The organism is Microcoleus sp. N9_A2, from assembly GCF_036701775.1.
GTDB lineage: Bacteria > Cyanobacteriota > Cyanobacteriia > Cyanobacteriales > Microcoleaceae > Microcoleus.
In genome coordinates this window covers 1-57,671 of record NZ_JAUBRH010000035.1, presented here as the reverse complement: position 1 = coordinate 57,671, position 57,671 = coordinate 1, and the positions used below count along the sequence as shown (strand labels likewise).

At 45.6% G+C, this 57,671-nt stretch carries 39 protein-coding genes, 1 tRNA gene and 1 pseudogene (1 of these 41 running past the window's edge); 25 read left to right on the top strand and 16 right to left on the bottom strand.

Annotated features, from left to right (window positions below; genetic code table 11):
• From bioF to QUA44_RS19365, 5 genes are all read left to right on the top strand, one after another.
• On the top strand, positions 1-33 hold the final stretch of the coding sequence (gene bioF / locus QUA44_RS19385; protein ID WP_333255647.1) for an 8-amino-7-oxononanoate synthase. Its footprint begins 1,140 nt before the window's first position; the window shows 33 of its 1,173 coding nt (coding positions 1,141-1,173); the start codon falls outside the window, past its left edge; its stop codon occupies positions 31-33.
• Between the two features lie 311 nt (positions 34-344).
• Positions 345-494 (top strand): arginine synthesis PII-interacting regulator PirA, encoded by a 150-nt coding sequence (pirA, locus tag QUA44_RS19380; protein ID WP_172185012.1) that lies wholly within the window; start codon positions 345-347, stop codon positions 492-494.
• Between the two features lie 1,230 nt (positions 495-1,724).
• A complete protein-coding gene (locus QUA44_RS19375) occupies positions 1,725-4,664 on the top strand; it encodes an amino acid permease (RefSeq protein WP_333255649.1) in 2,940 nt (979 codons plus the stop codon).
• On the top strand, positions 4,661-5,038 hold the full coding sequence (locus QUA44_RS19370; protein ID WP_333255651.1) for a response regulator: 378 nt from the start codon (positions 4,661-4,663) through the stop codon (positions 5,036-5,038). Before QUA44_RS19375 ends, QUA44_RS19370 begins: the two co-directional genes overlap by 4 nt.
• A gap of 149 nt (positions 5,039-5,187) precedes the next feature.
• The gene (locus tag QUA44_RS19365) at positions 5,188-6,552 is read left to right on the top strand and encodes a response regulator (protein WP_333255653.1); all 1,365 of its coding nucleotides are present in this window, start codon (positions 5,188-5,190) and stop codon (positions 6,550-6,552) included.
• Positions 6,553-6,800: 248 nt separating this feature from the next.
• On the opposite strand, the gene QUA44_RS19360 is transcribed toward QUA44_RS19365, so the two are convergent.
• Positions 6,801-8,168, bottom strand: coding sequence for a TldD/PmbA family protein (locus tag QUA44_RS19360; protein WP_333255654.1), 1,368 nt, complete (start codon positions 8,166-8,168; stop codon positions 6,801-6,803).
• Between the two features lie 292 nt (positions 8,169-8,460).
• Here QUA44_RS19360 and QUA44_RS19355 point away from each other — a divergent pair, with 292 nt between their 5' ends.
• The 4 genes from QUA44_RS19355 (at position 8,461) to QUA44_RS19340 (ending at position 18,122) form a co-directional block, all read left to right on the top strand.
• Complete coding sequence (locus QUA44_RS19355) at positions 8,461-12,738, top strand: PAS domain S-box protein (RefSeq protein WP_333255656.1); 4,278 nt, start codon at positions 8,461-8,463, stop codon at positions 12,736-12,738.
• A 292-nt stretch (positions 12,739-13,030) separates the two neighbouring features.
• The gene (locus QUA44_RS19350) at positions 13,031-13,888 is read left to right on the top strand and encodes a DUF1361 domain-containing protein (RefSeq protein ID WP_333255657.1); all 858 of its coding nucleotides are present in this window, start codon (positions 13,031-13,033) and stop codon (positions 13,886-13,888) included.
• Positions 13,889-14,100: 212 nt separating this feature from the next.
• Positions 14,101-16,071: an ABC transporter ATP-binding protein/permease gene (locus tag QUA44_RS19345; RefSeq protein ID WP_333255658.1), complete on the top strand. Its 1,971-nt coding sequence runs from the start codon at positions 14,101-14,103 to the stop codon at positions 16,069-16,071.
• 428 nt (positions 16,072-16,499) lie between these two features.
• Positions 16,500-18,122, top strand: a complete 1,623-nt coding sequence (locus QUA44_RS19340; RefSeq protein ID WP_333255660.1) for an NB-ARC domain-containing protein — start codon at positions 16,500-16,502, stop codon at positions 18,120-18,122.
• Between the two features lie 67 nt (positions 18,123-18,189).
• On the opposite strand, the gene QUA44_RS19335 is transcribed toward QUA44_RS19340, so the two are convergent.
• Positions 18,190-19,920 carry an NAD(P)H-quinone oxidoreductase subunit 4 gene (locus tag QUA44_RS19335; protein WP_333255662.1) on the bottom strand — a complete coding sequence of 577 codons (1,731 nt, stop codon included), beginning with the start codon at positions 19,918-19,920 and terminating at the stop codon, positions 18,190-18,192.
• Between the two features lie 220 nt (positions 19,921-20,140).
• On the opposite strand from QUA44_RS19335, the gene QUA44_RS19330 reads away from it, so the two are divergent.
• Together QUA44_RS19330 and QUA44_RS19325 are read left to right on the top strand one after the other, a co-directional pair.
• Complete coding sequence (locus QUA44_RS19330; RefSeq protein ID WP_333255664.1) at positions 20,141-20,287, top strand: hypothetical protein; 147 nt, start codon at positions 20,141-20,143, stop codon at positions 20,285-20,287.
• Between the two features lie 424 nt (positions 20,288-20,711).
• Positions 20,712-20,909 (top strand): hypothetical protein, encoded by a 198-nt coding sequence (locus QUA44_RS19325; RefSeq protein ID WP_333255666.1) that lies wholly within the window; start codon positions 20,712-20,714, stop codon positions 20,907-20,909.
• A gap of 412 nt (positions 20,910-21,321) precedes the next feature.
• Here the strand turns inward: QUA44_RS19325 and psbA are convergent, their stop codons facing one another.
• The 7 genes from psbA to QUA44_RS19290 form a co-directional block, all read right to left on the bottom strand.
• On the bottom strand, positions 21,322-22,404 hold the full coding sequence (gene psbA / locus QUA44_RS19320; RefSeq protein WP_333309864.1) for a photosystem II q(b) protein: 1,083 nt from the start codon (positions 22,402-22,404) through the stop codon (positions 21,322-21,324).
• Between the two features lie 185 nt (positions 22,405-22,589).
• Positions 22,590-23,366, bottom strand: a complete 777-nt coding sequence (locus tag QUA44_RS19315) for a DUF6816 family protein (RefSeq protein ID WP_333255492.1) — start codon at positions 23,364-23,366, stop codon at positions 22,590-22,592.
• 254 nt (positions 23,367-23,620) lie between these two features.
• A complete protein-coding gene (locus QUA44_RS19310; RefSeq protein WP_333255493.1) occupies positions 23,621-24,025 on the bottom strand; it encodes a ChuX/HutX family heme-like substrate-binding protein in 405 nt (134 codons plus the stop codon).
• A gap of 120 nt (positions 24,026-24,145) precedes the next feature.
• Complete coding sequence (locus QUA44_RS19305; protein ID WP_333255495.1) at positions 24,146-25,099, bottom strand: PhoH family protein; 954 nt, start codon at positions 25,097-25,099, stop codon at positions 24,146-24,148.
• Between the two features lie 372 nt (positions 25,100-25,471).
• A complete protein-coding gene (locus QUA44_RS19300) occupies positions 25,472-25,960 on the bottom strand; it encodes a KH domain-containing protein (protein WP_333085049.1) in 489 nt (162 codons plus the stop codon).
• Entirely contained in the window at positions 25,932-26,216 is a 285-nt protein-coding gene (gene rpsP, locus QUA44_RS19295; RefSeq protein WP_333255498.1) for a 30S ribosomal protein S16, read from the bottom strand. Before rpsP ends, QUA44_RS19300 begins: the two co-directional genes overlap by 29 nt.
• An 81-nt stretch (positions 26,217-26,297) precedes the next feature.
• Positions 26,298-27,632, bottom strand: a complete 1,335-nt coding sequence (locus tag QUA44_RS19290) for a D-alanyl-D-alanine carboxypeptidase (protein ID WP_333255500.1) — start codon at positions 27,630-27,632, stop codon at positions 26,298-26,300.
• A gap of 351 nt (positions 27,633-27,983) precedes the next feature.
• On the opposite strand from QUA44_RS19290, the gene plsX reads away from it, so the two are divergent.
• The 3 genes from plsX to fabD all read left to right on the top strand — a co-directional run bounded on the left by plsX (position 27,984) and on the right by fabD (position 31,641).
• Positions 27,984-29,033 (top strand): phosphate acyltransferase PlsX, encoded by a 1,050-nt coding sequence (gene plsX, locus QUA44_RS19285; protein WP_333255502.1) that lies wholly within the window; start codon positions 27,984-27,986, stop codon positions 29,031-29,033.
• 323 nt (positions 29,034-29,356) lie between these two features.
• Positions 29,357-30,358 carry a beta-ketoacyl-ACP synthase III gene (locus tag QUA44_RS19280; protein WP_333255504.1) on the top strand — a complete coding sequence of 334 codons (1,002 nt, stop codon included), beginning with the start codon at positions 29,357-29,359 and terminating at the stop codon, positions 30,356-30,358.
• Positions 30,359-30,759: 401 nt separating this feature from the next.
• Positions 30,760-31,641, top strand: a complete 882-nt coding sequence (gene fabD, locus QUA44_RS19275; RefSeq protein WP_333255506.1) for an ACP S-malonyltransferase — start codon at positions 30,760-30,762, stop codon at positions 31,639-31,641.
• 933 nt (positions 31,642-32,574) lie between these two features.
• On the opposite strand, the gene QUA44_RS19270 is transcribed toward fabD, so the two are convergent.
• The 3 genes from QUA44_RS19270 to infC all read right to left on the bottom strand — a co-directional run bounded on the left by QUA44_RS19270 (position 32,575) and on the right by infC (position 36,862).
• A complete protein-coding gene (locus QUA44_RS19270; protein ID WP_333255508.1) occupies positions 32,575-33,051 on the bottom strand; it encodes a cyclic nucleotide-binding domain-containing protein in 477 nt (158 codons plus the stop codon).
• Positions 33,052-33,173: 122 nt separating this feature from the next.
• Positions 33,174-36,218, bottom strand: a complete 3,045-nt coding sequence (locus tag QUA44_RS19265) for a HEAT repeat domain-containing protein (RefSeq protein WP_333255510.1) — start codon at positions 36,216-36,218, stop codon at positions 33,174-33,176.
• Between the two features lie 107 nt (positions 36,219-36,325).
• Positions 36,326-36,862, bottom strand: coding sequence for a translation initiation factor IF-3 (gene infC / locus QUA44_RS19260; RefSeq protein WP_006635262.1), 537 nt, complete (start codon positions 36,860-36,862; stop codon positions 36,326-36,328).
• 417 nt (positions 36,863-37,279) lie between these two features.
• On the opposite strand from infC, the gene QUA44_RS19255 reads away from it, so the two are divergent.
• From QUA44_RS19255 to QUA44_RS19230, 6 genes are all read left to right on the top strand, one after another.
• Positions 37,280-38,302: an alpha/beta fold hydrolase gene (locus QUA44_RS19255; protein ID WP_333255514.1), complete on the top strand. Its 1,023-nt coding sequence runs from the start codon at positions 37,280-37,282 to the stop codon at positions 38,300-38,302.
• Between the two features lie 478 nt (positions 38,303-38,780).
• The gene (locus tag QUA44_RS19250) at positions 38,781-39,143 is read left to right on the top strand and encodes a hypothetical protein (protein ID WP_333255516.1); all 363 of its coding nucleotides are present in this window, start codon (positions 38,781-38,783) and stop codon (positions 39,141-39,143) included.
• Between the two features lie 584 nt (positions 39,144-39,727).
• Complete coding sequence (locus tag QUA44_RS19245; protein ID WP_333255518.1) at positions 39,728-41,521, top strand: N-acetylmuramoyl-L-alanine amidase; 1,794 nt, start codon at positions 39,728-39,730, stop codon at positions 41,519-41,521.
• 107 nt (positions 41,522-41,628) lie between these two features.
• A complete protein-coding gene (gene murI / locus QUA44_RS19240; protein ID WP_333255520.1) occupies positions 41,629-42,510 on the top strand; it encodes a glutamate racemase in 882 nt (293 codons plus the stop codon).
• 180 nt (positions 42,511-42,690) lie between these two features.
• Complete coding sequence (locus QUA44_RS19235; RefSeq protein WP_333255522.1) at positions 42,691-43,245, top strand: NYN domain-containing protein; 555 nt, start codon at positions 42,691-42,693, stop codon at positions 43,243-43,245.
• A gap of 109 nt (positions 43,246-43,354) precedes the next feature.
• Positions 43,355-43,426, top strand: a tRNA-Asn gene (locus tag QUA44_RS19230).
• A gap of 153 nt (positions 43,427-43,579) precedes the next feature.
• Here QUA44_RS19230 and QUA44_RS30760 read toward each other — a convergent pair.
• Positions 43,580-43,675 (bottom strand): IS1/IS1595 family N-terminal zinc-binding domain-containing protein, encoded by a 96-nt coding sequence (locus QUA44_RS30760; RefSeq protein ID WP_445243698.1) that lies wholly within the window; start codon positions 43,673-43,675, stop codon positions 43,580-43,582.
• A 703-nt stretch (positions 43,676-44,378) separates the two neighbouring features.
• Here QUA44_RS30760 and QUA44_RS19225 point away from each other — a divergent pair.
• The 4 genes and pseudogenes from QUA44_RS19225 to QUA44_RS19210 all read left to right on the top strand — a co-directional run.
• Positions 44,379-45,716 (top strand): annotated as a pseudogene (locus QUA44_RS19225) (protein kinase domain-containing protein); the annotation flags it as partial.
• A gap of 190 nt (positions 45,717-45,906) precedes the next feature.
• Positions 45,907-46,137 carry an AAA family ATPase gene (locus QUA44_RS19220; RefSeq protein WP_333255526.1) on the top strand — a complete coding sequence of 77 codons (231 nt, stop codon included), beginning with the start codon at positions 45,907-45,909 and terminating at the stop codon, positions 46,135-46,137.
• Between the two features lie 45 nt (positions 46,138-46,182).
• Entirely contained in the window at positions 46,183-47,670 is a 1,488-nt protein-coding gene (locus QUA44_RS19215) for a hypothetical protein (protein WP_333255527.1), read from the top strand.
• Between the two features lie 117 nt (positions 47,671-47,787).
• The gene (locus QUA44_RS19210; RefSeq protein WP_333255529.1) at positions 47,788-50,526 is read left to right on the top strand and encodes an ATP-binding protein; all 2,739 of its coding nucleotides are present in this window, start codon (positions 47,788-47,790) and stop codon (positions 50,524-50,526) included.
• Positions 50,527-50,597: 71 nt separating this feature from the next.
• Here the strand turns inward: QUA44_RS19210 and QUA44_RS19205 are convergent, their stop codons facing one another.
• The 3 genes from QUA44_RS19205 to QUA44_RS19195 form a co-directional block, all read right to left on the bottom strand.
• Complete coding sequence (locus QUA44_RS19205; RefSeq protein WP_333255531.1) at positions 50,598-51,803, bottom strand: glycosyltransferase; 1,206 nt, start codon at positions 51,801-51,803, stop codon at positions 50,598-50,600.
• 562 nt (positions 51,804-52,365) lie between these two features.
• Entirely contained in the window at positions 52,366-53,997 is a 1,632-nt protein-coding gene (locus QUA44_RS19200; protein WP_333255533.1) for a polysaccharide biosynthesis protein, read from the bottom strand.
• 582 nt (positions 53,998-54,579) lie between these two features.
• The gene (locus QUA44_RS19195) at positions 54,580-55,860 is read right to left on the bottom strand and encodes a PilT/PilU family type 4a pilus ATPase (RefSeq protein ID WP_333255535.1); all 1,281 of its coding nucleotides are present in this window, start codon (positions 55,858-55,860) and stop codon (positions 54,580-54,582) included.
• 147 nt (positions 55,861-56,007) lie between these two features.
• Here QUA44_RS19195 and QUA44_RS19190 point away from each other — a divergent pair, with 147 nt between their 5' ends.
• The gene (locus QUA44_RS19190) at positions 56,008-57,177 is read left to right on the top strand and encodes a DUF58 domain-containing protein (protein ID WP_333255537.1); all 1,170 of its coding nucleotides are present in this window, start codon (positions 56,008-56,010) and stop codon (positions 57,175-57,177) included.
• Positions 57,178-57,671 lie beyond the last annotated feature (494 nt).

Genomic DNA, 57,671 nt, shown 5'->3' with positions numbered 1-57,671 from the left:
GAGGCGCTGAAGCAAGTTGTGAGTTTTGAGTAAATGTTGGGTACGGCATAAGTACCCTACCCTTTGAGTAAATGTTGTGAGATGGGGAGAATTTCTACTTCTGCCTTCTGCCTTCTGCAGCTCTAGACTTCTGCAGCTCTAGCTTTCGTCCTTCGGCAGCTCTAGCGTTCTGCCTTTTTTTTGATTGTCAAGAAATCGCTATTGACTTATGACCAATCTTATACAGGAGTTTGGTCGATCGGTCAACAACTGTAAATTTTTTGTAAATTTAGATACTTTTTGGAATTTAGCGCTATATTAGAGAAGTAGCAGGTACACCAAATTTAATATAAGGAACGTCCACCATGAACACAAATCGTCAAAACGTAAAAAAAGTAGCAGAAACCCACCGCGCTAACATTCACAAGCAACTCATGCACCGCATAGAAGTAGCGAGATCCAGTGGGAACCAAGATTTGGTTCGGGTGCTTGAAGAGGAAATGAGACAGCTTTAAAGAAGTTGCAACTAGAATTTGCCCGTAGTTTGGTTTAGAGGGTTGTGCGAGAAATGCAGAATTCCGGCAACCACTACCTGTTAAGTTTTGACTCCTCTCTTAGTTGGTAGAAAAAACCCCGGTTTCTTGAAGAAACCGGGGTTTTTTATTGATAAGGAAGAAAAAAGAAGGAAGAGGGAACAGCCCTGCACGCACAAACTCTATCTGTAGGCTGCGCCTCGGCCCACAGAGACTCTACCAATAGCGGATTGAACAATTTTTTGCGTAAGTTATGAAGTCAGAAGGAAGAGGGAAGATGGAAGAACAAGACTTACGCTGTATTCCTTCTATTTTTACACTATCTGTATTCAGTTGACAGTTGACTTGGGATAGCGACCTCTACCTGGAAGGAAGAGGATTGGAGTAATGAATAGTCTTCTTTTAATTTCTCCCGCTTATGGGTTCCGGCTTTAAACCAATTCTTTCTGGTAGGTAATAAATTGCGCCTCGGCGCACCCTACTAATAACCACAGGACTTACGCAACTGGCAGATGGTGAGGGTGCGATCGCCCCCTCACCCATTAATTTAAGCAGTCCGGGGCACTGACAAGTGGACAGTCGCGACAAACTACCGGACTAAATCCAGCACAAATTACCTACAAAAACTGTTTGTTATTCGTTGGAAAATTGAGCAATTTCCTAGGGAAATCAAGCAACTTACCGGGAGATAATATTGGCATTGCCGTCTAGCTATAGTACCAATAAATCCTATTGCTTGCCATGAATTTTTGTGGTTAGCTGTCAAAATTTTAGCGAATAAAAATCGTCAAACAATATATAAAATTAAACAAAAAATACTATCAAAATCTTTAATTGAGCAACTAAAACTTGCCGAAATTCCGATATTTATTGTCTAATTTTATGGGGCTGGTATACGGAACTGTGACAGTTGCGTAAGTTCTAGCCAATTTCTATATAATGCCTGAATTCCCTAAACACCCAACGACTTAGCGGAAGCCTCAACGGCATGGCTAAAAGAACGCGAAATTTGCAAAAGTCAGAAGTCACAAATAAAATGTAATATTGAATGTAATATTGAAGATGGATTGAGATAGATTTTCCTGGTTGATTGGGAAAGGCTGCTTTGCCAAAATTTAAGACTAGGAACAATACTTAACAAAAAAAAATTATATCTATAAAGCTGAACATCGGGTAGCGACTGCAAAATCCAAAAAAAAATAAGTAAAACTGATGGCGACAGACATCCGACACCAGCCAGAAAACGGCTACCACTCAGAACCAACTCAGCCTTCCCCAATAGAAAATCTTAACAGCCGATCGCTCATGCGCCTGCCTCGAAGCCTGAGTGCGGTGGAAACATCGGGCTTTGGGCTCACAGGTCACGCCAATTGGTTTACCATCGCCACAGCTATCCAAGCAGCGATCGGGCCTAGCGCCATCTTCGTCTGGTTGCCCGGTATTATCATGGGCATGATGCTCAATCTACAGGTAAAACGCATCGGTGAGTATTTCCCAGACATGGCTGGGGGAACGCCCAACTATACCGCCCGAATGCTGAAAAATTATCCGGGTCTGGGAAGCTATGCAGCGATCGGATATTTTTTAAGCTGGGTAGCAACACTGCCAATTTCTGCGATCGTACTGACGCAGCTAATCAAAGTCAACCTCAATAGTTTAGGTTTTAGCTGTCCTGAAACTTTACTAAATATTACCTTCACGCTCCTACCCTTCATTTTGACATTCAGCGGCACTCGCGCCTTAAGTATTCTGCACGCCTTTTTTGTGTTGCCCACAGTCGGCGTATTATCCGTTTTTTCCATTTATGGTCTATTCTGGTTAGCTTTTTCCCCAAACAGTCCCGGCTTTTTCCCCGCAACTTGGCCGGAATTCACCTTTATTGACTGGGCTAAATGGTTTTACTTTGGTACATACATCTTCTACTGCTGTGACTCCGCCGCCAGTTTCGTAGCGGATAGCCGCAACCCTACTAAAACCTTGCAGTTTCTCAAAATTTCCGCACTGGGGATGCTGCCTGTGATTTTAGGAGGTGCTTGGGTACTGATGCGCTTGGCTACCGCTCCTGGTCTGAAAGATGACGTATTTTTGAATGTATTAGCTGCCTGTCAGGTATTATGGGGGCCCGGGGTTACCACCCTTGTCACCTTTCTAGTCGTCGCAAGCTGTCTTCTGAGTTGCGCGACTATTGTTTCCAACTGCCCCCGGATGTTGTACCAACTTGCCGTAGATGGGCATATTTCGCCAACATTCGCAGTTGTATCCCGACGGGGTGTATTTGGATTTGGGCTTGTCTTTGTTTTGGTTCTCAGTTTAATCTGTCTAGCTTGGGGAAATGTGCCTCGGCTTGTGGCAATTACTAATGTTGGCTTGGTTGTCTGCCTGATGATGTTCCATCTCTCACTATGGCTGCGACGGGGTAGGCCAGAAATTCGGTGGCCTTGGTGGTCGCTGGCATTCTTTGTAGTAGATGCGGTAGTTCTAGTCGTGGGAGGCTTGGCTTGGGGCTGGCAAGACTTTATCATTGGGTTGTTTTTTCCCATTGCCATTTTAGCAGTGGATGCAGGGATGAGTCGCATTGCCTTTGCCCCCTTCCATCCGTCATGGTGGATTCGGCTTTACCGCAAAAGTAGCAAGGTTAAAATCCCAGATTTTGTAGCCTATCAGGTTGTAGTTTTGATCTTGCTAATCGTCAGCGCTGTTGCTGTCGGCTGGATTTTTGGCCTCAAATTATATGCTAATTCTAGTGTTGGTTTGAATCTATTGGTAGTGGTACTCCTGACAGTTGCTTTTGTGGGGGTGGCCATTGCCTGCTGGACAAGCTTACCCCAAGTCGTCTCAATGGACGAAGCAAGAGAGGGAGCAGAACAGCTTTTTACCATTGCCCTAGATGCTATTGTAGTGCTGGATGAAAAAGGTATAATTCGTCAGACTAATCCCGCTGCTGAAAGCGTCTTCGGAATAGAGGCTACTCGGCTAATTGGGTCTCACCTGAACAAATTATTACCCGGATTAGGGGTTCAGCCAGAGCAGTGGCTCAGTCGCAGCGAACAAAATCTCAAGCTACCCGATGGAGACCCCCGCATCCTGGAAGTTGCCATCTCAGACCGATTCTCTCAAGATGCTTCCCTTTCCAATCGGGATCTGCAAGAATATGTTGCGATCGTCCGCGATATCACCGATCGCAAACAAGCCCAGAAAGCCCTGCAAAAGGCTAATGAGGAACTAGAAATCAAAGTCGAGGAGCGTACATCTGAACTCACCCATACTGTAGAGCAATTGCAAAATGAGATTGAAGAGCGCCAGCGGATAGAAGCAAATCTCAGAGCTATGCAAAATCAAATTGTTGTCCAAGAAAAACTAGCTTCTCTGGGTAGTTTAACAGCAGGGATTGCCCACGAAATCCGAAACCCATTAAACTTTGTCAACAATTTCTCAGAAGTTTCGGTCGAATTAACCGAAGAACTGTTTGCAGAATTAGAAAATCAAGGAGAACGGTTAGAGCCAGAAACAAATGAATATATTGCCGAGCTATTAACCGATCTCAAAGGAAATCTTAAAAAAATCAATCAACACGGTCAAAGAGCAGACAAAATAGTTGGCAATATGCTGTTGCATTCGAGGGGACAAAGCGGCCATTGGGAAGCCACAGATATAAATAGTTTGTTGGTCGAATATATCAATCTAGCCTATCACGGGATGCGAGCTAAGGAAACTGCTTTTAACATTACCATAGAAACCGACTATGACAGTGACATTGGCCAAGTAGAGGTCGTGCCACAAGACATAGGTAGGGTTTTTCTTAACATTATTAGCAATGCTTGCTATGCAGCCCATAAAAAGCAACAAGAAATGGGGTCAGGATTTTCACCTATACTTGACGTGAAAACTCGAAATCTGGACGGTCGGATTGAAATCCGCATTCGCGATAATGGCCCAGGGATAACGCCAGAGGTACTTGATAAAATTTTCAATCCCTTTTTTACTACAAAGCCACCAGCAGAAGGTACTGGTCTAGGTCTTTCTATCAGTCACGATGTTGTCGTCCAGCAACATCGCGGAGAACTAAAAGTTGAAACAGAAGTAGGAAACTACACAGAGTTTATCATCATATTGCCGAAAAAAATAGCCGAAATTAAGGAATTAAGAAAATGAAAGTAATGGTTGTAGACGACGAGGAAGATATTCAATCTTTGTTTACTCAAAAGTTTAGAAAAGAAATCAAAGCAGGGCAAATTCACTTTTATTTTGCCCTGTCAGCAGAGGCGGCTTTGGAATACTTAGAAAATCATAAAGAAGCGTCGATTGTCTTGATTTTGTCGGATATTAATATGCCCGGTATGAATGGGATAGAACTGCTCAGAATTATCAAAAAAAAGTTTCCCAATCTAAAAATTTTTATGATTACCGCTTATGAAGATGAGAACAATCACCAAACTGCAATGGCTTATGGGGCTGATGACTATATTACTAAGCCTGTGAATTTTGAAGTTCTCAAAAATAAAATAATAAATTTGGAGTCACAATGAAATATAATTGATAATTGCTAATTGCTAATTGCTAATTGCTAATTGCTAATTGCTAGTTGTTAGTTGCACCCAGTCTCCCAGTCTCCCAGTCTCCCAGTCTCCCTCTCCCCATCTTCCTTCTTCCTTCTACTAGCAACTAAGAGCCTAATATGCCAGCTAAAATATTATTTGTGGATGACGAGCCAGATTTAGAATCTCTAATTTCCCAGAAATTTAGAAAAAAGATCCGTGCGGAAGAATACCAGGTGTTTTTTGCGTATAATGGCGTAGAAGCGCTGGCAAAGTTACAAGAACAACCGGATATAGACATTGTGCTGACTGACATTAATATGCCAGTTATGGATGGTATCGTTTTGTTAGGGAAACTTAATCAGATAGCTTCCCTAGTCAAAACAATAGTTATATCGGCTTATGGCGACTTGGGAAATATTAGAAAGGCGATGAACGCCGGAGCCTTTGATTTTTTGACTAAGCCTATAGATTTTAATGATTTAGAAATTACAATTAACAAAACATTGTTCCACGTGCAACAGTTAAAGGAAAACGAGCGCTCCCGCCAAGAAAGAGAGGAGAAATTGCGGCAATCGGAAGTGCGAGAGCGAGAAAAAGCTCTCCAACTAGAAGCCGCAATGCAAAAGTTACAGCGCACCCAATCTCAGCTTATTCAGACTGAGAAAATGTCTAGCTTAGGACAGTTAGTTGCCGGTGTTGCCCACGAAATTAATAATCCGGTTAATTTTATTTATGGCAATTTAACTTATGTCAATGAGTATAGTCAGAAGCTATTGGATTTAATCAACCTTTACGAACAGCATGATGCCCATAATCACCCTGAAATCGAAGCTTTAATTGACAACATAGAGCTAGAATTTATCAGAGAAGATCTACCTAAAATGCTATCTTCGATGAAAGTAGGGGCTGAACGTATCCGTCAGATTGTGCTGACGTTGCGGAACTTCTCCCGCCTTGACGAAGCTGAGATGAAACCCGTTAATATTCACGAGGGCATCGACAGCAGTATAGTCATTTTGCAGAGTCGGCTCAAGCCTAAGCCGGATTGTCCACCTATTCAAATTATTCAAGAATATGGAGATTTGCCGAAAATAGAATGTTATGTGGGTCAGTTGAATCAGGTATTTATGAATTTGCTGAGCAATGCGATTGATGCCTTGAATTCCTATGACAAAAAACGCAGCCCGGAGCAAATTAAAAACGAGCCTAGTACGATTACGATTCGTACTGCTATCCTAAATCAGGATTGGGTAATAATCAGTGTGAAAGACAATGGGCTGGGGATAACAAGTGAGGTAAGAACCCATCTATTTAGTCCTTTCTTTACAACTAAACCTGTGGGTCAAGGTACTGGTTTGGGATTATCTATTAGCTATCAGATTGTGGTGGATAAGCACGGCGGAGATTTGAAGTGTTTATCACAGCCAACAGAGCGGGGTGCAGAATTTGTGATTGAGATTCCTATTAGGCAGAATAATCGGGTAGAGATGAAGGAAACTTAAGGGGAATTAAACACAAAATCAGGGTAAAGTCTATAATCGCGATCGCACTTCCCGAATTTCTCTGTAATTTATGAAGCCTCCCAAACACCGAACGACCTAGCTGAAGCCCTCAATAGTAGATTGTCAGTGGTTTGTCAGCTTGTAAGTACCCCAAACCGCTTAAGGTGAGGGTGTGATCACGCCCTCACCTTAACCAGTTGCGTAAGTATTGAACTAATAACTAATGACTAATGACTAATGACTAATGATTATCTTCCTCCGACTACAACATTTTTTATCCGCAAATGGGGGCCGCCGACGCTGACGGGTAAACCGCTTTGGCCACCTTTGCCGCAGCCGCCGTAGGCATAAACTGAGTCGTTGCCGATCGACTCAATATCCTTTAAAGTCTGAAATACATTGCCGCTTAAAGTAACATCGCTCACCGGTTCGGCCAATTTGCCGTTGCGAATCATGAAGCCTTCTGCTGCTGCAAAGGTAAACATTTCGCCGTTGGTTTGTCCTCCCAACATCCGCACTGCATACACTCCTTCCTCAATGTCGCCCACCATTTCATCAAAAGAATGTGCGCCAGATTCGATCGCCGTATTAGTCATCCGCACCAACGGCATAAAAGTAGCGCTCAGAGCCCTGGCATTTCCCGTCGGAGCTTCGCCCATTTTGCCCGCAGTCTCGCGATTGTGCATCCGAGCTGCTAAAACTCCATTTTTGATTAAATGCTTGCACTGAGCGGGCACGCCTTCGTCGTCGTATTTGAGAGTTCCCGGCAATCCCGGCAGAGTTGCGTCGTCAATTACGTTCAATTGTTCGATCGCCACAGGCTTGCCCAAAGTCAACAATTCCTGCATTTTCGGGTTTTCGTAAATGCCGTCAGCTTCCGACAAATGACCGAAAGCTTCGTGAATAAACACCCCCGACAAATAAGGGTCTAAAATCACCGGATACTGACCGCCTTTGACCGGTTTTGCGTCTAGTTGGCTTACAGCTCGAACAGCCGCACTCTTAACACGATCTTCAATATTTGTCAAGACACCGTAGTCCGATCGCGAGTGAATCGACTCAAACCCTTGACGGACGACACCATCTTCATTGCGGGCGATCGCCCCGAAACGCCCCGTCACGTCCAAGCGCTCCTGAGCGATCGAAGTGCCTTGAGAATTCACAAAATAAGTAATCCCAAATCGATCGCTGTAACCGGCCATTGTTGTCTGAATTCGTGGGTCGTAATCTAACAGCAACTGGTTGTAAGATTCGAGCAACTTGCGCTTTTCTGCTAGAGTGATCGATCGCGGATCATGACCCAATTCCACCGCTACATAATCTTGAATCGGCGTGACATCTGCTAGTACAGTTTTTTCGCTGCCAACTAAACGAGACTGCACGACAGCTTCTTCAATGCGAGCTTTTAACTCAGCTAAACCGTTAAAAGTTACAAAACTCCAGCCGCCTTTGTGACAAGCGCGGATGCCGCCAGCGAGACTAAAACTGCGGTTGACAGCATCTAACTGAGGGCCGCGAAAACTAATCGCTGTTGACTCGCTTTGTTCGAGGCGAACTTCTAGATAATCTACTCGATCGCGATAAGGTGCGATCGCTTCCATCAACTGTTCCTGCATCAAATTGCCCCTATGAAGATTTACGCCCAGCGCTGAAAAAAATTATTGCTAACCCTATTTTAACCAATAAATCCCGTCTTTCGGGTGCGCGAGTCCGAACGGGGAGAGGGAGAGTCTGGGCTGTTTCATTCTAGAAAAAATCAGGGTTTTGTCTCGTAGGGGTAGTGCCCCCGTGCCTACCCCTCCACTCTTGCCCCAAGCCCGGTATGCCGGAAATTTTGCATCTGCCTAGAAAAATAGAATTAAAATAAATCTATCTAAAGACTTAAAAATATCGCTTAAGTGCCGGCAAATGGAATACTTTAAGATTAAAAAATTCCAAATTTCACCTTATTTAGCAGCAATTGCTACATCAGTAGCAATTTTGGTCGGAGTTGGCATTTTAGACCGATCGGAACAACAGCGATTTTTGCAGTACAGCCGCACTAGCACGATCGATCGGCTCAGCACAGTCCGTTCTAAGCTGGAAAGCTCTTTGAATTCCCGGCTGTTTTTGATCCGGGGTTTGGTGGCTGACATTTCCAACAACCCAAACATCACCGAAGCCCAGTTTACAGCGACGGCGAGAATTCTGCTGGCACAGCAAACGGGGATTCGCAGCGTAAGTTTAGTTAAAGGCACGACGGTCGCTTACATTTATCCGCGGGAGAGAAATCAAAAGGCGATCGGGGTTGACTTGACGGCAGTACCCGAACAGCGAGAAATGATCGAAGATGTCATCAACACCAGAAAAACTTTGCTTGCCGGGCCAGTGAAATTATTGGAAGGGGGCGTGGGGTTCATCAGCCGATCGCCCATTTTTCTCACACCCTCCGGCGCAGATCCCGAAACAGGAGTTTACTGGGGCTTGGCAAACCTGGTTCTCAACAAAGATTCCCTGTTTGACGAAGCAGGACTCAACGATTCGTCAGCCAAGCTGCAATACGCTGTGCGCGGCAAAGACGGGAGGGGAAAGTCCGGCGACGTGTTTTTCGGCGACAAGTCGATTTTTCAGAAAAGTCCCATGCTTCTGGAAATCACTTTGCCCAACGGTTCCTGGCAGTTGGCAGCAATTCCGGCGGGAGGATGGCCAAAGAATTCGCCGTTGCGGGGGTGGTTGCTGTTTGGTGGCTGCTTGCTGGCTGTTTTCTGCGGGGCGGTGGCCTTTAGTTGGGTCTACGGGCCTGCGAAATTGCGCGCGAACGAAGCTAAGTACCGGCAATTGGTGGAGAATACTAACAGCATTATTGTGCAGTTAGACAGCGAAGGTAAGATTACTTTTTTTAATGAGTTTGCGGAAACTTTTTTCGGGTATTTAGAAGCAGAAATAATTGGCAAAAGTGTGATCGGCACAATTGTAGATTCGGCCGATTTGTCGGAAAATCATTTAGCCGTAATAATTCGAGACTGTGCGACAGAACCGGACAAATATTTCAAACACGAAAATCAAAACATCCGCCGCAATGGCGAAAAAGTCTGGGTAGCCTGGAGAAACCAACCTTTGCTTGATGACCGAGGACGAGCGATCGGGATCCTGTCGGTGGGTACAGATATTAGCGATCGCAAAAAAGCTGAAATCGCCCTGCAAGCTTCTGAATCAGAATTGCGAGCTTTGTTTGCGGCCATGAGCGACGTAATTTTTGTGCTCGATATTGAAGGACGCTTCCTGAAAATTGCCCCCACAAATCCCGAACTTTTGTACAAGCCACCGGCCGAACTTGTCGGACAAAAAACCCGCGATATATTTGAACCAGAAATAGCAGAAATGTTTCTGAAGCAAATTCGCCTCGCCCTCGCTACGAATCAAATCAGTAGTTTAGAATATAACCTGCCAATTGGCAGCGAACAAAAGTGGTTTTTCGCTAACATTTCCCCCATGAAAGAAAATACGGTTCTCTTGGTAGCCCGCGACATTACGCAGCGCAAGCAATCTGAAAATTGGTTGAGCGGTCAAAAACAAATTTTAGAAATGATTGCTCAGGGCGCTTCTCTGGGCGATACTTTAAATACCTTAATTGAAATTGTCGAACAGCAATCGAGAGATGTTATGGGTTCGGTTTTGCTGTTAGATAAAGACGGTCAACATTTGCTGCACGGAGCCGCGCCGAGTTTGCCGGAAAGTTACAATGCTGCTGTTAATGGTGCAGCCATCGGCCCGGATGTCGGTTCCTGCGGCACTGCTGTTTACCGCCGCGAACCAGTGATCGTTACAGATATTGCTACCGATCCTTTGTGGGAAAATTATCGAGATTTAGCCTTTACTTTTGGACTTAGATCTTGCTGGTCTAGTCCTATTTTTTCGTCGGTCGGCGAAGTTTTAGGGACTTTCGCCATGTATTGCGCCCAACCGCGCGCTCCCGAAAATTTTGAGCTGCAGTCGATCGAAACTGTCAGGCATTTAGCAGGAATTGCGATCGAGCGCAAACAAGCAGAAGAAAGTCTCAAACAGCTCAATCAAGAACTAGAAAATAGAGTCGAACAAAGAACAGCTCAATTGCTCCAAACAGAAGAACGTTGGCAGTTAGCGCTCAAAGGCAATAATGACGGTATTTGGGATTGGAACTTGCACACGAGAGAAATATTCCTATCCGATCGCTTTAAGGAAATCACCGGATACGAACACAGGCCAAATCTCGATTACTTTGACGAATGGAACAGAGGCACGCATCCCGACGATTTAGACTTAGTAATGCAAGCTTTCCAAGACCATTTAGACAGAACAACACCCCATTATATCATCGAATACCGCTTGTGGTGCTACAACAGCTCCTACAAATGGATACTCTGTCGGGGACAAGCTTTGTGGGACGCATCTGGAAAAGCAGTCCGCATTGTTGGTTCAATTACTGACATTACGGAGCGCAAACAAGCAGAGGAAGCACTGCGTTCAAGCGAGGCAAAATTTCAAAAGCTGTCGGCTAATTTGCCGGGAATGATTTATCAATGTTTGCTGCGTCCAGATGGCTCTGTCAGTTTCCCTTACATGAGTCCAGCTTCCCGAGAAATGTTTGAATTAGAACCCGAATCTGTTATACAAAATTCGGCTTTACTAATAGATTTGGTTCATCCTGAAGACAGCCAAAATTATTACGAATCTATTACTATTTCAGCGCAAAGTTTGCAACCTTGGGAGTGGGAAGGACGGCTGGTGCTGCCTTCAGGCAAAATTCGCTGGTTTCAGGTAATTTCGCGTCCTGAAGCTAAAGAAAACGGCGATATTCTTTGGGACGGCATCACCATTGATGTGACGGATCGCAAACAAGCTGAATTAGCTTTGCAACACAGCCAGCAGTTTGTTCAAAAAATTGCCGATGCTACTCCCGGTATTTTGTATCTCTACGACTTGGAAGAACAGCGAAATGTCTATGCTAATTCTTCTATTGGCACGATTTTGGGCTATAGCTTTGACGAAATTCAAGCGATGGGTGCGTCACTGATTCCTCAGTTAATGAACCCCGAAGATTTGTCAAAAGTTCTGGAACATCACGCGAGCTTTGCAGGAATTGAGGATGGCAAAGTTCTGGAAATTGAGTACCGGATGCAGGGCGCAGACAATCAATGCTTTTGGCTGCAAAGTAGGGATAGTATTTTTAGCAGGAATTCTGAAGGTCAGCCCAAGGTAATAATTGGATTTTCCCAGGATATTACGACTCGTAAACAAGCAGATGAATATCTGCGACAAAGCGAGGCGCGAGAAAGATCGAGATCCCGAGAGTTAGAGTCAGCGCTGCTGGAATTACGCTCTACTCAATCTCAGCTCATTCAAACTGAAAAAATGTCTTCTTTGGGGCAATTAGTTGCAGGCATCGCCCACGAAATTAATAATCCGGTTAACTTTATTCACGCTAACATTGATTATCTCAAGCAGTATACTACACAGTTGATCGATCTGGTGACTCTTTACGAACATGAGTATCCCGAACCTAATCCAAAAATTGTCGATCGCATTCAAGAGATTGATTTGGATTTCATGGCTGAGGATTTAATAAAAATTGTGGGTTCGATGCAGGTGGGAACCGAGCGCATCCGGCAAATTGTGTTGTCGCTCAGGAATTTCTCGCGGCTGGACGAATCGGCAATGAAGCCCGTTGATATTCACGCGGGAATTGATAGCACTTTGTTGATTTTGCAGCATCGCTTGAAGAGTCACGACAGCCGCCCAGCAATTGAAGTAATTAAGGAGTTCGGCAAAGTGCCACTGGTGGAGTGCTATGCGAGCCAACTGAATCAGGTGTTTATGAATATTATTGCTAATGGAATTGATGCTATTGAAGAACGATATCACCAGTTATCGGTTCCACAATCAGAGACAAAGAGTGGACGGATTGCTATTTCCACTGGTGTAACCCCCCAGAACACTGTTAGGGTAGAAATTTCGGACAACGGTACGGGCATTCCCGAGGGGATAGTCGATCGCATTTTTAACCCGTTTTTTACTACGAAAGCTGTGGGGAAAGGTACGGGGTTGGGAATGTCTATCGCGCACTCGATTGTGGTGGAAAAGCACAAGGGCAAGATTGACTGTATTTCGTCCATAGGATGCGGAACGACTTTTAAGATTGAGATTCCGATCGACAAAGTGCATAAATAGTAGGGTGCGTCACTCGATTTTAGATTTTAGATTTTAGATTTTAGATTTTAGATTTTAGATTTTAGATTTTAGAATTCACTCCACAGTGGTAGAGTGCGTCAGTCGATTTTAGATTTTCAGGCGCGGGCGTGGAGTCATAAGCTGACGCACCCTACAAGTATTAGCAGTTATTGATTTTCAGGCGCGGGCGTGGAGTCATAAGCTGACGCACCCTACAAGTTAACGACTAAAATAGATTGAAGCTGCTAAGGTAGCGGTGCTGCATCAAACCTTTAATTGTATAAAAATTGACATGATGGGATTAATCCTGGAAGCGCTGCAAGCAATGGGACATAATGTCCGGTGGATGTCTTGGAATTTGTTTTTGGCTTTAGTACCGCTGGGCCTGAGTTTTTGGCTGTTCCGCAAACCTCGATCGCGCTGGCTGCTGTGGGGTACGGCCTTTCTCCTGGGCGCTACTTTTTTGTCCAGCACGCGCCCTGTTTTTGCCTATCTGAAGCACATAGTGCAAGATGTGGGCAAAACTTACGTTTTGGGGGCGATCGCGATTACCCTGGCCTTGATGGCTTTAGACATCTGGGTACTGCGGCAGCGCGGAGTTCGCTCTCTCCGCTGGTGGGGCGGTTTTTTCTGGTTTATCGCATTTTTGCCTAATGCGCCCTACGTTTTAACTGATATCATTCACCTGATCCGCCAGATTAAAGAGGGGAACTCGGTGTGGATTGTGACTCTAGCTTTGATCCCGCAGTATCTGGTGTTTATGCTGGTCGGGTTTGGGGCTTACGTCCTGTCGGTGATGAATTTGGGTTACTATTTGAAGCAACAGGGTTGGAGTAGATTTATCCTGGCAACGGAGATAACTATACACGCACTTTCGGCGATCGGGATTTATTTAGGGCGATTTATCCGCTTCAACACTTGGGATATTCTGACTAATCCCGATGCGCTGGTTAACACCGTAATGAATGATTTGATTGGTAAGCGTCCGGTTGTAGTAATGGCTGCAACCTTTGTAGTAATTGCTGTTTTGTATTGGCTAATGAAACAAGTAATTTTGGGGATTAGCCAGCGATTTTACAGCAGCCAGTCGCAGTCGGACTTGGCCGGCGAAAGCGCGACTTCTTCCGATCCCATCGATTTGAGATTTTAGATTTTAGATTAAAGAATTGACTCCGCAGATGAATCTAAGAGCTTGAACTAACGTCCAAACTTTTTTGGTCTCCACCACTTAAGTCGGAAAACAAGTATCCGTCTGTGGGTGAGACCAATTTTTTTCGCGAACCTCCCAAATAAATTTCTGCATCAGTTGGTTACAAGACTTGATATGTTAGAACAGTCAAAGTAGTTTTGTAAACAGCAAAGATGAATCGATTTGACCGTCAGTTGTGGCAGAGATTTATTGCGATCGCTCAACCTTACTTTTATCCTTTAGAGCCTGGAGGTGGCAGAATCTTTTTAGGATTAGTAGCGCTGTTGTTGATATTTCTCTTCGCTGCGATGTTTGTGCTCGTCAGCGCTGTATGTTTGGGTACTCAAGTCTTATTTCCCGAATTTGTAAATAGTATTGCTGCGGGCTTAGTTACTTTGTTGAAAGGAATTATTAATTCGCCCGCAATTGCAATCATTGGTTTAATGCTAATCCTACCGGTGGCTGCTTTTGTCTTTTTCGGAAGCAAGTTGATACCGCGCTGGAAGCAGTGGACAATGTTAGCTCTGCTGCTATTTTTGTCGCTGTCAGTTAGCGGAATTAACGTAGTAATTAGCTACATTAATAACTTTTTTACGACAGCACTTGCTGAAAAAGATCAGACCACTTTTTGGCGGTTTATGTGGGTTTATGCTGGAGCTTTCATCATCGCTACTCCGATAGTGGTGATTTATCGCTATACCCAAGATAAACTAGGGCTGTATTGGCGAGAGTGGATGACTGATAGTTTCCTGGATAGATATTTTCAAAACCGCGCTTATTACGAAATAAATTCTCAAAACGAAATCGACAATCCCGACCAGCGACTCGCTGAAGATATCAAATCTTTCACTAGCACGAGTTTATATTTTTTGCTGCTGATGTTGGGAGCAGTTATTGATGTTATTTTTTTTACGGGTATTCTGTGGTCTATTTCTAAAAGTCTTTCGATCGGACTAATCATTTATGCTGTCTTTGGCACGGCAATAATGGTAATTTTTGGCAAAAAGTTGATTGTTTTGAACTTCAATCAGCTCCGCAAAGAAGCTGACTTTCGCTATGGCTTGGTTCACATTCGGGACAATGCAGAATCAATTGCTTTTTATCGTGGAGAAGCACAGGAATCTGTTCAGGTGAAACACCGATTTTTAGCAGCAATTCGGAACTTTAATTTTCTAATTGGGTGGCAGCGTAATCTGCAATATTTTACACTCAGCTATAAATATGCAACTTATATTATACCCTCTTTATTTCTGGCTTCTATCTACTTTGCAGACCAGATAAAATACGGCGATATTACTCAAGCTGAATTTGCTTTTCGTCAGGTTTTAGAGGCATTTTCTTTAGTGGTATATAATATTGAAGACTTGAGTGCTTTTGCAGCGGGGATTAATCGTCTAGCTACGTTTAATGAGTCTTTAAAAGATGAAAAAAATGCTGTTAAATTCGACGACGAAATTAGAACAATCGATACAGTTATAAGTTCGCAGTTGACATTGGAACACGTTACTTTAGATACTCCGAAACATCAAAAGACTTTGATTAGGGATTTGTCGGTAGCTGTGTCGCCAGGAGAAGGACTATTAATTGTCGGGCAAAGCGGTGCTGGAAAGAGTTCTTTGCTGCGGGCCATTGCGGGTTTGTGGGACGCGGGAACGGGCCGTTTGGCGCGGCCGGAATTGGGGGAAATGTTGTTTTTGCCGCAGCGTCCTTATATGATTTTGGGTAATTTGCGATCGCAACTTTTGTATCCCAATAGCAGCAGCGAGGTTGATGAGGAAAAATTGCGCCGCGTTTTGGCATCAGTAAACTTAGCAGATTTGCCGGACAGATTGGGCGGTTTTGATGCGGATTTAGATTGGGGTGAGATTTTGTCGCTGGGAGAACAGCAACGTTTAGCTTTTGCTAGATTGTTATTGACAGAACCGCGATATGCTATTTTGGATGAGGCGACAAGTGCTTTGGATTTGAAGAACGAGCAACATTTATACGAGCAGTTGCAAGCCACTAAAACTACGTTTGTGAGTGTCGGCCACCGATTGAGTTTAGTGAAATATCACCAGCAGGTTTTGGAACTTGTGGGCGATGGGAGTTGGCGGCTGCTTTCGGCCCAAGAATACCGCGCTAGTGCGACAATTTTTGGCTGATACAGCGCTGCTTTCAAAAATTGTAAATTTACCTGGTTTTTGGTTCGTGGTGGGTTGTGGTGCGGTTGGAGCTTTATGGTTTGGTGCTATAAATTAATCGCCGCGCCTCCACTCTACAATAGGTTTTACGGGTAGGCAGACAGCAACAATTTATGGTGATCAACTCCCCGTTTCTCATACCATCTTAGATTAAAGAATTAAAGAATTGAAGAATTGGGAATGACTGATTGTGTATTGGTTTGGAGCACGGGCCTACAGTTGCATTTTTTTAAACTGGTATCACAATCAATAATTGGGTATAAATATCTAAAACTGCCCAAACAGCAAAAAGCAAGCTGAACGTTTGCAAATTCGATTTAATTGCTCGCCCGCGAGAACTCACACAATATAATATAAGGTAGATTTTTAGTATAGGCGAGATTCCTACCTTGACTACTCCGATTCCTCAAAACTTTGTGCAAACGATCGCCAAACAGCGCGGTGTCACAGATGCCGAGTTAGAAACTGTGTTTATGGCTCTCGACGGTCAATCTACAGCGACGATCGCCACAAAGCTTGGCATTAGCGACATCGCCGTTCGCAAAAGACTCGGCGAAGTTTACAAAAAGTTTCAGATCGGGGGGAACGGCCCTGGAAAGCTTTCGGAATTGAGGCATCAGTTGCTGTTTTCATACCACATCGATCAGGGAACAAGCGATTTTAGTGGAGGTAAAGGCTCTCTATTAAAGATGGCCATCGGACACCGACAGGAAGATTGGGGTCAAGCACCGGATGTTTCGGTTTTTTACGGACGGACTGAAGAATTAACTACTTTAAAGCAGTGGATTGTATCAGATAATTGTCGCCTAATAGCGCTGCTTGGTTTGGCTGGTAGCGGCAAAACAACTCTGTCGGTGCAGTTGGCAAAACAGGTACAGAATGAGTTTGATTTTGTGATTTGGCGATCGCTGCGATCGACACCCGCACCATTCGACTTCCTAGGGAGCTTAATTCAACTTTTTTCTAACCAACAAAAACCCGATGTACCCATCGACCTCAACAGCAAAATTTCGCGATTGGTCGAGTATCTGCGGAAACACCGCTGTCTGGTAATTTTAGACGATTTTGAAGCGGTTCTCAGACCCGAAGAATTAGCGGGACACTACCGCGAAGGCTACGAAGGATATCGAGATTTAATTGTGCGGCTCTGTGAGGTCAATCACAATAGCTGTTTAGTGCTAGTTAGTTCGGAAGAACCTACGGAACTGGCTTTGCTGGCGGGAGAAAAAGTGCGGTCTTTAAAACCTGCTATTTCCGAGGAAATAGCGCGGGAAATCTTCCAAGAAAAAGGTTTGTCGCCTCAAAATCAAGAGTTGGAAATCTTGTTATCCCGGTACGGAGGCAATCTGTTAGCATTAAAGATTGTAGCGACAACAATTAACGAGTTTTTCGAGGGAAATATTTTAAAGCTTTTGGAAGCAACGGCGTTATTTATTGAAGAACATATCAGCAATTTGCTGGCACAGCAGTTCGATCGAATCTCTAGTTCAGAACAAGAGATTGCCTACTGGATTGCTATTGCTCAAAGCCCGATTTCCCTGACGACTTTGCGAGAGCAGATGTTTGCCAATTCATCGCTTTCAGATTTGCTAAAAAATCTCGATTCTCTGGGTCGTCGCTCGCTGATTGACAAAATTAGTGAGGGCGGGGAAACAGTTTTTATGCTTCAGCCTTTGATCGTGCAATATGTGACCGACAGATTAGTCGATCAGATTCGAGGGGAGGTTTTGGAGACGGTTAAGACCCAAGGAATAGAAAGAATGCGGCTGTTGAAAACTCACAAATTGAGCATCAACATTGCTAAACGGAAAGGGGATAAAGGCGAACCAAGTAGCTCTATTTTAGCATTAGTAAAAAATCGGTTGCAAGTGTTGTTTGTGAAGACGACAGGCTCTGAAGAACCGCTAAATATCTTGAAGAAAATTGCCTCTGATCTGGAGGATAAATCGATTCTTGAGGTGGGATATGCTATGGAGAATCTGGCGCAGATTATTTCAGAAATTCAGCGATAAAAAAAAAGCGATCGCCCTTTGACAAAAGCGATCGCCCAATTTTCAACACAAACAGAGTTCGATAAAATTATTTGACAATGCCAAAAACCGATGCAGATTCAGATCCTGTAATTTTGTCCAAAGCAGGCGATTTTTGAGCTTGGGCAATTTTGGGAACCAAAAGTTGATTCGCATAAATCCGAGGATTTTGTTGAGCAATTTGGATGTAAGATTGGCGGACTTCTGCGTTGACTGCGACAGTCTTCGCATCGTAGACTTGCATCGCCATGTTGGGATAAAAACCAATGCCGACAATCGGTATCAAAAAGCAAAATGCGATCGCCACTTCCCGAGGTTTAGCATCAATAAACGGTGCATCACCAGGCAAAACGCAACTATTACCAAAACAAACCGCTTCATCCAGATTGTTTCTCTGATTCTGCAGATTTAGATCCTCAAGGTCGCAAGCAGCTAGGGTGCCACAGTTGTAAAATAACTGTCGCAGCATCGAGAGCAAATAAATCGGCGTCAAAATCAGTCCTACTGCCGCCAGGAACACTGTCACGGCGCGGAAAGAACCGCTGTACATATCGCTAGTTGCGACGCCCACAAACACTGACAGTTCGCTAGCAAAACCGCTCATTCCGGGGAGTGCCAAAGATGCCATCGCCCCTGCGGTAAACAAGGCAAACACTTTCGGCATGACTTTCCCAATCTCGCCCATCTCGTCCATGATCATTGTATGGGTGCGATCGTAAGTAACGCCAGCCAGGAAAAACAATACTGAGGCGATTAAACCGTGGGAAATCATTTGCAACAGCGCCCCGTTGATTCCCAAATCCGTGAAGGAAGCAATACCCAACAACACGAATCCCATGTGAGAAATCGACGAATTCGCTAAGCGGCGCTTCATGTTCGATTGGCCAAAGGAATTCAGCGCGCCGTAGATAATATTGACCACGCCGAGCACCGCCATAATCGGTGCAAAGTAAACGTGTGCTTGGGGAAGAAGTTCCAAATTCAGCCGAATCAATCCGTATCCGCCCATTTTCAGCAATACGCCGGCCAGAATCATCGACACGGGAGAAGATGCTTCGCCGTGGGCATCAGGTAGCCAAGTGTGGAAAGGGAAAATCGCCAGTTTCACACCGAAGGCAATCAGCAATCCCGCATAAAGCAGTAATTCTAAACCCAGTGGGTAGTCCTTCAAGCCTAGTTCTACCATGTCGAAGGTGGGGGTGCCTCCGCCGTAGAATGCCATTGCTAAGGCAGCTATCAAAATAAAGATGGAAGCGCCCGCAGTGTAAATCAAGAATTTGGTAGCTGCGTAGCGGCGGTTTTGTCCGCCCCAAATCGAGATTAGCAGGTACACCGGAATTAGTTCTAGTTCCCAGACAATGAACAGCAGCATGATGTCTTGGGCGACGAACACTCCTATTTGTGCGGAGTACATCACCAGCATCAGGAAGTAGAAGAGTCGTGGCTTGCGATCGACTTCCCAGGCTGCAAAGATTGATAGTGTCGTCACCAATCCCGCCAACAGTACCAACGGAACTGACAGTCCGTCAACCGACACAGACCAGTTGAGGCCTAAAGAAGGTATCCAGGAATATTGCTCGACGATTTGGAAAGTAGAGATACTTGGATCGTAATGAGTCCAAAACACCCAGCACATTAATACAAAATCTGCAATACCTACGCCTAGGGCATACCAGCGAATGGTTTTGCCGTCTGTATCCGGCAGAAAAGGGATGGCGAGGGAAGCTAGCAGGGGTAGGATGACAATTGCGGTCAGCCAAGGAAATTGATCCGCTATCATAGTGAGAATAAATACTTAGTTGGAAGTTACCAAAATTATAATACTAAATTTAATTAAAACTTAAGATTTATTCATAAATATTTTTTATATCGAGACAAATGCGGAGGATGATATCACGAATTGCTACACACGTCAATTGATTTTCGATTTTCGATTTTTGATTTTCGATTCAGGACTTACGCACAAAAAAAATATAGCGTTTTGTAGGCGCAATCTGCCTGTGGTTGCGCCTACTCTGGTAGATGGTTGGTTGACATACCCCAGCTATCGAGGCATGGGGATTCTTTCTTCTCAGGGATTCCGACGAATTTACTTGCAAGAAAGCATCACAGGCGGTATGCCCTACGGCTGCAAGTCCTCTAATTAGGGTTTTAGGCTTTTTCAGCAAACCCTATTTAGCAGAATATAAAGATTATGGCAAATTTTTCAAACAAATTGCCACCTCATCTCACCAGAGTTGCTTAATCCTCCTAAGTTGGGAAAAACCCAGAGAAATCACAACTTTAGAAGGAGAAAACCGACCCACTCGCACCTTACACCTCAAAGGCTTAGGAGAACAAGCAGGAGAAATATTCAAAGAAAAAGGATTAACAAATGAGGAAAACTGGTCGGAAGTAATCACCCTTTATCAAGGTCATCCTTCCTGGTTAAACATCTTCGCTTCAACAATTGTAGAATTATTTGACGGGAATGTAGCCGGGTTTTTAGCCAAAGAAAATGATATCTATTTAGGGGACATAGAACCCCTATTAGAATCTCAACTAGAGCGTTTATCGGAATCAGAAAAAAAGGTGAGCCAATGGTTAGCAAGTCAAGATGACGCGGTAGATATTTCCCAACCACCAGCCGATCGCGAATTATCCCAATCTGAATTGTGGCAAGCCATACAATCCCTGGCCCGACGCGGTTTAGTCGAAAAAGTACAACTAGGAGCGCGATCGCTCTTTCTGCTCAATCCCGTATTCAAAGCTTACATTAAGTGCAGATAAAATATCATACAATATATAATATTTGATGGATAGACAAACCGCAGATACAAAGTAGATAAACACAGATAAACGCCGATAATTTCAAGATAGTTTCTGACTTTTTCAATCTTGTCTAATGTAAGGGCAAAGCATGATTTTTTCAATCGCGCTTCTCAACTACAACGATCGCATAAAAGCATTCAGCGCATCATATTGATCTGCCATCCGCGAATAAAACTCGATCGCAAGGACTTACCCATCAGACCAAAGAAACCGGGTTTTTTAGCTAATCTGTGGACTACAACGAAAATTTTTCGTAAAAAACCCGGTTTCTGACCACCCGTGCGTAAGTCCTAATATAAATACAGGATTTTCCCCAAACAAAAAGCGCCCCTATTACTAGGAGCGCTGTTTGTCAATCTCAGACTAAAACTTAGCCATTGATAGAAGGAGCAATCATTGCAACTGGGGTGACTTCACCAGCAGCCAAATCAAGCGGGAAGTTGTGAGCATTGCGCTCGTGCATTACTTCCATACCCAAGTTAGCGCGGTTGATGACATCAGCCCAAGTATTGATGACACGACCTTGAGAGTCGATAATCGATTGGTTGAAGTTGAAACCGTTGAGGTTAAATGCCATCGTGGAAATACCTAAAGCGGTAAACCAGATGCCGACAACTGGCCACGCACCTAACAAGAAGTGCAAAGAACGGCTGTTGTTAAAGCTGGCATATTGGAAAATCAAACGACCGAAGTAGCCGTGGGCTGCAACGATGTTGTAGGTTTCTTCTTCTTGACCGAATTTGTAACCGTAGTTCAAAGATTCGGTTTCGGTTGTTTCGCGAACCAAAGAAGAGGTAACGAGAGAACCGTGCATGGCGGAGAACAAAGAACCACCGAAGACACCAGCAACTCCCAACATATGGAAGGGGTGCATCAGGATGTTGTGCTCAGCTTGGAACACGATCATGAAGTTGAATGTGCCGGAGATACCCAAGGGCATACCGTCAGAAAAGCTGCCTTGTCCGATGGGGTAAATCAAGAATACTGCGGTGGCTGCTGCAACTGGTGCAGAGTAAGCGACGCAAATCCAAGGACGCATACCTAAGCGGTAGGACAGTTCCCATTCACGACCCATGTAGCAGAATATGCCGATGAGGAAGTGAAATACTACCAATTGGTAGGGGCCGCCGTTGTACAACCACTCATCGAGGGATGCTGCTTCCCAAATTGGGTAGAAGTGAAGCCCGATGGCGTTGGATGAGGGAACAACTGCACCTGTGATGATGTTGTTACCGTACATCAAGGAACCTGCTACTGGTTCACGGATGCCGTCGATGTCCACTGGTGGGGCTGCGATGAAGGCGATGATGTAGCAGATGGTGGCGCTCAGGAGGGTGGGAATCATCAAGACTCCGAACCAACCTACATAAATGCGGTTGTCGGTGCTTGTGACCCACTCACAAAAGCGTTCCCAGACGTTGGCGCTTTCGCGCTGCTGTAAGGTTGTTGTCATGGTTTTATGATTGCTTTATTTGGTTGTCAATGTTCGGATGATGTTTCTATTATTAACGGTTTTGTTAATGTTTGTAAAGGGGTTGAGCGACAGTTAAACTGATAGAAGTCATCAGGAAAGCTGATGAAAGGAGAGAGGGGCGAACAAGGTCGATCGTTGCTAGGTCGATCGAGATGACAGCTTAATTATGCCCGCACCAACTCCAACCGATATCGGTACAGAGCCACAGGATGCCCCCCAGCCGCAAAATAATCCGGGTCTTGCGGCGACAAATAAATTGCTGTCACCTGATCGGCCTCAATTCTTTTACTCGCAGAATCTCCATTTTTCCCGCTTGCAACCACTCGATAAGCCGTTGTAGTTTCCACCTCGTTTAAATAAATATCAGACTCTCCTCGAAAAATCTGCTGAGAAATCTCTGTAGACACAAACTCGCGAGGATTCGGCGTCTCAGTTCCCCGACTGGTAACAATCGAAATTAATTGGCGTTCCCCTTTCAAAACAGTAATTTGGCGGTTGGGATTTGTCGGATCGACTTTCACCGAAACTACGCCACGATCGCCTAAATAAGCCTTGGCAATATTCAAACCGTTAAAAGTGCGATCGGCTACAATCTTTTGAGCCTTTTTAAAGGTATAATTAGAAATCAACCCAAAATTTTTTTCAGGTTTAAATCGCACTTTAAATAATACCGGCTGCTGCAAATACTGGCGGTTGCTTTCAAACCCTGGCGTGACAATATTTGGCGCTAAAGGAGCGGCTAAATCTACCAAAGTGCTCGCAACATTCCAATTACCCGCCATCCAGTCGGGATATACCAAATCTCCCTTAGCGACAGCGATAGGAGGCTTGCTTTCCCAATTGGGAAAACTTGATATGCGATCGCCCAAAACGCCCGATCTCGCAACGCCACCCCACAGCAGTAACACCAAAACCAGACAAAAACCCCAAATTACCTTCATACCCAATTACATTCAAACAACTAACCTGATATTTCTCTTTATCTTCTTTCTCTCTTCGGGGCGTTCTCTGCGCCCTCTGCGCTTCATTAATTCAAAAATTAGACAACAAATCAGTTAAACATCATATTTTATACCATTTTCATAAACAGGCAAGATGCCTGTTGCACAAAAATAAATGTTCTGCTTGTGGGGAGTAGGGGTTGGGCATCCTGCCCACCCCCAATATGCAATTTAAAGGTGGAAAAGCCTATTTTTTAAAGCGCCTCAACAGGTGCAGGTTCCCAAACCTCCCCGTATTTTTCCTTTAATTCGTGCCAATTTTCTACCTGTCCCGGTTCGTATTCCCCCGGTTTTCCCCACTGCAAAAACGCGCTCAAAGCAGCCTCATTTTGCTCGTCGAGGAAACGAATTGCATAAGTTGTAAAATTGCCTCTTTTCGCCTCCCCAGTCTCGAACTTCACCTGTTTGATTTTGTCGATATTCAGGTGAAATTCAAATATTTCGGCGTGCATATTTGCATATTTACCCTTCGGCAACTCCGCATAAAACAGCTTGTGAATTGATCCGCGCACTTCCAGCACAGCCGCGCTGCTAGTCACGATCAAACGCAGTGTTCCCAATTTTTCGCAAGCTTCTAAGAATTCTTTCAGATTAGGCATAATTTGGGAATTAGGAATTGATAATTGGTAATTGGGAATTGGTAATTGGTAATTGGTAATCACAACCCAAAACACCAAATAACTAATAATACCCCATGACAACTGACAACTGACAACTGACTATTTTTCGTGCAGTTCGTAAGCCGCAACAATCCGCTGTACTAGCGGGTGTCTCACCACATCCGCCTGATTGAATTCGCAGAAAGCAATGCCCTCAACGTTTCCCAGTATTTTTTGGGCAACTGACAATCCCGACTGTTGGTTTGGTGGCAAATCTGTTTGAGTGATATCGCCCGTCACTACCATTTTCGATCGAAAGCCGAGACGAGTCAACACCATTTTCATTTGAGCAGGCGTTGTATTTTGAGCTTCGTCCAAAATTACGAAAGCATTGCTTAGAGTGCGCCCTCGCATATAAGCTAACGGAGCTACTTCGATCAGGCCTCTTTCCATTAAATCGGCCATTTTTTCGGGGTCGATTATTTCTTGGAGGGCGTCGTAAAGCGGACGCAAATAGGGATCGACTTTTTGCTGCAAATCTCCCGGCAAAAATCCTAATTTTTCCCCAGCTTCTACGGCTGGCCTGGTTAAAATCAGCCGTTCGTACTGCTTGCTTAACAGCGCTTGTACAGCGAAAATAGCTGCTAGAAATGTTTTGCCAGTACCCGCTGGGCCGATGCAAAATGTCAGGTCGTGGGTGCGTACTGCTTGGACGTATTGCCGCTGCTTGAAGGTTTTGGCTCGAATTTCTTCGCCGCGGCGGGTTTTGGCGAGTACGTCTCGTTGCAAGTCTTGCAAATCTTCTTGGCGGTTGGTATCCAATGCGTAGCGCGCTGTTTGGATTTCTACTCCGGTGATGGTTTTGCCGGATTTCCAATAGTCGGAGAGCGATCGCACTAATTTATGACACAATTCTACTTGGCTTTTTGTGCCGGAAATCAGCAGTTCTTGCCCTCGCATAACCAGGTTAGCACCGGTTTGCTTAGAGATAATTTTCAGGTTTTCTTCTTGATTACCGGCCAGCGACATTGCGCTTTGAGTGCTCGGTAACTCTATTGTTAGTTTTTCATTCATGCCAACATAAGCTCCTCCAAATAAGCAATTAAAATTTAACAACTAAGCGTTAAACGACTCACTATTTGCGAACAAAAAAACGCCAGTTACTAGGTTTTACCTAGTATCTAAGGCGTCTTTTAGATTTAGCCCAAATGAGTTTGGTGCTTGAGGCACAAATCAAATCTCCCTTCTATTAAGTCAGGCAATTTTAGATTTTAGAGTGGAAATTTTAGATTTTAGATTAACCTGATGCCGCTGACATTTGAAATTTAAAATTTTACATTTGTGTCCGATCGCAAAATCGGCAATTTCAAACTAAACGCGGCTTGTAATACACAGTCTACAACAGGCAATCTAAAATCTAAAATTCTTTCTTAGCTCTGCAGTTAGTTAATAACCGGGAGTATTTCTGCTCGTTCTAAACGTAGGTGTGTTAGTACGGCGAGGTTGTTCTCTCGGAGTTCTGCTAGCTAAGGGACTCGGCGACGGAGGTGGCGTCCGGGGTCGGAAGTCGCCTCGCGGCTCCCGCGAGCCACGATCAGGGCGGTCGCGATCAGGGCGATCGCGATCGCCCCTGGGCGGGCCAGATCCACGATCGCCCGCTTCACCATCGTATATATCTAAGTAGAGGGACTGACCCGCCGTCTGCGCCACCGCTTCCAGCGTAGTTCTAATTGCCTGAATATTGCGTCCGCCCCTACCGTAAACCCGGCCTTTGTCGGGATCTTCAAAAGCAAGCCTAACCCAGACCCGCGATTGGCGCGGGTGCAGTTCGCAATCAACCCGCAAAGAGCCTGGGGTCTCTAAAAAAGGCCCAATTAAAAACTTAACCAGTCCAGCGTAGTTGGGACTAGCTGACTGCTGTTGTGCTGGATTCAACGTTGGCTCCGGCTCCGACTTGTTCAAATACATGGGCTTTTCTGAGGATGTCACGCACGGTGTCAGTTGGCTGAGCGCCTTCTTGCAGGCGCTTGACAATCGCTGGAACATCCAGCCTGGTTTCATTATTTCTCGGGTTGTAAAAGCCGAGCTCTTCTAGGGGACGGCCGTCGCGGCGGGTAGAACTGTTCATCGCTACAATCCGGTAGCTTGTCTCGCGTTTTTTCCCGTATCTCTTCAATCGCAGTTTGATCATCTTCTTGCACAATAGTCTTGTTCCAATTCTAAGCTATTTTGTCAATGCTCCTTCCCCGAACCCCAACTCAACCCGTATTTCTTAACCTCCGACCAAAATATCGCTACGATTTGCTGCCCCCAAGGCAGGTCTGGCGCCGTCAATGTGCGGTGTAATTGCTAGTGGCAAAATCGATGCTGTTCCCCATTGCTGCACCAATTTTTGCAAAAATATATCTTGCTGCGCTCTCAAAGAGTCCCAATCGGTGCCGCGATTAATAATTGCAAACCAAACTAAACCCCGATCGCGCGTGGGTATGGCTCCAGCCAAAGCAATCACCGTGTCCAAAGTACCAGTTTTCACCACAGCCGATCGCGGAATGTGTCGGTGTTCCAAAGTTCCTCGATCGCGCCCGGACACCGGAAACAAGTCAGCAACTGTCAGCCCAGTCGTCTGAAGGTTGCGTCCGATCGCCTGCATCATCCCACAAGCCGCCCTCGGAGACATCCGATTTTCCACTCCCAATCCCGAACCGTTAATTAATTGAAGTTCCTCCTCCGGCACCCCCGCAGCCCAAGTCGCTTGCTGCTGCACTATTTTTGCCCCGCCCAAATCGTCGGCCAGCATCTGAGCTATTTCATTATCGCTGTGGACGTTCATCTGCTTCAGAATTTCGGCTAAAGGAAGCGATCGGCGCTTCAGCAACAAATGCCCCGAACTCACAAATTTCTCAGCAATGACGCTGCCGGCCACCGTTACTTGCGGCTTTCTAGTTCCCGGAGCCATCTTAGAATACATTGCCACCACATCCTTTGGCCAACTGCTCCCGTCGAGGGCTTGCCGCAGTATGTCCCCCGCCACCAAAGGATCGGACTCGTAATTCATGCGGAAATTGCCTGTCACCACCAAATTTCCCGCCACACGATTGATACCCATTTGATTGAGAGCATTGCCAACAGCGATCGCCTCCTCCCACACAAACAGCGGATCGCCCCCGCCGCTGACCACCAAATCTCCCTGCAATACACCATTGGTAATCGGCCCCGTTGCTCGGAACCGCGTTTCAAACTGATAATCCGCGCCCCAAGTCTCCAGCGACGCCAGAGAAGTCGCAATCTTAGTCAGCGAAGCCCCAGGCATCAGCGTCTTGCCCTGCTGACTTACCAGTGGCACCATTCCCGCTTGCACCCAAATTCCCTGATTGCCCTCAATCAAGTTCTTGTCTTTCAAATCTTTTAAATATTCCCGCACCGTCGCTTCTGCAGGCAAGTCTGAATTAGCCACATCTATTCCCCCAAAAGCCAAATCTTCTGCCACCACTAACCCGGGTATCCCTCCCCGCCAAGCCAGCACTGACGCAGCATTAGGCGCGGCACTGCGTACCCCAGCCATGTCCAGCCACAGAGATATGATTCCTGAGCTAAATAAATCCAGCATTTTTTACTCCTAAAGTCAATCGATTTGAGATTTTAGATTAAAGAATTGAAGAAAGCGCTCCCACTGATAAATCCGGGGGCTTGTGATCAGGATGGGGAGCTTTTTATCGCTCCACGGATGAATCCGGCGTTACCGGACTAAAGTGCTTGCGGTCATGTAAACTATTTCATTGATTTTTTCAATATGCCGTCAAAAATAGTAAAGTAGTGACAAAACAAGTTCTATCAGAGTAGTCGGAAATAAGAATTGTCCGATCACTAGGGCGAGCGGATTTTAGTTCTTTATTCAGACTTCTGGATTCACGCTCCTGACTTCCTGGTAGAATTTTTAGTGTTTCTCAAACATTGGTCAATGGGATCGACACGCGCAAGAATTGCAATAGACGCTATGGGTGGGGATCATGCCCCCGCCGAAGTTGTAGCTGGAGCGCTTAAGGCACAAGAAGAATTAGGCGTAGAGATTTTGCTCGTGGGCGACCCGCAGCAAATAGAAGACTCGCTCCGGCAACAAGACGCGATCGGCCGCGTCTCTACAGGTCAGCTAGAAATCGTTCCTTCTGAAGGAGCGGTGGAAATGCACGAAGAACCTTTAAGTGCCCTCAAACGCAAGCCCAAGGCTTCGATTAACGTAGCGATGAACTTGGTGAAGCAGCAGCAAGCTGATGCTGTGGTGTCCGCCGGTCACTCCGGCGCGGCAATGGCTGCTGCCCTGCTCAGGTTGGGGCGGCTCCCTGGCATCGATCGCCCTGCGATCGGTGCGGTTTTGCCGACAATGGTATCGGGCACTTCTGTACTCATTCTAGATGTCGGCGCTAATGTGGACTGCCGCCCCAAATTTTTGGAGCAGTTCGCTCTTATGGGAACTATTTACAGTCAGTGTGTGCTGGGTGTCGCCGAACCTAAAATCGGCCTGCTCAACATTGGCGAAGAACCTTCTAAAGGCAACGACGCAGCGGTGCGAACCCACCAGTTATTGGTGGACAACCCGAACATTCCTTTTGTGGGCAATGCCGAAGGCCGCGACGTGCTGTCGGGGAAATTCGACGTGATTGTCTGCGACGGATTTGTCGGCAACGTGTTGTTGAAGTTTGCCGAAGCGGTGGGCGAAGTCGTAGTCCAGGTGCTTAAGGAAGAGTTGGTCAAAGGACTCCAACATCAAATTAACGACCCTATGCTGCAAAAAAGCTTGCAAGGATTCAAGCAGCGGGTAGACCACGTTGAACACGGCGGCGGTTTGCTATTGGGCGTTGCTGGAGTTTGCATTATCAGCCACGGTTCGTCTCAAGCTGCCTCGATTTTTAATGCCATTCGTTTGGCGAAGGAGGCTGTTGACAACCAAGTGCTGGAGCGGATTCGATCGTCCAATCAGCAAAGCGCTCTGGAACAAGAAGCTGTAAATTAGAGGCAGTAAGTTGACAGTTGACAGTTGACAGTTGACAGTTGACAGTTGACAGTTGACAGTTGACAGTTGATAGCGACCTCTACCTGGAAGGAAGAGGATTGGAGTAATGAATAGTCTTCTTCTAATTTCTCCCGATCAGGGAGAGGCTTTAAACCAATTCTTTCTGGTAAGTAGGAATTAAAAATTAAAAATGTAAAATTAAAAATGTCAGCTTAAACCAACTGTTTTGCTTAAAAAAAGTAATTTCAGCAGTTTAAAAAATAATTTTAATTGGTAGTTTTTAATTTTTAATTTCTCGATCGAGCGCTCATAAATGGAGAGGAATGTTGCAGCAATCAGGGTTCGGAATTGCCGTCACAGGTAGCGGTTCTTGTATACCGCAGGTTTCGCTTGATAATAACGGTTTGAGTCAGATAGTAGAAACGAATGACGAGTGGATTGGGGCGCGAACGGGCATTCGCTCCCGCAGGCTGGCGGACGATCGCACTTCCTTGTGCGATTTAGCGTCCGAGGCATCGCTGCAGGCGATCGCAATGGCAGAAATTTCGCCGACAGATATCGATTTGATTATTTTGGCAACCTCAAGTCCTGATGATTTGTTTGGCACTGCCAGTAAAATTCAATATCAGTTGGGCGCGACAAAAGCTGTGGCTTTTGATTTGACAGCAGCTTGTTCGGGCTTTGTTTTTGGTTTAGTTACAGCCTCGCAGTTCATTCGGACAGGGGTTTATCAAAATGTTTTGCTGATCGGAGCAGATATTTTGTCTCGCTGGGTGAATTGGTCGGATCGGGGTACTTGCATTCTCTTTGGAGACGGTGCAGGTGCGGTGGTATTGCAAGCTTCCGAAGTCGATCGCTTTTTGGGATTTGAAATTCGCAGCGACGGCACGCAAAATTCGTCTCTCAATTTGGCTTACAAAGCCGAGTCAAAAGAATTAATTGAAGGCGTGAATATCGGAGTAGGCGGATTTGGGCCCATCACAATGAACGGTCAAGAAATCTATCGCTTTGCCGTGAGAAAAGTGCCGGAAGTCATAGAAAAAGCTATGTTTCGGGCAAATATTAGCGCTGCTGAAATTGACTGGCTGTTGTTGCACCAAGCCAATCAGCGGATTCTGGATGCAGTTGCCCAAAGGCTAAAGATTCCCCCCGAAAAAGTAATCAGCAATTTGGCAAATTACGGCAATACCTCAGCGGCTTCAATTCCCCTTGCCTTAGACGAATCCGTGCGTCTGGGTACAGTTAAAACGGGCGATACTATTGCTGCGGCTGGTTTCGGTGCAGGTTTGACTTGGGGGGCGGCGATTTTTCAATGGGGAAGGTAATATTTGGCTGCCGGCTGTAAACTTGCTCCGGTTATTGTCGGGAGTTCGATCGAGTAAAATACAAATCCTTTAACACGCCATACATAAGGCAAGGTTTGCAGCGGTGGACCACCTGGACAGCAGTTATTGACAAGCGTGTGCTGAAATGGAAAATCCTCTATTCTTCGATCGACTTTCCCCTGCTTGAAGCTTGAAAATTGTGCTACGGCTATTAATCAGATTCAAGTAGCAAAAAAAATAAACCTGGTAAAAATCGCAGTTAGATGTTATAATTATGAGTCGCGAGTAGATAGTTCGTTAACAGAAAGATAGCGGATACCAGCGAGCGAACTTAGAAGCGGGAAAGAAAGAATTTTTGCAATCACCAATTAGCAACCACCAATTAGCAGATTACCGGAAAAATGACTAAAACAGCATGGGTATTTCCCGGACAAGGTTCCCAGGCGATCGGGATGGGTGCAGACTTATTAAACTTGCCAACAGCCAAAGCCAAATTTGAGCTCGCTAAAGAAATTTTAGGCTGGTCTGTCCCGGAAGTTTGCCAAAAAGAAGAAGCAAAACTATCTCGGACTCTCTACACTCAGCCTTGCTTGTTCGTAGTAGAAAGTATTTTGGCCGACTTAGTGCGAGAAAAAAGCGATCGACCAGCGGTAGTTGCAGGTCACAGTTTAGGAGAATATGTTGCCCTTTACGCAGCAGGCGTCTTTGACTTTGAAACCGGATTGCGCTTAGTCAAACGCCGCGCCGAACTCATGGACACTGCCTCCGGTGGGCAGATGGTGGCTTTGATCGGGTTCGACAGGCAGGAACTAGAATTGCAAATTCAATACAGCCGAGATGTGGTGCTGGCAAACGACAACAGCGAAGCACAAGTCGTGATTTCTGGAACGCCCACAGCAGTAGAAGATTTGCTTGCCAAAATCAAAGTCAAACGCGCCGTTAAATTGAATGTTTCTGGTGCGTTTCACTCTCCCCTGATGGCATCAGTGGCGGCAGAGTTTCAACTAGCGTTAAAGTCTGCAAGGTTTTCCGATGCTAAAATGCTGGTACTCTCGAACGCAGAACCGTCAGCCACTACCAGCGCAGCCACTTTAAAGCAGCGGTTGAACCAGCAGATGACCAAAGGTGTGCGCTGGCGAGAAATTTCCCTGCAATTGCCACAACAAGGAATCGATCGCGTAGTGGAAATTGGCCCCGGCAAAGTTCTCACAGGTTTGATCAAACGGACTTGTCCGGATTTAGCGCTGGTAAATGTTAGCAGTTTTGCAGATTTGCCCGCTTAATCTATGTTTAACCTGTTATTCAACGGCAGGTTAGAAAATTGAGAGTTAACAGGGCAAGTTTTGGATGGGTTTATAGGCGTGAAAATTGGTTAATTGCCCATGACTGCTGTCGGGAGTGGGTAGCATCTATGATGAATTTAGTTCCCATTCGCAATTAGCAGTCATTTTACCAGAGGGGCACAGAGCTATAAAGCAGATAGAGCAACCACTTTAGCCTCGTTCTCGCCCCCTGAAGCGGTTAGGTTTAAGCACTGTCGTTATGGTCCGTCTGCACAGAGAATCATGGAAGGAAACCACCACGGAAATTCAATTCTATCTGAGCAGTTTAGAAGATCAGGCTAAACGACACAACCAAGTGATTCGTTCTCATTGGACTGTGGAAAATAGTTTACATTAGGTGCTAGATGTCACCTTCAATGAGGATGCCAGTCGGACTCGGTTTGGTTAGCCCCCCCCAAATCTGAGCTACCTCCGTCATTTAAGGTCAATTTACTCAAGCAGGAGCCGTCCAAGATGAGTTGAAAAATGAAACGTTATAAAGCTGGTATAGATAATGACTTCCTGATTCAAATCCTCAAAAGTAGTGTGAGTGAGATTTGAGCGGGTCCTAATGCAAGCAATACTTATCATAATCAATAGCCAGAATAGATGATGGAGATTAATCAATGAGGTAGAACCCCAATTTGGTGGTAGCAGGCTATCACCAACCTACCAAATTGGGGGGTCTTACTTCACGAGGATCTCTTGAATGGTGGTGTCAATTTTTTGAATAATTTCCCGCTCTTAGGTATCTCTATTAAGATGCGATTACCCTGGCATTGTGTAATCTACCAGATAAATTGTGCGTATTCGTAATCGCTATTGGCAGCTGACAAAAGATAAATTGTGCAGAATTACCGATCGACTAAAAACACAATTCCCAATTCCCCAATTTCATCGCATCTCAGGAACTCTCAGAGTCTCAGTAGGAGGCATAATTGCCTCTTTAGCATTCAACTTTTGATTCAACTCCCGAATCCGGCGCGACAGCAAGCGAATAATATTCACAGCAATTCCCGGCGTTTCATCAATCGCATCATATAGCTGCATTTGAGTCAACATCAAACACTCGGATTGTTCGAGAGTAGAAATAGAAGCCGATCGAGGTTCTGCATCAAACAGCGACATTTCCCCGAAACAAGCCCCCGCTTTCAACTCTGCCAAATCCCGATCGCCTATATGCACCCGCACCGTTCCCGATACCAAAATATAAAGAGACCGACCTTCTTGTCCTTCCGTAAAAATCCTGTGCTTGGAAGGAAACGAAAGTTCATCCATTACCGATGCTAGACGCACGAGAAAATCATCCCGCAGTTCCTTAAAAATCGGAACCTCCCTCACAAACAATAGGCGTTCGACGCTGGTTAACATAATGAGATGCAATGATTAATTTAAACTTAAAAAAGGGAACAAGAAGGAAAATAAAAACGGTTGACGGTTGACGGTTAACTGTTGACTGACAATAACAACTGCCAACTGACAACTGACTCATATTACCTTTTTCCCCCAGCACCCAACTCTGCCATCATCTCTTCAACTTGAGCGGACACCAAATTATCTGGGTCATTTTGCAGCCTCGGCAACAATTCGACCAAAGCCCGCGGCGAGGCTATTTTCAAATAGGCTAACACTGCTTCGCGGACAAAACCCGTCGGGTGTTGCAGACAGACAAGAGTTTGTTGAGCCGTAAGGCTCCAGCGCGCTTCTCTCGCCAAGTGAAAGCAGCAGGCTAAGGCCCAATCCGAAAGGAAGTGGCGCAATTCTAGCAAGCGGCGCAAACGATCGCTAGGGGCTAGAGGTTTGTAAACCATCAATTCCGAGAGGTTGCTCAATTTTTCTCTTTCCGAGTGTTGATCTAACAAATTGATGAGCGATCGCTTCCTAACTATATCCACAGTATTATCGAGAATTTCCAATCCCCTAGCAACCAAAGAAGGTTGGCCAGAAGCGATGTTGAAAGCAGCTGCTTGTACCGTGTCCAGCGGATAAAGAAACTTCATCAGCAAAAAACACCGCTCCCTAGCATCAGCTTCCAACCCCGCCAGAGCACGCTGCAACAATTGAGCCGGATCGTTCCCAGGTTCCCGGGCGCTGTTGGCTTCTCGCTCTGAGAAATTGCCGTAGCTTGTTACCCCAGACAAATCTACCAGACCTGCATAAATTTGACCGATAAACATCAACTCCTGTTCGATGAGAGTTTCCAAGCCGCTGCGGCCGATGCGGTCTAGAATTCCTTCTATCCCCGCTTCCGAAGGCATTTTCAACAGGATGCGGAGGATGTTGCGCCTCGTAGTTCCCCAAGTCGTCATCAGATTGCTGACCAAAATGTCGATCGCCTCCACAGTCCCAATTTGACCGAGAGCCGTCCAAGCTTGCAACCTGACCAAATCCGACTTGTGGATATCCTCAGCCAAATACACGAGCAAAGGAATAGCATCGTTGTGAAGTTTGACTATCGCCTGCAAAGCCGCTTCCCGAGTCGATTTGTAACCGAGTCCGCGCAGCAGCGAAGGATAATATTCTTCCGAATGAGTAGACGAAATCACGTCTAACAGAGCGCAGCGCACTCGCAGAGATTCATCTTGCAACAGATTGGGGATGTACAGCCGCAGTCCTTGCAAATAATCCGCTTCTCCCAGAGCCCGCGTCCCCATAACACGTTCTCGCTCTTGCTTGTGCGTCAGCATTTGCCGCAGGGTGTTAGTAGCCTCTGCCTTTTGTAGGCGATCGCCCCTTCTCATAATTAAAGCAGCCGCCGTACCCCGCACCACCGGATCGACGATCGGCTGCAAGTAAGGCCGCAAGCTCTCAATATTCGGTTCAGCTTCCGTCAGCCAGATGTAGCGCAAAGCCAAGGCCAGCACCTCCGGCGGCAAGGATTGCTGCGAGAGTGCGCGGACAGATTCTAAATATGCGGGGTTCGGGTGTTGCAGCATCGTTTCCAAGCTCTGGCGCTGCAAAACTGGCGGCAGCGAATCCAGGATGGGAGCCAGAACTTCTCCGACATTTTTGGGGTCAATTTGCGTCAGGAGTTCTATGCAAGAGCGCTTTTCATCTTCGCCCCCCGGCTTTTGTAGAGTTTCCACCACTGCGCGCTTAAGAGCTTTGAGGTCAACGTCGGTGACGCCCAAGCGTCCGCGTTCGGCACTTTTGACCAACAAACCCACGTATTGAGAGCGGATCAACCATACGACAAACACCCACAACAGTGCCAATATGACGATCGCGCCAATAAATATCAAGCTTTGCTGGTCGTGAAATACCTCTTCATCTTGCTGGGGGAGTATCTTGCCTGTCACGAAGAGCATAATCAGGATGCCGACTCCTGTAACTCCGCAGGACAAAGGTTCGCCCACACCGTTGACCAGAGTTTGAATTCCCGATCGAATATTGTCGGGAATCGGTTGGAATAAAACCGGGCTAACAGTTTCCAACAGCGTGTAGTGCAGCAGTTCGTCTAAAAATCTCAGCAATATCAGCCCGATGAACACAGATACTAGCTGGCCCAGAGATGCTCCTATGGTCAGCACCCCGAGTATCGCGAGGCCCGCCGGCAAAATCATCGCCGTCACGAATACACCGATTCTTTCCACCAACCGGCTCGAAGCGAACCACTGAGTCGCCACTTGAAACAGGCCTTGTATGCCTTCATAAATGCCCAGGAAGCTAGCGATCCAGCTAGCTCCGTCCCCCGGGTTTTGGTATTCTAGCTGGCTGTAGAATTGGAAATCTACCAGCACGTAGACGACTTCTGCGAGGATGAAGAAACTGACTAGAGGTACGGCGTATTTTTGAAGTGGGCCTGTAACTTTGCGGGCGGTAAATTCTTCTTGGTCGTCGTCTTCGTCATCATCCGTCCAGTGAGCGGTTTCCGGGAATGCTTGGCTGTATTTTTCCGTGAGGTAGTACAGCAACACCGAGCCTGTCGCCACCATCAACCCCGATATGAGGGTAACGTTTTTGAGTTTGACTACGTACAGCAAAACAGGCAGAGAAAATCCGCTGACTACTCCAGCGACTAGATAGCCGCTGCTGACTAGCGGATAGGTGCGCTTGATTTCTCTAATATTAAACAGTTGGTTGGAAGTGATGGAAGTGTTGAGGTCGTTCAGGACATAGCAAGCTTCCACCCACAGCCACATCAAAAAAATAGTAATAAAAGCAATGCTGACGCCAGCTATCTTAGTATTTTCGTAGCCGATGCCGAATCGAAACAAAAATAGCGGTATCGACATCATTGCCAGAACAACCACTACGGTGCGCCTTAGCGGCAGGATTTTTTGCAGCCACGAGTAGACAAATCCCAAGCCAGAACCGATAAACGCGCTGGCTATGTAAATCCAGGGCATTTTGTCTGCACCAAATTCATCTAGAAAAAGACCTACTGTGCTGAGTTCCAGCCAGATCAGCCCGACGGAGGTTAGAGTGTAGACGAGGAACATCAGTACGGTTCGCTCTACTTCTTCCGATCGCAGGTTGAGCGATCGTAGCACTCCTTGTCTTACTCCCGCCGAACCGCTGATTTGAAAATTTTCCATGCAGCGTTGATTTCCCTGTGTGGTAGCTTATTCCTGACTAAATTCGGAAGTCATCAGTTATCAGTCACCAGTTTATGACTGATGACTGCTTACTAATGACTATCTATTTATACTTTCTTCGGCGACAGCAGCATCATCATACTGCGTCCTTCTTTTTTGGGGGCTTGCTGCACTTCTGCGATTTCCTGCAAATCTGTGGCCATGCGCTTAAGCAAGTCCTCTGCTAGGTTGCTGTGTTGGATTTCCCGACCTCTGAACATGATCGTGGCTTTTACTTTGTCCCCAGATTTGATAAAGCGGTCTGCTAGTTTGAGGCGCACTTGGTAGTCGTGTTCTTCAATTTTGTAGCGCATCTTCACTTCTTTAACATCGGCAGTGTGCTGCTTCCGCTTTGCTTCTCGCGCTTTCTTTTCCTGCTCGAATTTGTACTTCCCATAGTCCATTACCCGGCATACGGGCGGGTCAGCTTTGTCGCTGACAAGTACAAGATCCAGTTCTTTTTCTTCTGCCAGGCGCAGCGCTTCTGCAGGCGTCAATATCCCTAGTTGCGCGCCGTCGGTATCGATTACCCGGATTTTGGGGTATCGAATATTTTCGTTGATCTGGGGTAGGTTGCGATTTTGTCTTCTTTCAATCACAGGCATGAATGGTTTTACAAGCAGTAGTTTAATAGCGAAGCTTCTTGATAGTTACAGGTTTGATCGGTCAATATTTCACGATTGACGATCGAACTGTTTTGCAAGGTGTTACCCTTACCGGACGTACTACCGCGCCCTGTCTCCCCTCAGCTAAAGCTTTGGGGAATATTTGGACGATCGTAAATGAATTCTTACAATACTTGCTATTCTACTCAGTCTGGCTGAATTTCTGCCGAGTTTTATTTTAACTTCACACACGATCGCCCGCCCCCTTGCCCGATTGATGACAAAACCGTCAAAAATTCAGGGTAAAAGCTTAAGGATGAGGTACAACCGCTTTTCGCAGCCCATCTCCCCCAGTCTGGCAAGTCCCCCAAGTCGCCTGATTTGCCTTGTAGAATAGGTATAAGCAAGTGTAAATTTATGTTGCGAGCTGAGGCAAAATTGACAAATTCTCTGCTGTGGCACCAACGGGTGGGAACTCAACGAGACTGGATGTGGCGGGGTTGGCAAACTCGCTACACTTATTTGCGGCCGACTTTGGGGCGAAATCAAGGCGCGCTGGAATTTCAAGATTCTGCTGCCGAACCAATGGCCCCGCGCGCATCGGGAACGCCGATTATTTTACTGCACGGGTTTGGAGCTTCGATCGGTCACTGGCGACAAAATCTCGCCCAACTAGCCGAAAACCAAACCGTTTACGCCTTGGATTTGTTAGGGTTTGGCGCTTCCCAAAAAGCTCCTATCGACTACTCTGTGTCTTTGTGGGTTGAGCAAGTTTATGATTTTTGGCTGACTTTTATCAGAGAGCCAGTAATATTGGCAGGAAACTCGATCGGCTCGCTGATTTGTCTGGCCGTGGCGGCAGCTCACCCGGACATGGTGGCCGGCACGGTGATGATTAGCCTCCCCGACCCCTCTGTGCGAGCCGAAGCGGTGCCTGGATGGCTGCTTCCGGCGATCGAAGCTGTTGAAAGTTTGTTTGTTTCTCCGATCGTACTCAGGCCTTTGTTTTATTTTGCCCGCAAGCCTTCCTTTGTCCGTCGCTGGGTTGGCTTTGCCTACTCCAACCCCGAAGCTGTTACCGACGAATTAGTGGAAATTCTAGCAGGGCCAGCAGGCGATCGGGGAGCCGCCCGCGCCTTCTGCGCCTTATTTAAAGCTGTAGGCAGTTCAAAATTTTGCCCCAGTGTCAAGATTGTGATGCGAAATTTAAACATCCCCATGCTGTTAATTTGGGGCAAACAAGACCGGATGATTCCCCCTCGGTTCGCCCGACCCCACCAATTTGTCGAATGCAATCCCAATTATGTAGAGCTAGTTGAATTAGACAATGCGGGCCACTGTCCCCAGGATGAATGTCCGGAACAAGTAAATCAAGCAATTTTGAACTGGATGAGCCGGAATTTTGCACCTCTGGGCGAGAACCAATTGCAGCACTGTTGATTAGACATGGGGCCGTGGATTACTAAGGGGAAAAATAACTTCCAGGTATCGATCCCGCTCAAAAATAAATTTGCTATAACTCGATCGCACCGGTGGTATGGTATAGCAGATGTTGAAGGCTATAGCAGCGAAGCGGAGCGGGTAAAAAGAAGTCAAGCGTGAAGGCGCAATCAACCGCTTAGGTTTCAAAAATTAAGAACGTCCTCACCGTCAGGGCGGTTGCTATATTACAAAACTTCCCTATCTTGAGAGTCAGTCGATTTGAGGTTCAAGATTGACTCCCCAGCCGCTATCTAGAGGCTTGAACTAACCTAAACCACTTGTTTGCTGTGGACGACTCCTGCAGGAAAGTAAGTCTCCGTCTTTCTGTGATGTCATGTATCTACTGTTATTGATGGCCCCTTTTTTTAGAAGCTCAGAGATTGACACAATCACCAAGATAGTGTATCTTCTCTAACTGGTAGTACACATCCAAGTTATGCAGTTAGTCGAAAGGCAAGTCATTAAACCAAATCACAGGTTTTACCCAGAAGCCGATCGATTGTCCTTGCTGTCCAACAAACTTTACAACTGCGATAACTATATCTACGGTCAAAACTTTTTCTCAGGTCAACCAACCAATGCTCTGGCTGTCGATCGTGCACTCAAAAAGAGTCTAAATGACAAAGCATTGCCGGCCCAAGTAACACACAAAACTCTCCCGTTACTGCTGAAAACATGGACTAGCTATCATAGTGTCAAATTGGCGGGCGCGATCACGATCGCCCCACTAAGTTTCAAGCAGCACCGAAAATCCCTGATTAAAAAATTCAGAAAAAAAGAGAGCAGGGGCGATATGTAGTTGTATTTAACTGTCAATGTGTTAGCAAAAAAGCTTTTCCCAAAGAATATGTCAGTTTGTCTGGGAGTAACATTTGGCAACCTTGAAAAGTTACCTAAATCTTGAAAATCCGGATTGTTCGCGAGGTAAGTTGTTAAGTTATTGAGGTAATTTAGGAAAAGTTAGAACAAAACGCAAGTGTAAAGCGGATTATAACCGTTGCCATAACGAGCTTCGCCAACATTAAAGAGCTATGAAACCCCTCCCTGAAAAAACGGTAAAATTATACCTTCTAACTTGTACCTTCTAACTTGTACCTTCTAGCTTCAAGAAACACCTTGTTTCTTGCTCCTAAAAATAAATACTTTCCCTTGTGCCAACAATCTTTCAGTCTGCTTATAACCGATCGCCCCCAAGTATACGGGAAAGTTCCAAAATGCCGGAATCTGGCATTTTGGAGCCTGTTAACGCATAAAAAGTCAATTTAGCCAACAACTGACGGCCCCCGTGCCCCCGGTCTGCTGGCGGCTAACTGCTGAAAGCCTCTGAGGGCAAGCAGCGCCCTTCCAGCTTTTGGCAGTAACGCAAACGAGGAAAAAACTGTCGTGAAATTCCACTGGCTACTACCGAGTTTCTTAAGTGTATTTTTGCTCGCCGGAGCCGCCGAAGCAGCTAGACTGCAATCTTGGCGGTTTGATGCTTCAGAGAACCGGCTTTACATTACAACAGACGGGGGAGTACAACCCAAGGCTAAACTGATTTTCAACCCGATGCGGTTGGTAATCGACTTGCCGGGGACGAGTCTGGGTCGTCCCTCGGTCAGCAAACCGCTCTCAGGGGCGATCGAATCGGTGCGGGTAGGGCAGTTTGACAACGATACGACCAGAATTGTCGTCGAGATCAGAGACGGGTTTACTATAGACCCTCAGCAAGTAAAATTCCGGGGTATTTCTTCGAGCGAGTGGACAGTGGATTTGCCAACGCCGGTGCGGGGAGAAACTCAAAATCCGATTTCAGAGCCAGGGGGAGAAAGGTTATCGGTTGAACCTTCAGCATCCCAAGCCCAGTCGGCTGAGGCGACTGTAGTTCAGAACGTTCAGGTGACGGCGGACGGTTTTTTAGTCCGCACTGCGGGCGGCAGCCCCCAAATTAATTTTCAACAAAGTCGGGCCGGGGACATCGCCACCCTCGATATTGAAGGAGCTAGTTTAGATCCGGGCCTAAGCAGCCAACAGCCTCAAACTAACGGTAAGCACGGGGTTGACAAGATTGAAGTCCGGCAACTGCCAACAGACCCGCCCGTTACCCGCGTGACTTTGCGGATGAAGAGTCCTAATACTCAGTGGCGGGCGTCTGTGAGCAATTTAGGCGGGGTTGTGCTATTGCCTGGAAGTGTAGTAAGACAGCCCTCGGTTTCCCGCCGCCTGACTGTAGATCCTCCGGCTAGACAAGCTCAAGGAAATTTAGCGAGAGTTCAGTCAATTGATTTAGCCAGTAATGGCACGCAACTCGTGGTGAGAACTGACCGCCAAGTCTCCTATACCAGCGGGTGGGACCAGGGGTCGAGAGCTTACTGGATCAGGATCGCCTCTAGTTCTCTGACGGGGCAAATTCCTCAGCTCGATGCCAACAGTCCTGTATCGTTTACTGCCAGCCAAGAAGATGCGGAGACTGTGGTGATTTGGGTGCAGCCGCGATCGGGGGTAGAGGTAGGCAGGGTGACGAGGCCGAGTCCGCAGTTGCTGTCTTTGCAGTTGCGATCAAATGCTAGCGCGCAGCAACCTTTGACTCGAACTCCCAATTTGTCGCCTTTGCCGAGAAGGACTTTGGGAAGCGACGATTTGCCCCAAGCTTCTAACCGCCGGGCCGTAGTAGCGATCGATCCTGGTCACGGCGGCCGCGATCCGGGGGCAGTCGGGATTCAGGGCATTCAGGAGAAAGAAATTGTTTTGGATATCTCGTTTCAGGTGGCGAGGCTGCTGGAACAGCAGGGCGTGCAGGTGGTGATGACTCGGACTGACGACAGCGAAATCGAGCTGGAACCGAGAGTTTCTTTGGCGGAACGGGTGAATGCTACTTTGTTTGTCAGCATTCACGCTAATGCGATTAATATGAGCCGGCCGGATATTAGCGGGATTGAGACTTATTATTTCAATAACGGCCAAGATTTGGCGAAGGTGATTCACGCCAGTATTTTGGAGGGGACGGGGGCGACTGACCGCCGGGTGCGGCAGGCGAGATTTTATGTTTTGAGAAAGACTTCTATGCCTTCTGTTTTGCTGGAGGTGGGTTTTGTCACGGGTGCTGAGGATGCTGCTAGGCTTTCAGATCCAGCTTACCGCAGTCAAATGGCGGCTTCGATCGCTCGCGGCATTTTGTTTTATCTTCAACAAAGATAATGGGCAGTGGGCATGGGGCATTGGGCATTGGGCATTGGGGATGGGGCATGGGGCATGGGGCATTGGGAATTGGTAATTGGGAATTGGTAATGGGGAATTGGTAACTAATGACAACAGACAACAGACAACAGACAACAGACAACAGTCAACAAAGAATCGGTATTTTTGACAGCGGCGTGGGCGGTTTGACTGTGTTGACCCAGTTGTACCGACAATTGCCCAACGAATCGATACTTTATTTTGGAGATACGGCGAGGCTGCCTTACGGCACTCGCACGCCGTCGGAAATTGTGGAGTTTGTCCGCGAAATTATGGCGTGGTTGGTGGAACAGGATGTGAAAATGGTGATTATGGCCTGCAACACCAGTTCTGCTTTGGCGATGGAGATGGTGCAGGCTGAATTTGATATTCCGGTGCTGGGAGTAATTCTGCCGGGGGCGCAGGCTGCGGTGCAGCAAGGCAAGCGGATCGGGGTCATCGCAACTCCTGCTACGGCTGCTAGCAATGCTTATCGAAATGCGATTTTGGAGATGGACGATTCTTGCCTGGTGTGGCAGGTTAGCTGTCCGGCTTTTGTGCCGCTGGTGGAGCAAAACCGGATTCACGACCCTTATACTTGTGAGGTGGCTCGGGAATATTTGGCTCCTTTGATTCAGCAGCGCATCGATACGCTGATTTACGGCTGCACTCATTATCCGCTGTTGGCTCCTGTGCTTCGCTCGCTTTTGCCTGCTGGGGTGACATTGATCGATCCTGCGGTACGGGTGGTGGCTGCTGCTGCCAGAGAATTGGAGCTTTTAGGGCTGCGGAATCCTGGTACTGCGCTACCGACTCGTTTTTGCGTGAGCGGCCCCCCGCAGCAGTTTGCGGAGTTGTCCGTGCAGTGGCTCGGTTGTACTCCGGCTGTTGAGAAAATATCCCTGCCGACAGTTGTACGTAGCGAAGCGGGGCGTAAGCCATCGCCCGTATCGCTGGAATCTGGCGAATAAGCCCGAAAATTTATAGGTTAATCTAACCCCCCAAAACTCAGGTAAAGCTGGCTCTGGGGGGTTTAATTATTGCGATGTAATCTAGCAATTACACATCAATAGGTAATATTATTGAACAAAAGCTTTGATGAACAATGCAAATAATGTCCTATACGTGCTGGATCTCTTCAGCCTTGAACCATGTCACCCTATGTATCACAAGCAGTTTTACTTGTAGACGGCTATAACATAATTGGGCTTTGGCCTCGACTCCGAGAGAAGCGCGATCGCGACGAACTCGAAACGGCTCGCCGCGAGTTGATTGAGGTTTTAGTTAACTACAGCGCCGTTCAAGATTTTGAGGCCAGGCTGGTGTTTGACGCGCACTATCGAGATACTCCCAGCGTTAAAGAAATTATTACTAAAAATTTATCGGTGCACTACACTGACTTCGGTCAGACAGCAGATACTTATATTGAAAAATCTTGTGCTAATTTGCGGTATGAGTTGCGATCGGTCAAAGGCAAAGGCCGCATGATTGTCGCCACATCAGACCGAGCGCAGCAATTGACCGTAGTCGGCTACGGTGCCGAATGGATGTCCGCCGAACAACTAGCGGCTGATGTAGAATCCACCGCCCGCCGCAGCGAGCGTCGGCACAAATCCCGCAAACAAAATTCCAGTCGCTTTCTCTCCAGTTCCCTCGATCCAGAATCCCAGCAGCGCCTCGCCAAGTTGAGAATGGGGCTGCATTAACTGCTGAAACCCGCTCGCTGTCTGAGCCAAAAAAAAAGTTTATCAAAGGCCTTGCCAAATCGAGTAAGTTCAGCTATTGTTAGTAAATGTGGGTAACAAAAACCCCCAATCCTCGGTAGCTCAGTGGCAGAGCGGTCGGCTGTTAACCGATTGGTCGTAGGTTCAAATCCTACCCGGGGAGTTAGTAAAAGTCTGAAGTTGGAAGTTTCCAGCTTCAGATTTTTAGCATTTTCACATCGATATTGGGCGTTGCTGATTTAGGGTATGAAAGGCTAAATATGCAAGTCATAGAAACCAGTATCCACAAAACTGCGGGATTTTCAAGTTATTTTTTTCATACCCTGATTAAGCAACGCCAAAGATAATTCTGTTTACCTTTTTTATGGCCATTTTTATTGACATGACTTGATTTACATTCAGGACATTTCATAGGCTTTGACTTTTAGTTAATTGTTTTTGCCAATTTCTATTTGAACTGATCATACCTTAGTTCAGCAACGCCGCAAATTCTTGCTTCTTCTTTTCAATTAAGTAGTCGTGCAAAATTAATTACACAATATTTCGCGTGAAAGCCTTACCTAGCAAGAAGTCTTTATGTAATTAATTTTGTGTAGTTACTTAAAGTTAATACTTCTTTCATCGTGAGGCACCTGATTCTCATCAATACACTAATGACTTAATCACTAAGTGTATGTGATTTAGGTCACACATACTTAGTGTTTTAGATCGTGTATGATTGTGTTCTCGATCGGGTAAACCTCTGTTTTCAAGTCCAGGGCGTCCCATTCGTTCTTGGTGACAACGCTCAAACATCGAGCTAAATCTTGAATCGATCGGGATTTGTCGGTCAGGTGTGCGATCGGCAGAACCGAGTTGTTACAATATTGTAATGCTCAACTGCGTAAAGTGTCATACCGCACATCTCAGCGGGATCTCCCACCAGATGTGCTGTTGTCAGCCAGTTCACACCATCTACACCTTTAGGCATCGACTTACCTTGAAAAATACAGAGTAATTACTTAATTTTTAATGTATCTAAAGTTATATAAACTCCTAAAAATATTTAAGTACCGTGCGCCCCGATCGACATCAAGGGCGAGGTTAACCCCATACTTCGTCAGAGAATAAAAGCCATGAATGCACTTCCCGGTTACAAAATCACAGAAGTTGTTCAAGTTGGTGTAAAGTCCATCATTTATCGCGCAGTCAGAGAGTCCGATCGATCGTCAGTAATCATTAAAACACTCAATACCGAATATCCCACAATAGAACAAATTACCCGTTTGAGACATGAATACAAAATTAGCTCAAATCTCAAAGTCGAAGGGATTGTCAAACCCTATAGCTTAGAAAAATATAAAAACAGTTTCGCTCTGATCTTAGAAGATTGCGGCGGTCAATCTATCAAAGACCATCAAGCGGGTAAATGTATTAAAATTAAGAAATTTTTGCCGCTGGCTATTCAAGTGACTAAAACTCTCGGAGAAGTGCATCAAAATTAGATTATTCATAAAGACATAAAACCCTCAAATATTATCATTACCTCTTCAGATTTTCAACAAGTAAAAATCACAGATTTTAGCATGGCAACGCGCCTATCTAGAGAGGTGCATCAAAATAGCAATGGTACTGTGTTAGAAGGCACTTTAGCTTATATATCCCCAGAGCAAACTGGTCGGATGAACCGCGACCTCGATTACCGAACAGACTTGTACTCTCTAGGCATCACGTTTTATGAAATGCTCACAGGAGTGTTGCCCTTTAATTCAACCGACCCCTTAGAATTAATTCACAGTCACATTGCAGTGACGCCAGTTCTTCCCCATCAACTAAACAGTGAAGTCCCGCAGATGGTTTCATCCATTGTCATGAAACTATTAGCTAAAAATGCCGAAGACCGATATCAAAGTGCCTTTGGAGCAAAAGCAGACCTGGAAAATTGTTTAACCCAGCTACAAAATACTGGCAAAATAGAAAATTTTCTGCCGGGGATACTTGACAAATCTGGTCAATTTTTGATTCGCCAAAAACTCTACGGTCGCACACAAGAAGTCGCTGATTTGATGGCATCTTTCGATCGAGTCAGCTTTGGAAAAACTGAAATGGTGTTGGTAAGCGGTTACTCAGGCATCGGTAAAACCTCAGTTGTCAGTGAAATTCACAAACCAATTGTACGCCAGCGGGGTTATTTTATTGCTGGCAAATTTGACCAGTTTAAGCGGGATATTCCTTATGCTGCAATAACTCAAGCGTTTGATTCATTGATACAGCAGTTATTAACAAAAAGCTCAGAAGAGTTGGCAATTTGGAAACAAAAGCTTTTGTCAAAGCTGGGTACCAACGGTGAAATTATTATTGATGTTGTCCCTTCTTTTGAACTAATAATTGGTTCGCAGCCGGCTGTTCCACAATTGGGGTCTACAGAATCTCAAAATCGCTTTAATCGATTCTTCAAAGAATTCCTGGTAATTGCTCAACTACCCCCCTCCCCTGAAACTGCCTCAAGCTCACCAGTTTCAGATTGTGAATTTTAAGCAAAAAGCTTCTTCTTCAATAAAATCAACGAGAAAATGATGGTTTCAGCGATCAAAACGGAAAAATGAAATAATTGTGTTCAAACTTTGGAATACTTGCCTACAAAGGGTTTCAGAGATTTTATTTTTGTCCGTAGGGGGGGTTGAGCAATTACAATTCCTGAATGTCTTTGCCCAAGCAGAACACCCATTAGTTCTATTTTTGGATGATTTGCAGTGGGCAGATTTAGCTTCCTTAAAGTTGATTCAGGAATTAGTTACTGACCGGGATAGCCGATATTTTTTAGTGATAGGAGCCTATCGAGATAACGAAGTAAATTCGACTCATCCGTTAGTTCAAACTGTCGAAAAAATTTAACAGACTGGTGCTCAGGTGCATCACATTATCCTGCCATGTTTAGATTTGAGCAGCGTAACTGAGCTACTGTGCGATACTTTGGGTAATGAAACTGAAAAGTTAAAGTCTTTGACAGAGTTAATTTTTAACAAAACTAGCGGAAATCCATTTTTTATAACTCAACTTCTCTCAACTATTCACTCAGAACAACTGTTAGTTTTTGATTTCACTGTTGGTGCATGGCAGTGGGACATCACGGAAATTGAAGCTGCTGGCATTGCCGATTACAGTGTCGTTCAATTAGTTGCTCGGAATCTGAAACAACTGCCGGAGGAGACGCAGCAAGTATTAAAATTAGCTGCTTGTATAGGCAACCGTTTTAGTTTAGAAAATTTGGCAATTGTGAGGGAAAAATCCGGCTCGGAAACGGCGGCGGATTTATGGGATGCGCTGCAAGCTGGTTTAATTCTGCCAATGAGCGATGCTTACAAAATTCCCGTGGTTGATGAGGAAATTGTGAAAACACACCGGACGGGCGGGACGCCCATCCCACAAAACAATCAAAATCATCCCGCAATTATGCAACGCTCAATTTCTTACAGATTTTTCCACGATCGCGTACAGCAAGCCACCTATTCTCTGATCCCTGACTCCCAGAAACAACAAACCCACTTAAAAGTCGGCACCCTGCTACTGAATTCAACTCCGGCATCGGAGATAGCAGAAAATATCTTTGATATTGTCAACCAACTCAATACCGGGGTGGCATTCATCACAAATCAACAAAAGCGAAATGAACTAGCTAACTTTAATCTTATAGCTGGCAAGAAAGCTAAGAGTTCTGCCGCCTATGAAGCAGCGCTCAAATATTTTAATGTAGGTATAGAACTGCTACCAGAACAAGCTTGGCATACTCACTACAATTTAATCATGGAACTTCATCTCGAAGCGCTGGAATCATCCTATATAAATACCGATTTTGAGCGAGGGTTCCAGCTATCAGATGTTATTATATTTCTTGCCAAAAATCCGCTAAAAAAAGTCAAAGTTTATGAGCTAAAAGTTGCTTTCTACTTTAATCAAAATCAATGCCAAGCTTCCATAGATATAGGTCTAGAAGCTTTGAAAATGCTGGGAGTATATTTTCCTCAAAAACCCAAGAAATTATTTTTTTTTCTGTGGCTAATACGGACAAAATTAGCGGTGGGAAACAAACGGATTGAGGATTTAGCGGAGTTGCCACCAATGACTGATGCTAATAAAATTGCGGCTCTACGGATTTTAACGAATATGGGTCCGGCTGCTTTTGTAGTAGCACCCTATATGTTCCCACTGCTCGTATTTAAAATGGTTACTCTTTCTCTTAAATACGGGAATGCGCCGCTGTCTAGTGTCGGGTATGCACACTATGCTACGCTCCACTGTGCAGTGTTACGAGATATGGATTCTGGATACCGATACGGTCAAATGGCTCAGGCACTTTTAGAACGATTCAACACCAACTTGTACAACTCTCAAATTTCACTAATTTTTAATAGTTTTATCCGTCCCTAGTCTGAACAGGTCAGGAAAAGTCTGATCGGTTTACTTGAGGGTATTCAGAGCGGACTAGAAACGGGAGATGTCAACAATGCTTGTTATTGTGCTAGTGTTTATAGCAATTATATATTTTTGAGCGGCGAACCTCTGGAGTCAGTCGAGGCTAAGCAGAGTCAATATATTCAAATGTTGGTGAATTATAAGAATGAATTTATGATTTATCAAGCCAGAGTTGCGGCGCAAGTAGTCTTAAATTTGCCAGGTAAAACAGCCAATTATAGTTTGTTAGTTGGCGAAAAGTTTAATGAAGAAACAATGCTGCCAGCTTTAAAGGAGAGTCAAAATAATCTAGTAATTTTTGTAGTTTATTTTTATAAATCATGGCTACATTATGTATTTAAAGATTATGCTAAATCGGCGGAAAATGCCATGACAGCATCAAATTACTCTGAGGCTGTGATGTCCCTGATGTATGTTCCCATCCACAATTTTTACTATTCTCTAGCGCTCTTAGCTTTGTATCCTGCAGCTTCAAAAAATGAACAGAAAAAACATTTAAAAAAAGTGGCTTCACTTCAGAAAAAAATGAAGCATTGGGCGTTGAACTCTCCAGGAAATTATCAGCACAAATATGACTTAGTAGAAGCAGAAAAAGCGCGAGTATTGGGACAATATGAAAAAGCTGCTCAGTATTACGATCGAGCGGTGATAGGAGCATCGAAGAATGAATACATCCACGAAGAAGCGCTAGCAAACGAACTAGCCGCAGAATTTTATCTAGCTAGCGATCGAAAAAAAGTGGCTGAGATTTATCTGATAGATGCTTACTACGGCTATATTCATTGGGGAGCAACCGCCAAGGTCAAACATTTGGAGTCCCAGTATCCGATGTCTTTGCCCCCTGCATCGGCGACAAAACCCAGCGGCGATCGAACTATTACTAGCACTAATTATAGCACGACCAGCAGTCACAACAGTTTATTAGATTTGACAACTGTTGTGAAAGCATCTCAAGCGCTATCTAGTGAAATTGTGCTAGACCAGTTGTTAGAAAAATTAATGAAAATAGCGATCGAGAATGCTGGGGGACAAAAAGGTTTTCTGTTGATCCCCAGGGAAGGAAAATTGGTGATTCAAGCAGCGGCATCGGTGGAGTTTTCAGATATTGCAGTTGAGCAATGTCCGATAGTGGCTCCAGCGGATGTTTTGCCAATAACGGTGATTAATTATGTTGAAAGGACGCACTCTGATGTAGTTTTAAGAGAAGCGGCTACGGAAGGTTTATTTACACATGACCCCTATATTAAAAGGCAGCAAGTGAAATCGGTGCTTTGTACTCCGATTATGAATCAAAGCAAACTCGTAGGGATTCTTTATCTGGAAAATAATTTAACTTCAGAAGCGTTTTCTCCAACTAGATTGGAGGTTTTAAAAATACTTTCTTCCCAAGCGGCTATATCTCTGAAAAATGCAGTGCTAGTTGCTAATTTGTCGGCGGCTAAGGAACAGTTGGAGGATTATTCGCGGACGCTAGAGGTGAGAGTAGAAGAGCGCACGCAGGAATTAAAGACTAAAGAAACGAAGCTGCAAGAAGCTCAAAAACTGGCGCACCTGGGTAACTGGGAATTTGATTTGGAGGGGGATAAATTAACTTGGTCTGAGGAAGTATTCCGAATTTTTGGCCTTGATCCTAAACTACCAGAACCCACTATTTTAGAACACAGGAAGCAAATTCATCCAGATGATCTAAAGTTGTGGTTAGAGGTAGTAGAGCAGATTAGTCGGTTAGGAAATCCTTGCGAGTATGAGATGAGAATTTTGCGCGCTGATGGAGCTGTTAGATATATTTGTGTTAAGGCACAAGCTATTTTTGATGCTGGTAAGGTTATTAAGTTATTTGGGACTATACAGGACATTACGGAGCGCAAGTTGGCGGAGGATGCTTTGCGGCAGTCGGAGGCGCAATTGAGGGAAAAAGCGTCACAGTTGGAAGTTACTTTGTGCGAATTGCGATCGACCCAGAGTCAACTAATTCAAACTGAAAAAATCTCTTCTTTGGGGCAGTTGGTGGCGGGTGTTGCTCACGAAATTAACAATCCGATTAATTTCATTTATGGCAATGTCATTCACGCTAGCGATTATAGCTCGGAGTTGCTGGGATTGATTGAGCTTTACCAAGAGTCTTACCCGAATCCGACTCCTGAAATTGTTGCTAAAACAGAGGATGTTGACCTCATTTTTATTCAAAAAGACTTGCCGAAAATGCTGCAATCGATGCAGTCTGGGGTGGATCGCGTTCGCAATATTGTGCTGTCGCTGCGGAATTTCTCACGCCTGGATGAAGCCGAGATGAAACCCGTGGATATTCACTCCGGGATTGATTCGACTCTGCTAATTTTGCAACACAGGTTAAAAAAGGATGCACTCGGACATGGCATTGAGGTAGTTAAAGAGTACGGTGAACTGCCGAATGTAAATTGTTATGCTTCTGGGTTAAATCAGGTGTTTATGAATATTTTGAGCAATGCAATTGATGCAGTGGAGTTAGGAGTTGGGCTACCGGAGACAACTGACAAACTAGAAAATCCTTTATCTCCAATCTTTGAGCGAAAGATTGAGATTAGGACTGAGGTATGCGACAAAAACTTGGTGAGAATTTATATTGCTGATAATGGTCGGGGGATGATGGAGGAAGTACGATCGCGAATATTTGACCCTTTCTTTACTACAAAAGCTGTGGGGAAAGGTACCGGTTTAGGGTTGAGTATCAGCTATCAGATTGTGGTAGAGAAACACGGTGGGAAGCTAATGTGCATTTCCGCACCGGGTGAAGGGACTGAGTTTGCGATCGAAATTCCGGTGCAGCGGTGAGCTTTTATTGAGTTTTTATATAATGTTTTTTAACCGCAGATATCTGCGGTTAAACAATCTCAATCTAAATATTAAACATCGCGTTCTGTTCGCACCCATTTGGTTTGGCGTTTGAGCAGAAAACCCAGATACAAAGGGATTTTCCAGAGTATGTAAAAAGGTACGGATAACAAAGTGGAACCGGAAATGTCGGCACGCCCAAATTTAGCCCAAGCGCCGACAATTGAAATTAAAATTAGCAATCCTTGTAGTCCTAACAAGACGGCCGGAATTGGAGATATTCCGAGGGTTGCTGCTAGTAATGAGGCTGCAAAAGCTGCTAGCCAGATAGCGACTAACAGCGAAAGGGGAGGGACGGATAAGTCGAGGGCGATCGCCATTAAGTCAAAACGCTGTTGCTCGATCGAAGCTGTCGCCAGCCTGGGAGTCTGAGTTAGCAGTGTCTGGATGTGTCCGTGTTCCCATCTGGTTCTTTGACTTTTAGCTGCTTCCTGCTGCTGCGGCAAACACCCTGTGACTCGGGCTTCGGGGCAGAATACGGTTGGATGTCCGGCGATCGCCAGATCCAAACTCATTTGCATATCTTCCACGATATTGCTGCTAGCTAAAGGAACATCTCGAATGATTAACCAGGGAAAAGCCATGCCCGTACCTGTTAGCAATGACGGGAATCCTAGCTGTTTTAATCCGCTGGGGCGGACGAGGTTTTTCACGAGAAATGCTAAGGCTGAAATGGAATCTTTTGGGGTAGGATCTGGCGGTTGTTCCATTAAATATGTGGCCTGCACCGGTCTTTGTTTTGCCATTGCAACGCGGGCTAATGTTTCTATGGAATCTGGCTCACAGATGCAGTCTGCATCAACCATAATGACTACTTCTGGGGGGTCTGAGGCGATCGACTGCAAGCCGAAATCCAGGGCGTATCCCTTCCCCTTGCGTTCTGTGTCGTGGCGCTCGATCGCCGTTGCACCGTAGTTGCGGGCGATTTCTGCCGTAGCATCCGTGCAGTTGTCAGCAATGACTAACAGGCGGTCTTGAGGTGTTAGCTGCGGCAGAATGGTGGAGATGGTGGCGGCAATTCCTGCTGCTTCATTGTAGGCGGGAATTAAAACTGCTATTTTGGGGCGGGGTTCTTTACTTTTTGCTGTTTCACCGAAGCCCGACAAGAAAGCTGCACTGCATTCTAGGAATAGAACTGCAACGGGAATTAGCAGGATTAGGGCGATCGTCAATAGCACAACATCAATCAATAGAAACAGTAGCTGATTAATTTCCACAATTCTAGTACCTTAATTTTATTTTATTTTTTCCGTTCATTGAGTTTATTTAATCTTATTGCACCTTTGTTAACTCACGACGCCACGCTCTCTAAAGTATCATTATATCATGCACGCAAAAAATCATCATTTTCACATTAGTTGCGACGACTTAAGTCCTCCTAAAATTACTAGGAATAGCGTCATTACTACCAATTAATTTCATTGCGGTTGTGCGATCGCAACTAATATCATATCATGTCTATTCTGACAATGTTAAGTCACTCAATTTAATTAAACCTCAAACAAGGCCAGACTGGAGAAACCAGGTTTCTAAAAGAAACCAGGTTTCTGGGTGTTATATTTTTAATCAACTAAACACTTAGTCGATGTTTAACATCCAATCCGGTTGCATCGGAATAATAAAATGGAGTCAACAGTTAACACTCAACCATTCAGTTTTTAGATCTTGAGTCAACAGTCAACAATCATTTCGCTCGTGCAACCGGAATTGATATAACTCATTTACCCCCTGTGGGTGGCCAGTCAGGAAGCAATCTCCCAACTCAAAACTATGTTCAAGCTACGCTGCATCGGGGATAGCAAAAGGTTCAGATTTTTTGGTGTTGAACTGTGCGGGGGGTGCAAATTCTCTGAGATATCTCGACACCGATCGCAAATATCCCACTTCTGCTTGAATCAAATCCAGCGTTGAAAGACTCTCAACTAAGTCATCAAACTCATCTGCAGTAACTCCCGCACTGTGTAAGACTTCTTGGTTAAGCCGCCCGCAAATTCCTTGCAGGAGGAGTTCGATAATTTCGCTGTAGTCAGCGATTTCCGTTCCATAACCTTGCAATTTCTTCGGATTGATCCCCCACTGCAAAATCTTCAACAAGTCTTCGGGGGAACTCCACGCAAAAGAGGAAGCAATCACTTCTTTTTCCGCTGCGACAAGAGCGTGCTTGATTTCCACCTCCGGGAAATCTGCATCGCCGATTAAGCTTTCCAGTTTCGACACTTGTTTATCTAACACGCGCAAAGAAAAAGGAGCTAATTCTACACTCACCATGTCACCAGTATCATCAACACTTCTAAAAGGATCTTCCAAAACATTAATTAGGAGGTGAATGTCTGTAGGCTTTTTCCAGTCAAACTGTCCAAGGAAAAACGGTTCTTCATATCCCGGCAAAAGTCCTTGAAAATAAATCGGCAGGTTTTTGCCTGATTCAAGAATTTTATAAAGAGCTACTTCCAAGGTTTCTGTCGGCCACCCGAGATTACTCACGGCGACAAATTTCAGTTTTCCGGGAACGGATACAACCAGCGAATTCAGTAATAAATGTACAGCTTCGACAAGATTTTGAGCGGTTACGTAGCGGTGGGGAGCGTGAACGTTGACAGTTTTACCTTGCTGTACTTTTTTGGACATTTGCTCGCAGAACAAGCTATTTTCCAACATATGAGTAAAGCGAACCATCCCATAGGTGACATCTCCTTCTTGAGCTGCTTTGGCAAATTGCCATTCGGCAAACTTTTTGGAGGCCGCGTAAACTTCAGTTGTAAAATATCGAGATGTTTTGCCTGTGGAAGAGAAGATGCAGTGTTCTATGCCGTATTCTTCGCAGAGTTGGATGATGTGTTTACATCCTAACAGGCTGGTTGTAACTGTTTCTCGGATTTTGATTTCAGCGAGTCCGGGTTGGCGTTGGGCTGCTAGGTGAAAAACAATTTCTGGTTTTTCTACCTCAAATATGTGTTTTAGCGCCTCGAAGTTGCGAATGTCGGCGGCATAGAAAGTTACAGCACCTTCTCTGTTAAAAACCGGGAGATTTTCTTTGGGGTTTTGACATCGGGCGTTGTCTGCGGAAATGATTTTAGTTGCGCCTAATTCGAGGAGTTTTGCGATTAAGAAACGACCCACGCATCCTTCTCCACCAGTGATGAGGATGGTTTTTCCTTTGATTTTGCTGCTGCAGGCGGATGCGTATAGGTGAATTGTACGATCGCGCACGTCGCTAAAAGGTTCGCTTTCTAATTGTCCGTCGGCTTGATAGGCCCAGATTAGCTGTGCGGTGAGAGTTTGTAAGGCCGCTAGGATTTCCGGATTTTGCGGTTCCGGGGAACCTGGGGGAACTAGCTGCTGGATGCAATCGATGATTTCTGCTTTGCTGGCAGCTTCAAACACTTCTGAGGGGTTAAATGCACTCTTCACTTTTTTGGCTCCTTTAAATTGTAGAAATACGGTTAGTGATCAGCGAGTTGTTAAACAGATTTTCGAGGGACAGAATCTTTCAAACTCTGCTTAGTTTTAAGATTTTTTAGACTGAAAGCCACTTAATGGAAAAAACACGCGATCGGCTCTGCTACTAATTGCTTGTATTAAGCCTACTTGTAGTTTTATTAAGCGCTTTTTTAACCGACTTATTTTTGAGATCGGCAAAGTCGGAACCTTCTATCTCCAAAATTTGTCACTACAACTATATACTTAAATTGCTGAGTGTTGGCAATACTCCGAACATATCTTTACTATTTCTTTGCAATCACCTGCGAGTTTTCACGCAATTTTAAAGTTTATGTAAAGTAGGGTCTACGTTTAAAAAACTTAACAATACACTCGATATTGATTCTAGCATTTTACTCTTTAATTAAAATGTATTTTTTGTTACCAAATATAGTTGAATTTTAAGTAAAAATACGCACAAAAGCCCTCATCAAATATTTCCGTCTGCTGAAAATCTTGTGATTTGATGGGTGGGGTAGTCCTGCTGTGGCTACCCCTGTATGTGTGCTGCTACTAGGCGCGAACAATGCGTTCTTTTTTGCTGCCTTCAAAGCCACGAGCGTCCCCAACATCGTAGCCTCCTGTTCGCAAGCGACGGTCTAAATCGCTGGCTTCGGGAGAAGTTTTGGCCGCTTCTTCGATCGTCACTCTGCCTTCGAGCACCAGTTTGTAAAGACCCTGGTTGATAATCTGCATTCCTTCGTAAGTATCATGTTCCATCAACCGGAAAGCTTCATCATCAGCACCTTTCATCAAGTATTCCTGCATGGCTGGCGTGTTCACTAAAATATCGTGAACTGCGACGCGGCGGTTGTCAACAGTTGGCAACAAAAGTTGGGCAACTACTGCTACTAAAGAATCGCAAATTTGAATCCGCATCGCCTGCTGTTCTTCGGGCGGGTAGAGGTTCAACAATCGATTGAGAGCGTTAATCGCGCTGCGAGTGTGGAGAGTTCCCAATACTAAGTGACCAGTTTGAGCTGCTTGCAACGCTGTATTGATGGTAACGCGATCGCGCATTTCCCCAATCAGAATTACATCCGGATCTTCCCGCAAAACTGCCCGCAAAGCCTGTTGAAACTCGTGGGTATGCAAGCCGACTTCACGCTGGCTGACCAAGCATTTTTTAGAGGGGTGAATGAATTCGATCGGGTCTTCAATTGTAACTACGTGCTTCTGTTCCATCTGGTTGAGATGGTCGATCATCGCAGCTACGGTTGTCGATTTCCCCGAACCGGTAGGCCCTGTAACTAATATTAATCCCTGCGACCGCAAAATGATATTTTTGAGAACTTCTGGCAACCTCAAGGAATCGATAGTCGGTATTTCCAAACTGATCAACCGCAATACTATGGCACCGCCGCTGAGGGAATCAAAACAGTTTAGCCGACACCGCACGAAGCCCGGGTAAAAAATTGCGGCATCTAATTCCTTGGTAGCTGCAAACTGTTTTCGCTGTTCGGGGGTGAGAATTTCGGCTAGGTAATGTTCAAAAATTTCTGGCGTTACTTTGGGGTGGGTGGTTGCTACTTGCATCACGCCACGAATCCGAAATCGAGGTACTTGGCCGACTCGAATGTGAATGTCGGAAGCTCCTGCGCTATGGGCATCTCTGACCATTTGTTCGATCGTACTGATGGGTGTCTCAACAGGCCGCTGCTGCTGGGCTGCGGGGGGCGCACTCGGCGCGGGTGGAGGCGGCGCGGGAGTTGCAGCCAAGGGCGGCGGCGGCGGCGGTGTTCGTCGGGCTTGAGCCTCTGGTCGAAGGGGTGTAGGATTGTTTAATGGGTTCATTTTTTTGTCTCCAGTCAATGTAGATTTATTGCGAAAAAATGCCCGATTTCTAATCTTATCGCTCGCAGCTAATTCGGTGTTAAATGCTGAGAATATTTTACAATTAGGCTTGATGGGGCGATCGAGTAATTAACAATTTAAACTCCTATGAACATCGGTCACAAAATCGCCGACTGGCTCGAAAATCGTGCTGTTACCCCTGCCTACGCGGGTTGGCTGCTGTCGGGGATGACGGTTTTCTTTTTTGGGTCGGCGACTAATACAATGTCTGGGTGGCTGTACGTGCTCAGCGGTGGGGGTTTGGCGCTGTTGGGGGTAGCGGCGGTTTTGCCGGGAAAATCGCTCCGTTCCTTGGAAGTCCGTCGCCTCCCGATCGAACCGGTGAGTGCGGGCGATCAAATTACGATCGAACTAGAAATCGAAAATCGCGATCGCCAACCTAAAACTTTGTTGCAAGTGGTAGACATCTTGCCGTTTGTATTGGGAAAAGAGGTCGTCCGCCCGATCGAAGTCATAGAGCCTAACAGTACATACAGGGATACATACTATCTAGAAGTCCGGCAGCGCGGTATTTATCGCTGGCAAGAGGTGCACTTGAGAACGGCTGCGCCTTTAGGGTTGTTTTGGTGCCGCCGCAGCCGTCCGGCGAAAGCGGTGGCGGTTGTCTACCCGCAGGTTTTGCCGTTGAGCACTTGTCCTTTGATCGATCGCATCGGTCAAGAAGACAGCCCGCAATTTTACAATCGCAGTCGATCGCAAACTGCCACCGAAGGCCTCACCCGCAACCTCAGACCTTACCGCCACGGAGACCCCACCCGCCTGATTCACTGGCGCACCAGCGCCCGCTACGGAGAACTGCGGGTGAGAGAGTTAGAAGTTGCCGCCGGCGGTCAAGAAATTATTATTGCTCTCGACAGCGCTGCGGCCTGGCAAGCAGAGGAATTTGAACGAGCCGTGACAGTAGCAGCTTCTCTTTACTTCTATGCTAGCAAGCGCCTGTTAAACGTCAAACTTTGGACTGCCGGGACTGGACTCGTCTCAGGGAATCGGGTAGTTTTGGAAACTTTAGCGGCGGTTAATGCTGGGGAAGATGCGGTTGAGGGTCGATCGAAACTGTCGATAATTTGGCTGACTCCAAACTCTGCAAGTTTAAGCACTCTTTCCCAAGGCAGCCGCTGGGTACTCTGGCCGAGCGCCACTGCTGAAAAAGACGAAAAAATATTAGTAAAACACGATTTACCCGGGTTACAAATTCGCTCCGACCGACCGTTAGAACTTCAGTTACAAAATACTCTAGAAAGAGCGGTTAATTATTAAGTGGCGCATTTAAATGTGCAAAAGCTTAACTCGCGAGCCGAGACGTTCGCACTGCTGCACTCCGAAAAATATGATTCTGATACCAACTAGAGTGTAAGCTTTTCCCAATTTAAATAACACATTTGGGGCGGACAATCTTAGCCCGCCCACAAGATTTTAATTGTAGAGAGATATAGCAACCGCTTTCGTCGGTTACGAGATAAACTGGAATTGGTTCAATGTGCTAATTGAATGACCATAGTTCTCTGCTGCTAGCAACGGATATTTATCAGCCGGCTGCAAATTGACCCCGAAATAATTTATTTTTAATCTAAAATCTCAATAAACATGATAAACTACAGGGGTGTAATCTCTAAACTTGAGCGTCTTACAGGGTCAGGCAATTGCTTGGCAAGTTAAGAGCAGCTTAGATTACTCGTAATTGCTCAACTAGGGGAAAAAAGGGAGCCATCAATAGAGAGAGCTTGTTGAATGGATTGATAAGCAGTTAAACC

Excerpts from the sequence above, each read along its gene's own strand:
- pirA (WP_172185012.1), top strand. The coding sequence starts at position 345 with ATGAACACAAATCGTCAAAACGTAAAAAAAGTAGCAGAAACCCACCGC.
- QUA44_RS19375 (WP_333255649.1), top strand. The coding sequence starts at position 1,725 with ATGGCGACAGACATCCGACACCAGCCAGAAAACGGCTACCACTCAGAA.
- QUA44_RS19370 (WP_333255651.1), top strand. The coding sequence starts at position 4,661 with ATGAAAGTAATGGTTGTAGACGACGAGGAAGATATTCAATCTTTGTTT.
- QUA44_RS19365 (WP_333255653.1), top strand. The coding sequence starts at position 5,188 with ATGCCAGCTAAAATATTATTTGTGGATGACGAGCCAGATTTAGAATCT.
- QUA44_RS19360 (WP_333255654.1), bottom strand. The coding sequence starts at position 8,168 with ATGCAGGAACAGTTGATGGAAGCGATCGCACCTTATCGCGATCGAGTA.
- QUA44_RS19355 (WP_333255656.1), top strand. The coding sequence starts at position 8,461 with ATGGAATACTTTAAGATTAAAAAATTCCAAATTTCACCTTATTTAGCA.
- QUA44_RS19350 (WP_333255657.1), top strand. The coding sequence starts at position 13,031 with ATGATGGGATTAATCCTGGAAGCGCTGCAAGCAATGGGACATAATGTC.
- QUA44_RS19345 (WP_333255658.1), top strand. The coding sequence starts at position 14,101 with ATGAATCGATTTGACCGTCAGTTGTGGCAGAGATTTATTGCGATCGCT.
- QUA44_RS19335 (WP_333255662.1), bottom strand. The coding sequence starts at position 19,920 with ATGATAGCGGATCAATTTCCTTGGCTGACCGCAATTGTCATCCTACCC.
- psbA (WP_333309864.1), bottom strand. The coding sequence starts at position 22,404 with ATGACAACAACCTTACAGCAGCGCGAAAGCGCCAACGTCTGGGAACGC.
- QUA44_RS19315 (WP_333255492.1), bottom strand. The coding sequence starts at position 23,366 with ATGAAGGTAATTTGGGGTTTTTGTCTGGTTTTGGTGTTACTGCTGTGG.
- QUA44_RS19310 (WP_333255493.1), bottom strand. The coding sequence starts at position 24,025 with ATGCCTAATCTGAAAGAATTCTTAGAAGCTTGCGAAAAATTGGGAACA.
- QUA44_RS19305 (WP_333255495.1), bottom strand. The coding sequence starts at position 25,099 with ATGAATGAAAAACTAACAATAGAGTTACCGAGCACTCAAAGCGCAATG.
- rpsP (WP_333255498.1), bottom strand. The coding sequence starts at position 26,216 with ATGATCAAACTGCGATTGAAGAGATACGGGAAAAAACGCGAGACAAGC.
- QUA44_RS19290 (WP_333255500.1), bottom strand. The coding sequence starts at position 27,632 with ATGCTGGATTTATTTAGCTCAGGAATCATATCTCTGTGGCTGGACATG.
- plsX (WP_333255502.1), top strand. The coding sequence starts at position 27,984 with ATGGGATCGACACGCGCAAGAATTGCAATAGACGCTATGGGTGGGGAT.
- QUA44_RS19280 (WP_333255504.1), top strand. The coding sequence starts at position 29,357 with ATGTTGCAGCAATCAGGGTTCGGAATTGCCGTCACAGGTAGCGGTTCT.
- fabD (WP_333255506.1), top strand. The coding sequence starts at position 30,760 with ATGACTAAAACAGCATGGGTATTTCCCGGACAAGGTTCCCAGGCGATC.
- QUA44_RS19270 (WP_333255508.1), bottom strand. The coding sequence starts at position 33,051 with ATGTTAACCAGCGTCGAACGCCTATTGTTTGTGAGGGAGGTTCCGATT.
- QUA44_RS19265 (WP_333255510.1), bottom strand. The coding sequence starts at position 36,218 with ATGGAAAATTTTCAAATCAGCGGTTCGGCGGGAGTAAGACAAGGAGTG.
- infC (WP_006635262.1), bottom strand. The coding sequence starts at position 36,862 with ATGCCTGTGATTGAAAGAAGACAAAATCGCAACCTACCCCAGATCAAC.
- QUA44_RS19255 (WP_333255514.1), top strand. The coding sequence starts at position 37,280 with ATGTTGCGAGCTGAGGCAAAATTGACAAATTCTCTGCTGTGGCACCAA.
- QUA44_RS19250 (WP_333255516.1), top strand. The coding sequence starts at position 38,781 with ATGCAGTTAGTCGAAAGGCAAGTCATTAAACCAAATCACAGGTTTTAC.
- murI (WP_333255520.1), top strand. The coding sequence starts at position 41,629 with ATGACAACAGACAACAGACAACAGACAACAGACAACAGTCAACAAAGA.
- QUA44_RS19235 (WP_333255522.1), top strand. The coding sequence starts at position 42,691 with ATGTCACCCTATGTATCACAAGCAGTTTTACTTGTAGACGGCTATAAC.
- QUA44_RS30760 (WP_445243698.1), bottom strand. The coding sequence starts at position 43,675 with ATGAAATGTCCTGAATGTAAATCAAGTCATGTCAATAAAAATGGCCAT.
- QUA44_RS19195 (WP_333255535.1), bottom strand. The coding sequence starts at position 55,860 with ATGAACCCATTAAACAATCCTACACCCCTTCGACCAGAGGCTCAAGCC.
- QUA44_RS19190 (WP_333255537.1), top strand. The coding sequence starts at position 56,008 with ATGAACATCGGTCACAAAATCGCCGACTGGCTCGAAAATCGTGCTGTT.